Raw genomic sequence first — 57,671 nt, 5'->3', positions numbered from 1 at the left:
CGCGAACCGTCCTCCGACTCGTTGTCCGGAGCGGACTCGTCCAGCGAGTCCAGGATGTCGTCGACGCTTCGCTCCGAGACGACTCGCTGTGGCCCGCCACCGGGCTCGAGCCCGCCACTCGAGGTGCCGGCTGCCCCTTCGACGTTGTCCTCGTCGGAACGGTGCGATCTGTCGTCGGTCATGGTGGTTGTCTGCCCACCAGGCCAGCATAATTGTTTCGACGACCACAACCTGTATGAAATGAAACTAGTCCGGGACTGGTCGACGACTCTTCGTACGCTTTTCTCTCCACCAGTGCCGGCCCAGCCGCGGCCTGTGGGGCGGGCGTGACCGGATAATGGGACAGCAACCCGTCTCACTCGACGAGTGCCGGCCGTGACAGGACGACGTTGAGTACGGCCCCGAACAGGATGACGATGCCGGCGAAGTAGAGCCAGGTGACGAACAACAACACTCCACCGACAGCGCCGTACGCCTGATACCGGCCGGCGTTCGCGGCGTAGAGCTGGAATCCTGCCTGCAGGATCGCCCAGCCGACGGCGGCGAACAGTGCGCCGGGAACTGCTTCCGCGAGGTCGATCGAAATCGGCGGCAGGACGTAGTAGATCGGAAGGAACACGAGAACGAGTCCGACTAGCAAGACGACCCAGCTCAGCACTCCCGCGTACGGAACGGCTCCGGAGACGATACCGAGCACCGTCCCCACGACGATCATCAGCGCCAGGGCACCTGTGCCGGCGACGATGACGACCAGCCCCTCTCGGATCTCGGTGAGAAGCGAGTCCTCGGCGACCTCGTCGTAGATTCTGTCGAAAGCCAGGCTGAGCCCGCGAAACACCTTGAGCGCACCCCAGATGGCGACGCCGAGCGCCACAACCGTCGCCTCTGTGCGTCCAGCTTCGGTCGTCAGTGCGTCGGTAACGAGGTCCTCGCCGGCTTCGGGGAGAAAGTCGCCGGCGACGAGGATCAACTGCTGTGCGATCCGCTCCCCGCCGAGAAGCGAGCCGACGACGAGTGCGAGCAACACGAGCGGGATCACGGAGACGAACGCGTAGTAGGCGAAGCCGGCCGCGAGGTAGGTAACGTCGCGGTCGCTCGCGGTTCGATAGAGCGCGAGGGTCGTCGCTTTCGGATCCATACTGGGTCTACGACCGCCGACCTATTGACGTTGTGATCGGTTTGCAACAGCTGTGCCGGCTCCGTCGTGACTCTCGAGTTCGTCATTTCTGGTTTGTGTGGCAGTGTCACAGTCCGTCCGAGAGTCCCACGGACTTCCTACACACCACCTCCAGCGGTCGTCTCATACCGTCTACTGTGCGTTATTTCCGGCACATCTGGATCCGGACAGCAGTTGCGCCGGGATACCGGGACAGCAAGCCTATCAGTACTCGTGACAGAAGTTGTGCGACGCGTAGACTTCGCCGTCGTCGGTGATGTAGACGCCGACACCGCCGCGGTCCCAGCCCGGCCCGCCGTGGTCTTCGAGGATCGCCTCGCGATGGGACGTGGAGTTCATCCACTGGTCGACTAGCCCCTCCGCGAGCCCTTCGGCGGTGTGGTACTCGACGATATCGCCGTTTCCGGGCCGCTCGACCGGTCTGTCGACCCACGTGAGCGCGATGTTTTCACCGTAGCCTCGACAGTAGCCGTCGACCGCGCTGAACCGATCGAACGGACCTTCGTCGTCGGGGTTGACGTGTGCGAAGTACTCGCGCTCGGCCATGTCCTGGCTGTGTGCACGCGAGACCGAGGCTACGGTGCCGTCCCACTCGAGGGGCTCGAGGCCGTGGTCGGCCCGTCGGTCGTTCACTTCGGCGTGGACGAATCGCTCGACGTCGGCCGACGAGATGGGCTCGACATCGGTTTCGTACGTCGACGCTCCGGGGTCGTCGGGGTCGGTAACGTCGGGATAGTGCTCGTCGACCGGCGGCGGGTCGGCGCTCGGATTCGGCAGATCTCGAACGTCGTCGACCGTCTCGAGCGTCGACGGCGCGAACGAGACGATCCCGAAGACGAGCGCCGAGAGGACGGCGACGGCGAGGCCCAGTCGAACGATCGCACGGAGGATGACACGATCGCTCGAGTCGTCGGCGTCCCCCACCCGTTCGCTCGCAGGTCGGCGGTCCATCGTTCGCCGGGACACCACCAGTACCCAAGACGGTCCGGGTGCGTTGCAGTCGCTGAAACTCGGGTAGGTCGGAGCCGGTCGGGGCTCTATCCGCCCGCGGCGTCAGCGGCGTCATTACCGAATATCGTCTCGTGGATGCCGATGACTAGCCCCGGGACGACAGCCATAAACAGGTGTTCCTCGAGTGGAATGCCGGCGACGTCGATGCCGGTTCGGAGCGTGATGTCGAAGACGCCGACGGCGAGGGTGTACCGATCCCAGACGTACGCGATCGGATAGAGGACGAGGATCGTGACGGCGGCTTTCCGCAGCGCGCCCGCTCGCCTGAGCAGGACGAACGCGACGGTTCCCCAGAACAGTTCGGTCGCGAGGTAGGTGTACCGACCGAGAACGCTGATGTCGGGTCTCATACGTCGTACGTTTCGGTTCGAAGACAAGAAACTTCCTCCGGGCGACGGGAACAGGCAGTATCTTCAAAAGCCCTGCAGCAGTATATCCTCTCGTAACGATGAATATCGCTGATATCGCCACGCAGGAGTACATCGAAGTCGACGTTGGAACGCGCATGGGGAAGGTCCGTTCGACCTTCGAGAACGGCAACCCGAAGGGGATTATCGTCGCTGACGACGGGGAGTACGAGGGCGTCATCAGCGAGCGGGAGGTGCTGCAGTCTCACGTCGAAGACGACGCGAAGGTGGCAGCCCTGATCAAGCCGAGTCGAAGCGCACCGGCCCCGCGTGTCAGCCGCGACGAAGACGTCCGAGAAACCGCTCGAGTGTTGATCGAGAGCAACGCGAAGATGGCACCCGTCTTCGAGGACGGCGAACTCTGGGGCGTCATCAGCAGCGATGCCGTCCTCGAGGCGGTTCTCGAGAACCTCAACGCACTCACGGTCGAAGACGTCTACTCGGCGGAGCCGGTCACGATCGCAGAGGACGACGGAATCGGGAAGGCGATCAACAGGCTTCGTGAACACGGCATCTCTCGCATCCCGGTCCAGAACGAGAACGGATATCTCACCGGCGTCGTGACGACCCACGACATCGCCGATTTCGTCATCCGCGAGAACGACCGGATGACCACCGGGGACCGAGTTGGCGACAACGAACGGATGCTCGACGTCCCGGTCTACGACATCATGAACAGCCCCGTCGAGACGACGACGCTCGACGCCACCGCAGAGGAAGCCGTCGAGACGATGCTCGAACTCGATTACGGCGGGTTGGTGGTCACGCCCGAGGACGACGACCGGATCGTCACCGGCGTCGTCACCAAGACCGACGTCCTGCGTGCGCTGACGTTTACGGAAGAAGAACACATGGACGTTCAGATTACGAACATCTCCCTTCTCGATACGATCTCCCGAGAGTCGATCGTCGAGAGCATCACGGAGGTCGCCGACAAGTACGCCGAGATGCAGGTGATGCACGCACACGTCCGCTTCAAAGAACACAAAGAGAAACTGCGCGGGACGCCGTTGATCCACTGCCAGATCCGCCTCCGCACGAACAAGGGCCAGGTCGCCGGCACCGGCGAAGGCTACGGCGCGGAGAACGCCTTTCGTGTCGCCCTCGACAAACTCGAGCGAAACGTCTTGGAGGTCAAGGGCGTGACGAGCGACCAGGAGTACCGCGGCCAGTTACTCCGAAAACTGAACGAACTGTAGCGCCCTCGCCCCCGTCGTTTGTTCGGAATATCGGTCTGCTAACGAGCGGGAACGATTGCTCGGTCGTTCTCATCCGTATCCAACCCAGGTGGCTGCCGACGCCGCTGGCGGTTCATTTCGTGACGGGAGCCGACGTCAGAAGTGGCTCATCTGGCACACACGAATTCAGGTGGCGAACGCCACCGGAGGGTGTGATCGAAGAGTCGATGAACTGCGACGTGGACGGTTTCGCTCCGGCCATTCGAGGGGAATGAAACGATCGTCCAATTGAGTTCGAATTCTGGAGGTCATATTATTCGTTTGGAAATACTGAACTGATAATCGAATATCCATTCAGTCTTCCAAATGAAAAGAAGTACACAGTAACCGATCCTGACATCAGCAACATTTATGAAAAACCTGCTTGTTTCTCCATCTGGTATGAAGGGTGCTAATAGACGAAGTATCGACCGACGAACGCTGCTGAAACTTACCGGTGCCGCAGGGGCGGCGACCGGGATCGGAACGCTCGCCGGTTGTGTGGACGACGGAAACGGCACCGGTAACGGTGACGACGATGGGAACGGTGACGTAAACGGAGACGTCGACGAACTCACAATCACGCTGTCGCAGTTTCCGGACACGATCGATCCACTCGATCACATCACCGGAGACTACTTCGACGTGTACGACCACATCTACGAACCGCTTTTCGACTTCGAACCCGGTGAGGGAATCTTCGGACGCGTCGTCGAGGACTGGGAGATCCAGGAAGGCGAAGGGACGACTGAGCTTTCCCTCCGGGACGGCGTCGTCTTCCACAACGGCGACGACCTGACCGCGGAGGACGTCGCCTGGACGATCAATCGGACGGTCGATCCGGAGATGGGCGTCCCGAGCCCGATCGGGACCTTCGGCCTCGGTTCGATCGAGGGCGCGGAGGCGGTCGACGACACGACTCTCGAGGTCCACTACGGAGCCGCGCCTGGTCTGGCCGAGTTCGAGTTCGGTAACTACGCTCGCGCGCTGAACATGGAGTGGGCGATCGACAACCACGACGCCGAAAACGAGGCGATCTCCGGGGCCGATCCGGAGGATTTCAACGGGACCGGCCCGTACGAGGTCGTCGACTTCACCTCGGGCGAAGAGATCGTCCTCGAGCGGTTCGACGATTACTGGGGCGACGAGCCACCGTTCGAGACGGTCAGGTTCAACGCCGATGGCGAATCCAGTGGTCGGGTGGCCTCACTCGAGACGGAAGAGACGGATCTCACGATCAACATCCTGCCGGAGGACGTGACGACCGTCCAGAACGCCGACGGAGTCGAGGTACGGCAGGTGACGAGCTTCCGGAACATCTTCTGCCCGATGAAAAACACGGTCGAACCGTTCGACAGTCTGGAGTTCCGGCAGGCGATGAACTACGCCGTCGACAACGAGGAGATCGTCGATACGATCCTCAGCGGGTTCGGCGAGCCCCGAGGACAGCCAGTTGCACCCGGAATCAACGGTTTCAACGACAGTATCGAACCATACGAACAGGACATCGGGACGGCCGAGAGCCTCGTCGAGGACAGCGGCTACGGTGGTGTGGAGATCGAACTCGTCGCACCGTCCGGACGGTACCTCAACGACGCCGACGTCGGCGAGACCGTCGCCGACCAGATTGACCAACTCGACAACGTCGACTGCTCGGCGAACATCGTCGACTTCGGTGTCGTCTCGGACGCGAACCAGGCCGGCGTCGATCCCGACGAGTACGAAGACACCTGGGAGATTCCGTTCTACCTGATCGGCTGGGGGACCATCACCGGTGACACCGACTACGGCGTCCAGGGATTCTTTACGATCCCTGACAACCCGAACCGGACGTTCCACGACGAAGAACTCAGCGACGCGATCCTCGAGAGCCAGCAGATCGAGGATCCCGACGAGCGACGAGCACAGCTCGAGGAGGTCAACCAGCTCGCCCACGAGAAGGCCCCGTTCGTCTTCCTCCACACCCAGGAGAGTATCTACGGTGTCAGAGACGACATCCAGTGGGATCCACGCGAAGACGAGACCGTCTACATCTGGGAAATGGACCGGTAACGACAGGTCTCGCGGCCTGTCTTCCGGTGAAACGAAAGCGTGATTATCAGCCCCTCGATTCACTCGATACGGTCTATGGGTACTACATTCAAATGACGCTGGGGAAGTTCCTCGTACGGCGAATACTTCAGGGAGTGTTCGTCATCTGGGGAGTCATCACGATCATGTTCGGGCTCCGGGCAGTATCGCCCGGTGACCCGGCGAACCTGATGCTTGCCGAGGGAGCAACGCAGGCACTCGTCGAGCAAGTCAGAGAAGAGGAGGGATTGAACGAACCGATCTACGTGCAGTATTTCGACTACCTTCAGGGGATGGTCGTCGGTGATTTCGGCTACTCCTGGCAGTCGAACAGGGAGGTCGAGGCGATGGTCATCGAACGCATTCCGGCGACGATCGAACTCGCTGTGGCCGCGACGATCGTCGCGATCGTCATCGCGATTCCGCTGGGCGTCATTTCGGCGACACGACGGAACCAGCCCTCCGACTACGGAGCGACGCTGTTTTCGTTGCTGGGGATCTCCACGCCGAACTTCTGGCTCGGACTGATGTTGATTCTCATTCTGGGCGTGTGGGCCGGTCTCTTTCCGACGGGTCGGCGACCGGTCGGGTTCGGTCCGGCCGTCCTGACACTCGCCCAGACCGGCTCCCCGAGCGACGTCTTCACGTGGCTGAAATACATCGCGCTTCCGGCCATCACGCTCGGAACGTACTTTACGGCGCTGATCACCCGCCTCACCCGGAGTGGAATGGTCGACGAGCTCGGAAAACCCTACGTAACGGCGAGTCAGGCGAAGGGACTGCCCGCGGTCCTCGTCCGGTACAAACACGTGCTTCGAAATACGATGATTCCGATCCTCACCGTCCTCGGTCTCCAGATCGGGACGCTGATGGGTGGTGCGGTCATCACCGAAACAGTGTTCAATTGGCCCGGCCTCGGGCTCCGACTCATCGACGCGCTGGATGCGCGAGACTGGCCGCTCATGCAGGGGATCGTCGTCTTCATCGCCATCGCGTTCGTCTCGATCAACATCGTCGTCGACGCACTGTACGCCTATCTCAACCCACAGGTGAGCGACGAATGATTTCCAAGAGAGTCAAATCGAACCTGAAACAGACGTTCTCCGAGAGCTTGCTCCCGAAAATCGGACTCGTGTTGTTGCTCTCGATTCTGATTATGGCGATGTTCGCACCGATTCTGGCTACTCACGATCCGACTCGGACGGGCCACTACACGGAGGAGGGTGCGGAGTATCCACCGCTCGGTCACGAATATACAACGCAGGTCGCGGCGGACGGTGAAATCGGTGAAGTAACGGTACAGGGCTCGAGCGAACACGTCCTCGGAACGAACAACGTCGGACAAGACGTCTACTCGCGGTTCCTCTACGGGGCGCGAGTCTCGTTGCTCGTTGGACTCCTCGGAACGAGTATGGCAGTCGCGATCGGGGTTCCGGTCGGGCTCGTTGCGGGATACTACGGCGGCCGGATCGACGACGGTCTGATGCGTATCGCAGACGTCATGCTGGCGTTCCCGGCGCTCGTACTCGCACTTGCGCTTATCGGCGTGTTCGGGGAGTCGCCATTTTACGTCCCCGATCCGATCGTCCGGGCCGGACTGGCAGAGGGGATGCCCGAATCGATACCGATCCCCGGAACCGTTACGATCGTCGTCGGCCTCGTCACCTGGGTATGGTTCGCGCGGGTCGCCCGCGGCGAGGCACTGTCGATCCGGAACGAAGAGTACGTCAAGGCGGCACGCAGCTTCGGGGCGAGCAACCGGACGATCCTGTTGAAACACGTCCTCCCGAACAGCCTGACGCCGATCATCGTGCTCGCAACGATTCAGGTCGCGGTGATCATCCTCCTGGAGGCATCGCTTGCGTATCTTGGCTTTTCCGGAACGACGCTCTCCTGGGGATACGAGATCGAACGAGGCCAGGACGTCCTCAGAACCAGACCATGGGTCTCGATGCTTCCGGGGATCGGGATCGTCCTGGCAGTGATCAGCGTCAACTTGCTGGGCGACTGGCTCCGGGACGCACTCGACCCAAACATCGAGGGTGAAGGACGATGACAGAAGATGTACTTCGAGTAAACGATCTTTCGACCCGGTTTTTCACGACGGAGGGACAGGTAAACGCGGTCTCGAACCTCGATCTTCGGATCGAACGCGGCGAGATATTCGGGATCGTCGGCGAGAGCGGCAGCGGTAAAAGCGTCACCGCTCGTTCGGTCATGAATCTGATCGAATCGCCGGGAGAGATCACGAGCGGCGAGATCTGGTATCGAAACCGAGACCTCGTCGAGGACGTCGAAGGGAACTATCCGGACGCAGTCGACGGCGAGTTCGTCGACTTGCTCGCGCTTTCCGACGACGTCAGGCGATCGCTTCGCGGGACATCGTTCAGCATGATCTTTCAGGACCCGGAAAGTAGCTTCAACCCGACGCTGACCGTCGGCGAGCAACTCGCGGAAGCCGTCGAAGTCCAGCGCCGGGCCAGCGCGAACCCGCGATCGACGCGGGCGCGAACGCGGGAGTATTCGCTCGGAAACTACCTCCTATCGACGGTTCTTCCGTCCCAGCGGTACGTCTCCGAGGCGAGTCACGAGCGGGCGATCGAACTGCTCGAGCTGGTCGGCATTCCCGACCCGATCGAACGAGCCGACGAGTACCCACACGAGTACTCCGGCGGGATGCTCCAGCGGGCGATGATCGCGCAGGCGCTGGCCGGCGAGCCGGATCTGCTGATCGCCGACGAGCCGACGACCGCACTGGACGTCACCATCCAGGCCCAGATCCTGGACCTCCTCGACGAGCTCCAGGCGGAGACGGGCATGACGATCCTGTTGATCACACACAACCTCGGCGTTATCGCACGCATGTGCGACCAGGTTGGCGTCATGTACGCCGGCGAGATCGTCGAGCGCGGGACGCTCTCCGACGTCTTCGACGACCACGTCCACCCCTACACCGAAGGGCTGCTCGGTTCGGTTCCCGACCTCGAGCGCGCGGGTGGGCGTCTCCAGCCGATCCCTGGGAACGTCCCAAGTCTGCTCGACCACGAGATGGACGACCGGTGCCAGTTCGCCGATCGCTGTCCGAAGGCCATGGAGGACTGTCTCGAGCATCCGCCGGAGTTCAACGCGCCGGGAAGCGATAATCACGAGGTTCGCTGCGTCCTCACGGAGACTGAGTACGACGAGTCCCGCGCGCTGCCGGCGGACTACTTCGGAGGGAAAGAGCGTCCGACCGCGGACGTATACGCCGACCCTGGAACGGATATCGACGAGTCCACCGGCCCCGGCAACCCACCGCGGCAACCGGTCGACGAGCCCGGAGGTGACCGCCCGTGAGTACGGACGACGCGAGTACGGCAGACGGAACGGGTGCGAACGGGGGGAAGACGACCGACGAGAGGAGTGTCGACGAGCCGCTCGTGCGGGTCGACGACCTCCACAAGTACTTCTGGGAGAACGACTCCGTCTTCGACCGCCTGCTGGGGGGCGAGCCGGTCGCCGTCCGCGCCGTCGACGGCGTCAGCTTCGATGTCCACCGCGGCGAAACGCTCGGCCTGGTCGGTGAGTCCGGCTGCGGAAAGTCCACGACGGGCGAGACGCTCCTCCGACTCCAGGAGGCGACCGATGGTCGCGTCGAGTTCGAGGGACGTGACGTCTACGACCTCGGCGGGGACGAACTGAACGAGTTCCGTCGGGAGGCACAGGTCGTCTTCCAGGACCCGTTCTCGAGTCTCGATCCTCGGATGACGGTCGGTGAGATCGTCCGACAGCCCCTCGACGTTCACGACGTCGACACTGACGCCGAACGGCGCAAACTCGTCCGCGACCTGCTCGAACGCGTCGGTCTCTCGGCTGACCAGCTCGACCGGTACCCCCACGAGTTCTCCGGCGGTCAGCGCCAGCGGATCGGCATCGCTCGCGCGCTCGCGCTCGAGCCGGAGTTCCTCGTTCTCGACGAGCCGACGTCGGCGCTCGACGTCTCCGTGCAGGCCCAGGTGCTGAACCTGCTCGAAGACCTCCAGACGGAGTTCGACCTGACCTACCTGCTGATCAGCCACGATCTCTCGGTCATCCGTCACATCTGCGACCGGGTCGCCGTCATGTACCTCGGCGAGATCGTCGAGATCGGCCCCGTCGAAGCCATCTTCGAGGAACCGAAACACCCCTACACGGAGGCGTTGCTCGAGAGCGTACCGCGGGCGACGACGGCAGAGCGAGACCGGGATCGCGAGACGATCTCGGGTGACGTGCCCTCTCCCCGCGATCCACCGAGCGGCTGCCGGTTTCGAACCCGGTGTCCGATGGTGATCCCGCCCGACGACCTCGCTATCGATCAGGACGAGTACCGTGCGATCGTGAACCTCCGCGAGCGAATCGAACGTCGGGACGTCTCCCTCGAGTCGCTCGGTGAGGACGACTTCGACGCCGGCGAGACGCGAGCGTTCGTCACCGAGTTGAAGCGGCGATTGCTCGAGTCCGACCTATCCGGTCGACACGAGGCAGCCGTCGACGAGGCGCTCGCACACCTGGCGACAGCCGACTGGGATGCAGCCGCCGAGCGGCTGGCTTCGACGTACGAGAGCGTCTGCGAACGACGAAATCCGGAACTCGACGACGGACATCACCCGGTCGCGTGTCACCTGTACGACGACCCCGAGTCGACGTCCGGGGCAGACGAGCGGGGCGATCAGGCGGGACCGAGCTGATACGGATATACCCGTTAGGCCAGACGAACCCCGTCGGATCAGATCGAAACTTGTCGCGGTCGTTCCGGGCGTCTCTCCACCCGCCCACTGAACGGGAAGTCGCCGCGGAGACTCGTCCGTGAGCCGGTACGTCCCGGAGACACCGATCAGCGTCAACGAAAATCTCCGAATTCCGACCTATCTGTGTTGGCAGCAGGTGTAATACCCCGACGCGTCTCGTGTCTGTATGGACCGGACGAGTGCAAGCCGAATGGAGGCTGCCTGTTCCCTGTTAGCCGAGTCCGAGCGCCGGTATCTGCTGTATCTCCTCGCTGAGGACCGCGGGGCGAACATCGAGGAGTTCATCTCACAGGTGGCCGCCTGGGAGCTGGACGAACCGGCGGGGACCATCGAGAAAGAGACCAGACAGCGAATCTACGTATCCTTGGTCCACAATCACCTCCCGCGTCTCGCGGACTACGACATCATCGAGTACGACCTTCGCAGCGGTGACATCGTACTCGACGACGGGTTCGATGACATCAAACCACTGCTTGAGCAGTTCCGCCAGACGGAGGAGGTTCCCGAGATCCGTCAGCGACCGGCGCTCTGATACGGACCGCTGTCCGTCTGTCCCGACCGGTCACACGACGACCGGCAATCAGTCGGAGCAGACCGTATGACTGCCGCGTGCCCGTTCTCGAGCGATGTCCTTCGGTCGTGAACACGTCTCGTCTACGGGAAACGTCGCACGTTTCGAATCGAAATATATAGGATTAGTCCGAAGTGAGCATCGGTGTGAACCGGTTTCGCAACGTCGGGTTGTTCGTGATACTCGCGGCCCTCTGGGGGTCCGCATTCGTCGCGATCAGTGCGGGACTCCGACACTTTCCCCCGGTTCTTTTCGCCGCATTTCGATACGACGTTGCCGGGCTACTCATGTTCGCGTACGCCGTTTACGCGGCTGATCGATGGCGACCACGTCGACGAGACGAGTGGGCTGTCGTGGCTGTCGGTGCAATCTTGCTGATCGCCGCCTACCACGTGTTCTTGTTTGTCGGACAACAGAACACGACGGCGGCTGCCGCGGCGATCATCATCAGTCTGTCGCCAGTCCTCACGACCGGGTTCGCCCGGGCATTGATGCCCACTGACGCGCTGTCGGCGGTCGGGGTCGTCGGAGTCCTCTTGGGACTCGTCGGCGTCGCCGTCATCACTCAGCCCGATCCGTCGAATCTGTTTTCGACCGATGTGGTCGCCAAACTGCTGATATTCGGTGCCGCCACGTCGTTCGCACTCGGTGGCGTCCTGACCAGACGCTTCGACTCGGATCTCCCTATCGAGACGATGGAGGCGTGGTCGATGATCGGCGGCGCACTCCTCATGCACGCCGTCAGCATCGCGATGGGAGAGCCGATCGATCCCTCGTCCTGGACACATCCGGAAGCGATCGGCGCGCTCGCGTATCTGGCGGTCGTCGCGAGTGCGATCGGCTTCCTGATTTACTTCGACCTGCTCGAGCGTCTCGGCGCGGTCGAGATCAACATGGTTTCCTACGTCGCCCCAGTGTTCACGGCAGTCGTCGGCTGGCTCTACCTCGGTGAAGTCGTCGATACGACGACGCTCGTCGGATTCGGGTTCATCGTTCTCGGGTTCGTCATCGTCAAGCGCCGTACGCTGCGTGAGGAACTCGTACACGCCGGGCAGTGGAGACGGTAGGGGGGGACACTCCAGAGCCGGCGGCTACGCCAACGCCGGTCAGTGACAGCAGTCGGCCACGCCAACGCCGATTAGCGACGGTAGGTGTGGCCGACGTACAGTGCCAGGACGTTCACCGAGAGCAAACCGAGAAAGAAGAGCAACTCGAGCCACGTCCCTAACCCGTTGAACAACACGGGAAAGTACAGAAACGGAGCCACGATTGCGGTCCAGAACCCCGCTCGACGGATCGGTTCGGCGAGAGTCGGAACGACCCGCTCGAGCATCTTTCGTCGATCGTCGTTCCCACTCTCGACCGGTGGACCGCTCACCGAAGACGACCCTCGATCGCCTGGCGCCGGGGAATCCGACATCGATACACGCGTTCTCGCCCACACGTCGGTATATACGGATACGACCGTTTATGATCGCTTGACTACAATTTACTCGAATACGGTCGTTCTCCCGTCGTGTGGGCTCGCCGGTTCGTCTGTCGTTGGAAACCGTCCCGAACTGGAATGCAGGTACGAAGAACGTACGAGAGAGAAACGAGTCGTTACTGGAAGCCGATGCGACTGTCCCGACGACCCGTCGGGTCCGGTCCCCTCGAGCCGCCTTTGAACTCCTCTTCGATCCGTTCGTAGTAGTCTAAGATATCGTCCGTGATCGTCGGTCGGACGTTCTCCATCGCCTGACGGAAGTGACGCATCTCGACGATGTCGGCTTCGTGGTCCTCACGAAGTGCTTCGATCGCGGCCTCGCGGGCGATCGATTCGAGATCGGAACCGACGTAGCCGTCGGTGATCTCCGCGACTTCACGGAGGGTGACGTCCGCCGCGAGCGGCGTGTTCTCCGTGTGGATATCGAGGATCCGTTCGCGGCCGTCGACGTCGGGTTCGCCGATCATGACGAGACGGTCGAACCGGCCCGAACGAAGGAGTGCCGGGTCGATCATGTCGGGACGGTTGGTTGCGCCGATGACCATCACGTTCCCCATCTCCTCTAATCCGTCGAGTTCCGTCAGGAGCTGGTTGACGACGCGCTCGGAGACGTTCGAGCCGACCTCGCCGCCCCGCCCGGGTGCGAGGGCGTCGAGTTCGTCGAAGAAGATCACCGTCGGCGAGACCTGTCGGGCTTTGCGGAACGTCTGACGGATCGCCTTCTCGGACTCGCCGACCCACTTGCTAAGTAGTTGCGGGCCGCGCACGGAGATGAAGTTCGCGTTCGTCTCGTTGGCGACGGCTTTCGCCATGAGCGTCTTCCCGGTGCCGGGCGGACCGTACAGCAACACGCCCGCCGGCGGGTCGATGCCGAGACGGTCGAAGCGTTCGGGGTTGTTCAGCGGCCACTCGACGGACTCTTTGACCTGATCTTTGGCGTCGTGGAGGCCGCCGACGTCGTCCCAGGAGATCTTCGGCAGTTCGACGAGTACCTCCCGCATCGCCGAGGGTTCGACTTCGTTCAAGGCACCGCGGAAGTCCTCTCGCTTGACGATCATCCGGTCGATCAGACTCGGCGGGATGTCCTCCTCGTCGAGATCGATCTCCGGGAGGTATCGTCGGAGCGCCTTCATCGCCGCCTCCTTGGTGAGACTCTCGATGTCGGCACCGACGAAACCGTGGGTTTCGTCCGCGAGGTGGGGGAGATTGACGTCGTCCGAAAGCGGCATCCCGCGGGTGTGAATCTGGAGGATCTCCTCGCGGCCAGTCTCGTCGGGAACGCCGATCTCGATCTCGCGGTCGAACCGACCCGGCCGGCGAAGTGCAGGGTCGACGCTGTCGACGCGGTTGGTCGCCGCGATGACGATCACCTGTCCCCGCGCCTCTAAGCCGTCCATCATCGTCAACAACTGGGCGACGACGCGGCGTTCGACCTCGCCGGTGACGTCCTCACGTTTGGGCGCGATGGAGTCGAGTTCGTCGATAAAGATGATCGCGGGCGACTCCTCGCTTGCGTCCTCGAAGATCTCTCTGAGCTGTTGTTCGGACTCCCCGTAGTACTTCGAGATGATCTCGGGGCCGGCGATCGAGAAGAACGAAGCGGAGGTCTCGTTGGCGACGGCTTTGGCGAGCAGCGTCTTCCCGGTCCCCGGCGGTCCGTGGAGTAAGACGCCCTGTGGCGGTTCGATACCCAGTTTCTTGAAAATCTGGGGATGTTTCATCGGGAGTTCGACCATCTCCCGAACCCGCTGGATCTCGCTTTGCAGGCCGCCGATGTCTTCGTAGGTAATTCCGCCACCGGTCTTCTCGAAACCGCTGATCGGTTCCTCTCGGAGTTCGACGTCGGTATCTTCCGTGATGAGTACCACTCCCTCGGGGTCGGTTTCGACCGCGATAAGCGGGATCGCCTGGCCGGGCGATCGCATGAACGGGTGGTTCGTCGAGCTCATCACGGGGACGATGTCGCGGCCGACGACCGGCCGTTTGAGGATCTGGCGTTTCACCATGCCGGCGGCGTCGGAACCGAACTGGACCGACGCCTCCTCGGGGGGTGCGAGGGTGAGTGAATCCGCCTTCGTCGCTTCGGCCTTCCGGATCGTTACGCGCTCCCCGATGCCGACGTCCGCGTTCTGGCGCGTGAAGCCGTCGATTCGAACGGTGTCCGTGTTCCAGTCCTGCCGGTCGGCGCGCCACACTTTCGCCGCGGTCGTATCCGCACCTTCGATCTCGATGATGTCGCCCGGACTCAGCTTCAGATGCAACAGCGTGTCCGGGTCGAGTCGGGCGATACCACGACCCGAGTCGTTCGGGTACGCCTTCGCAACCTCCAGTTGAACTTCGTTCATGATTCGGATTAAACGGGGATGTCAGTGACTCCGATACGTGATCGGATAGGTTTTTTGCTCGCTCAACCTGTGATAGATGCTACCATATCAGAGTTCGACTGGACGATACATAGGAGTGTCGGCTTCGGTGGGTTTCGCAGCCTTTTCACGTCTCGAGGGAACTGAGCAGAGCGATCCGCTACGATCGTATTCTCTGGACACAGTCGCGGTGTCGACCGTGGTAGTCTCCGATTATCCAGCGGAGGTCGACACCGATTCGGCCGAACGCCCGAGGACGATCCACCCGGCAGACGGTACGTACCGAGTGTCGTCGGGGTCGAAACAGACGGTCTCAACCGCTCCGGTCGCGTGCTCTTTCCCGCTGGCCGTGTCCTATCGGTACACCTCACCATAGGTTGGGAGACGCGGGACACAGCAAACGGAAATCGGCTACCGGTCGACCCTCTCGCGTCGATACCGGACCGTCGAACCGTTCCCGTCGGCCGTCCGGTCGACCAGCCCGAACAGGGTCGCCCACTCGAGCAGGCGTTCGACGCGTTCGGCCCACCTCGCGCAGTCGTCGGGTTCGCGGTGCGAGCGCCCCACCGTTCGCTCGGTCGAGCGGTCGCGAACCCGCCTGGTCACTGTCGCCACCTCTAGCCCAGTCGAACTGTCCTCGAGTACCTCGAGGACGGTCGGAACGTCGCGAACGCGGCTCCGGAACGTGGTCCGGAGCGATTCCGGATCGACGTCGTTGGCCGTCCGCCGATACGTGTCGCGTTCCGTCTCGACCAACTCGAGCGCTCGGAGGAACGTCAGCCAGGTTGCGGCCGCCTCGCGGCCCTCGACGTCGGCTCGCTCGACGAGCCGGGAGCAGCAGTCGGCGTCGCTGGCGGTCGCGTCCGATTCGGCCGGAACCGCGGCCGCGACGCCAGCGACGGCCTCGAGACCCTCGGGCGGCTCCGGAACGGGTTTGAATCGCACGCTCAGAGATCGAGCGACTCGGCGAGCAGGCTCTCGTCCGTCTCGCCGTGGACGTACGTCGGACCGCCGACGACGTCGATGGTCACCTTCGCCGGGGCGAACAGATCGGAGGGAACCTCCTTGAACTGCCACTCGAGGTCGTCGAAGATCTCGCCGAACGGCCGTCCGTGTGCGTCGGCTGCCGTCGAGGACACTGACTCGAAGTGGTCGGCGTCCTCCCGAACGGTGAGGTGGGCCGTTCCGCCGTAGGCGATCGCGTCGTTCGTGCGGGCGATCGCCGTCCGTTCATCGCCCGCGACCGGTGGGACGGGCGCACGTCCCGTCACCGAGACGATATCGAGGGGATCGTACCCGAGTTCCGTCAATCTGAACGTCGCAAGTTCGGCCGCTCGAGCCGCGTTGGTGATACTCCCGGCGATACTCGCGGTGGAGTAGGGGAGTAAGAAGACGCTGCTCGTCTCGACCTCCGCGAGGTCGGCGACCTGTTCGGCGGCGGCCTCGGTCGGTACGTCCTCTGTCTCGACGGCCAGTGCCGTCAGGTCGAACGCGTCCGTGTATCCGATGCGCCTGAACTCCGTCTCCTCGGCGACGAGCGCCCGGGCCGGCCCACTTCCGAGCCCCTCGAAGTCCTCGGTCGTCAGCTCCCAGCCGGCCTTTTGCGAGCACAAAAGCGAGAGCGCCGGCTGATCGGTCGAGAGCGAGACGTAGGGGATCGGCGCGTCACTGATCTCGCCGAGGTCGTAACTCGGCGTCGCCATCCCGGCGGTCTGGATCTCGGTCAGAAGCATTCCGGCTTCGATACCGCCGTCGAACTCGAGGCCGAAATCGAGCACCGTCGCGTCGTTTTCGAGGTCGTATCCGCCGACGTTTAGCTCCTCGGCATACTCGAGGGCCTCGTCGACCAGTTCGATCGCCATTCGGTTGAGACTCTCCATGGTGTCGCTTCAGCCTCCGACCTAAAACCGTTTGTCAGTCTCTGTCTGACCACTGTCCGACTATCGTCCTACGCCCCGATAGTATGGGCAGTGTTCACACGGAGTATCCGGCGTTCTCGATCGCATCGGCGATCGACGACTCGTCGACGAGCGTTTCCTCGTGTACGACGCGAACCTCGCTCGCCTCGTGGTTCGCCGTCACCGAGGAGACGCCTTCGAGGGACTCGAGGGCGTCGGTGACGGTGTTCTCACAGCCCTCACACGCCATTCCGCCTACTTCGATGGTCGTCTCCTTCATGACGTCCCTACTTGGCCCCGACGAGTGATACGGATTATGATCGACCACGTATCCGCGCGCGTCTGCGGGTCGGATCTGACTGACAGGTGTCCGGTCGACCGTTCGGATCGGGACCATCATACGGTGTCGTGTCAGTCACTTCGGGCGCAGCCGCGACCCCTGGGGCGGGTGCGCCGGTCCATCGGGACAGGAATCCGTATCAGTCCTCGTTTCGGCGGAGTTCGACGATTCGATCGGATTAGGAGGAATCGCTCGTCGCCGCTCGGCCGAGGTGTTCTTCGACCGCCTCGACTTTCTCCGCAGCGGACGTTTGCTTCGTTCGCTTGTCGTCGATTTTCAACACCGTGCTCACGCGGTCGCCGTCGACCGCCTCGTGGGCCGCCTGTGCGGCGGCGAACAGCTCACCGATCTCGTCGGTCTCGATCACCGTCCCCATCGGGTTCGTCTCGTACTCGACGTCGTACGCCTCGAGGGCGTCGACGGCTTTCGCGACCTCGTCTGACATACTGTCTTCGATCACCGGTGCGACGCTCAGTAGTGCGACTACCGTCATGGTTGCCACTGAGAACGCGCGGGAGCCTAAAATGTACCATGATCGGGGACTGTGTGTCGGTCCCGACTAGTCGCGAGTCGGCCGGTCCACCGACGCCGAGGGCGGGTAGATGATCACGTCCCCGTTCGCGTAGACGTACACCTCGTGTTCCAAGGCGGTGAACGCGACGTGCCCGCCGGTTCGTTCGGTGCCGTCGGCCTTTTTTCCGAAGAGCCGATCGAGCGCGTCGGGGTCGACGCTGTCGTAGAGCGAAAACTCGCCCTGGGAGACGTCGATGTCCGCGATCGACGCGATGGCGTGGACGATCGTCGTCGTGATCGTCGCGGTACCGTCGCCATCGTGGTGGAAGACGTACCGATCGTTAGGCTGGTCGTACTGTAGATCGCCGGTGTCGTGGGTGGGAGAACGTTCTGTTTGCATTTCGATCCTCTGTCGTCGATCGTCTACCGTTGGTACTGTATCGGAGTATAAAAACGAACCGCAACGTCAAACGGTAGACAAACGTGAACTAAAATTCGGACTAGCAGTTGTATTTAAACACTATCGAGGACTCGGATGAGTCCTTTCACGTTAGCGTCGGAACCGGCCCCTCGGGGGTCGACTCGTCATGGTTCGTCCCGTCGTTCGTGGCGTTCCTCGACTTCTCGAGACTCGCGGAGCACGCGCTGGGCCTCCGGCGATCGGCGATTTTTCGGCGACATGATCGGCTCGCCCGATCCCTCGATGCGATCCTCGGGATCGTCGACTGCGATCCACTCGCGGGCGCGGGAGACCAGTGCTCGAAGCATATTCGAACGGTGTGCGTGAGGCTCAAAAAGGTTGGTGGGGAGATACGAACACACTCAGGTGTGGATGTCGATGCTGCCCCACGAGGGCGATCAGGCGAGCGACGCGGCACAGAGCTCGGCGATCGCACGGCGGAGCCGCTGGGAGATGGCGGATTTCGAGACGCCGAGTCGGTCGGCGAGTTCGTCCTGGGAGATCCCACGCGGCACGTCGAAATAGCCCTCCTCGTAGGCGACCGCGAGCAGTTCCTGTTGTTTCTCGGTCAACGCTACGACGCCGTCGTCGCCGTCGTCGGAGACTCGCAGGTGTTCGACCGACACCGACACGCCGTCGGCCCGACAGGCGTCGTTGAACGCCACGAGTGCGTCCCGGCTCGGAAACCGAAGCTGGACGAGCCAGCCGTCTCGAGAACTCGAGACATCGAGCAGTCGACCGCCGACTTCGGCCGTACTCGCGGTGAACGTCAGCGCCCGTTCGGTCAGCGTGACCCGGTACACCCGCCGGTCGGGATACCGGTCGACGAGGATCGGCTCTCGGATCGTCGGATCGGTCTCGAGGGCGGCCTCGAACCCGCCGAACTCCGCCCCCCGTGCGGTGACGAACAGGAGAGTGTGGCCCGTCTCGTCGGTCGTCCAGTACTCGGGTTCGAGGGTGACGTCAGGAGCCCGCTCGAGGGTCGATCGCAAGACGAGGTCGGGGTGGTCGAGTCGAACCTGCGCGACGATTCCGCCGTCGGACCGATCCAGAACCGTCGATCGTTCGCGTTCGGTCTCGGCGAGTTCGATGCTCACAGATCCACCTCGCTCCGTCCGGTCGCCTCTCCGTAAGCGTCCGTTACCGGTGACACGCTCATCGATCGAGTGATTAGGCCGTGGCTATCTGGACGTGGGCGCTAGATAGCAAAATCACGGCCACGATTGCTCAATACGTATTCATCCGTCCGATATTCTGGACGTCGGCTGGCGAACGAAACAAGCAATTACCCCACGAGTTGGCTCCGAACGAGACCTGGTAATGGTTGGTAAACTCCGAAACAGTCGCTTACTCCCCGTCGCCTCGCTCGTCGAACAGGAGTTCGAACAGTTTTTGCTGGGCTATCCGTGAGTGCCGGCTGAACGTCGGCTGAGAGACACCGAGCAACCGCGCAACCTCCTCGCCGGTACTCTCCCGGGGCCACTCGAAGAAACCGCTGTAGTACGCCGTCTCGAGCGTACGAAGCTGTCGGTCCGAGAGTCGGTCCCGTAACTCGGCGTCGAACGACCGGCTCCGAGCGTCGGACCCGGGGCGTTCGCGTCTGGCGACCAGTTTCACCCCCCGATAGCTGCGTTCGAGCATTCGGACGAATCCACGCACCGCGATCGTGTTCGGCAGTTCGACGACGAGACGCGTCCGATCGTCGGCCGGTTCGATCGAACGCAACGCGCCGCCGTGCTCGGCGATTCGCTCCGCGATCGTTTCCTCGCGGACGACGAGTTCGACGCCGGAATCCGTGCCGATCCGGCGGATCGAATCGACGCCCGCGAGTGAGTCGGCGTCGGCGTCGTCCAGCGCCGTGGTGCAGTAGATAGTCGACCCGCCGGACGATCTGGGAACGACCGTCCGGACGACGATCTCCGTCTCCAGGTGGTGGGCGGTCGCGAGAAGGGGGTCGTCCTCGTCGCCGACGACGAGTTCGAGTTCGACGCCCGACTCCGAGAGCAGTGCTCGCTTCCGCTCGAGCGCCGCCGTCGCGTGGCCGGTGACCGTCGCGAGGTGCCGACAGCGGTTCCGTACTCGATCGTCGAACAGTCCCGGCCGATCACCGTACGCGGTGAGCGTTCCGTACCGAAACTCTCCGTACTCGATCGGCGTGAGCAGAGCGCTCCGGTAGCCGTACTCGAGCGGCTCCTCCAGCCACGGCTCCCCGTCGCCGGTCCGGCGGTTCGATTCGCTCTCGAGGTCGATCACCGCCGTCGCATCCGACGGCTCCGCCGCCGTCGTATCGGACGGGTTCTCCCCTGCCACGTCCGACGGCTCCTCCGCTGGCACATTCGGCGGGCTCTCTCGTCCGACGGACACTGGGTCGGGATCGACCGGCATCGACAGCGAGTCGAGGAACTCGCCGCCGTCGCCGACCCAGGTCGACGGCGTCAGCGTCTCGGCGCCGACGTCGTGGCGGCCGATCCAGACGAGGCCGATCGATCCGGTCGTCTCCACGGGAGTGAGTTCGCGTACCGCCTCGCAGACGCGCTGCTCGAGGTCGTCTCTGGTTTCGGCCGCGAGTATCGCGCACACGTCTGCCCGGAGCCGTTCCGAGTCCGCCTCGAGCGCCTCGTACACGTCGCGTTCACGACCCACCGTCCGGAGTCGACGACGACGCTCGAGCGCTTCGAGTGCAACCGACGCCGCGTCGGCGAGCGGTTCGACCGCGTCGACCTCGAGCGACGCGAAGCCGAGCGGTCTCGCGGTCGTGGCGAGAACGAGGTTCTCGTCGTCGACCGGCAGGACGAAGACGCGTTCGGCCCGGACGCCGGAGCGCTCGAGAAGCGGTTCCAGCGTGGAGCCGTCGGAGACGATCGCCTCGCCCGCGTCGAGAAGCGGCTCGATCTCGGTTCGGTCGACGGCGACCGCCGGGAGATCGAGTCGGCCGTCTGAGCCGGTCGTCGCGACGGCTGCCGGCTCGAGGACACCGTCGTCGACCCGGTACCAGGCCGCGAACTCGGCGTCGGCACCGCCGAGAACTGCGTCGGCGACGGTTCGCCGAATCTCGACGGGAGTGTCGGCCCGACGGAGGTCGCAAACGGCGCCGAGGACGCTCGAGCGAAGCGTCGCCCCCGATCGTCGCCGGTCACGGACGGTACAGACTGCCCGAGCGTCGCCGTCAAGCGGCGTGATGAAGACGTCGACCGCACGCCCGTCACCGACCGCGAGGTCGCCGGAGACCGGCTCCATCCACCTGAACACGGGCGACTCCAGTCGCTCCCGGATCCGGGCCGCGAGGTCGGCGTCGAACAGGTCGTCGACGCCCCGACCGATCAGCACGTCGTCGTCGGCCAGTTCACGAAAGGAAGCGTTGGCGAGTTCGACGGTCGTTCCGTCGAGTACGGCCACGCCGTCGACGACTCCGTCGATCGTGTCCTCGAGGAGCGCGAGTCGGTTCGCGTCCGTCCGGACGGGCGTCTCGGCGTCGGTCCGGGAGCGGTCCCCGTCCGACCGCTCGCGTGCGACCACCGCCATCCCCCCGTCGTCCGGGTAGGCCGTCACCTCGAGCGGTGCGTCGAACGCCGGGTGACTCGTCTCGAACGCGACCGGGTCGCCGGTCGCGGCCGCCTCCCTGAGTCGATCGGCGAACGGCTCACGAACGTCGTCCGGGAGAACCGACCAGAGGATGGTTCCGGGATCCGGCTCTTCCCCGAGCAATCGGCCCGCGGCGTCGGTCCAGTGGACGAGTTCCCACCGCTCGCCCAGAACCAACAACGGGTCGCCGACGTGCTCGAGCGCCGCCTCGAGTGTCTCGTCTCCGACCTCCGGCGCCACCGTGATCGTCGTGATCACTCCCTCGATGTCCGGGTCCTCGAGGCGATCGACCGCCGTCAACTCGACGACCGTCCACGCCCCGTCGTCCGCGTGCAGCCGACAGGTGACCGTCTCAGTCGAGCCGACCGGCCGGTCGCGGACGCCCGAAACCACCTCGCGTACCCGGTCGCGGTCGTCGGGATGGACGAGACCCGGGAGAGCCGATCGAACGAGATCGTCGGGCGTCCAGCCGAGGCGGTCGACGGCCGGGGTGGCGTACGTGATCGTGCCGTCGGCCGTCACGACCACGAGCGGAACGTCCGCGTACTCGAGGAGTCGTCGGTAGTTGCGATCCGGTTCGCGCTCGTCGAGTCGAGTCCCCCTCACCGCGTTCCCGACGCGAGTGACGGCGACTGGCGACGGCGTCGCCGGATCGACGACGTCGGTCGCACCCGCCTCGATCGCCGCCGTCTGTGCGTCCGTATCCGCGACGGCGACGATCGGGACCGCTTTCGCGCCCTCGCGGATCTCGTCGAACACCGATCCGCCGGCAGACGAGTCGAACTCGCAGACGACACACCGCACGTCGTCCGAGTCGAGTCGGTCCCGCGCGCCGTCGGTCGACGGCTCGAGCCACACCGAATCGGCCCCCAGCGCTGATTCGAGGGCCGCGGCGGCGGCGGCGACCGGCGGCGAGTCGCCGACGACGAGGACCCCCGGGGTGCCGGCGGCGACGGCGGTGGCGTCGTCGCTCACGGTCCGAACACCTCCTGAGAGAGCGACCACCCGCGCCTCGAGTCGAACCGAGTGTCCACGGTGGGGTTCGATTTCCTCCCCGCAGAGAAAATTATCGTCATGGTACGATCCAGTAATCCTGGATTACGGTCGGGTCCGGGATCGTTTCTCCGCCAATTAGGCCGCCTCTCCGCTCATCGGCTGTCAGTGGGAGGTTCGCCTCTCCGTCCACCGACTCCCAATCGGTGATCGTCTCTCCACCGGTCGACCGTCAGTCCGGGACCATCTTCCGTCGGTCGGCCGTCAGACCGAACGCCTCCCCCGCCAGTCCGCACGCTATTCGGCCAGCGGGCAAACGGTCGTCTGCAGCCGGTGGACGCACCTCGGGTGACGGTCTACGTCCCCTCCCTGACGGTTACCACGGGAACCGGCGCGTTTCGGACGACTTCCTCGGCGACGCTGCCGACGATCAGTTGGTCGAGCCCGCTCCGTCCAACCGTCCCGACGACGATCAGATCGGCACCGGAGGCCGTCGCGGCCTCGAGAATCTGCTCCTGTGGCACGCCGTGGCGAACCGTCGTCCGCACGTCGACCCCCTCGGCCGTCGCCGTCCGTTCGACCGTCTCGACGACGTCGATTGCTTCGCCTTCCGGGTCGGACCGCATCTTGTCCCGTTTTTCCGAACTGTGTGGTCCCTCCTCGGCGACCGAGAGCACGTGGAGCGTCGCATCGAGGCGACCTGCGAGCGCGAGCGCGTGGTCGGTCGCGCGTCGAGCACCGTCGCTCCCATCGGTAGCGAGCAGGAGATCTTGGTACATCACTGTTCGGACGTTCGGTCGACGGCCGAATACGTCCCCGACTTGCCGGTGCTGGGGATACACGACACCCCCTCGACGAACCAGAAGAAAACGGACCACCGGTGGCCGCAGTCGTCACACTCGAACGTCCGCTCGAGCCCCGAATCGATGACGTTTCGATCGACTTCCTCACCCGCCAACTCGAGACAGCTCGGACAGCGCGTTCGACTGACGTAAGACGGGATACGTGTTCTCACGGCATAAAGAGTTGTCAACGAACGTTGAATTAAGTGATGGGTGATACAATACTCGACGGACCGCCGCCTCGGACGGTCGCCTGTCCGTCGATCCCTGTGGCAAGTCCTGCGGTCGCACTGGATAGCGTTCCGGTCAGATCACGTCGAGGACGACGACCGCGAGGTAAAGCTGTCCGATGCCGGCGAGGATCATGACGACACCGGCGAGGCGTTCCAAGTGATCGCTGTAGGCCATGATCTTGCCCGTGCTCGCGACCAGACCCATCCCGGTCGCGACGGTCAGCGAGACCATCAAAAGCGTGACGCTCCCGACGTAGGTTCCGACGACGAGCGCGGCCGTCGCCGGCGGATACGTGAGCGCGCTGGCGACGACCGCGCCGAACAGCGGGGCGACACAGCCCGCCGCGGCCAGCGCGTACCCCACGCCGAAGATCCCGAATCCGAAGACGCTCGAGCGCCGTTTCGGGAGCGCGACCGACAGCGACGGTGCCCGACCGAGTACGACCAGTACGCCGAAGATCAACAGGAGCGCACCGACGATCGGCTCGAAGAGGACGACGTTCGAGATGGTCGAGTGGCCGACCCAGAACGCTAACCAGAATAGGGCGGCGAGGGTTACCAGGACGCCGCCGCCGGCGATCAGCCCGCGGGTGAGCGATCCGCCGAGTGAGGCGTCCTCCCCTTCGGTTTGACTGACGTAGAAGCCGACGTAGCCGGGCAACAGCGGGTACGCACACGGGGAGAAGAACGTCAGAAAACCGGCCTGGAGGGCGAACGCGAGCGTCAGAAGGAACGTCGTGTCCGCCCCGATCATGGGTCCTGAGCCGCGATTGCGTCCTCTATTCGGTCGACGAGTTCGTCGGCGGTCTTGACGCCGTCGTCGGACCAGCGGACCCGACCGGAGGGATCGATCACGGCCGCGGTCGGGTAGCCGCCGGCGAGGTAGCGCTCGGTCAGCTCCGCCGTCGGGTCGAGTCCGATCGTCCAGCTCCCGCCGTTGTCATCCCACCACTCGACGAGTTCGTCCTCGGTGATCGAACCGGTCTCGCCCACCGTCTCGTTGGTGACCGACATGAAGAGGACGTCGTCACCGACTCGCTCGTAGGCCTCGGCGAGAGCGGGCATCTGCTCGATACAGGGCGGACACCAGGTGCCGAAGATGTCGACGAACGTCGGGCGATCGGCGGCGGGGACGAGCACGTGACCGGCCTCGCTCCCCGGCGCGTCGACCGTCTCGATCTCGAGCGGGTCGCGTTCGACGTCCTCGCCGGTGAGTTCGTCGACCGACGGGACGCCGAACACCGCGAGGGCACCGGCACCGGCGACTACGCCTGCGCTCGCAACTCCGGCGATAGCTTCCCGTCGACGCATGGTTATCGTTGTGCGACCGTTCTGGCGTCCTCGACGATCGCCTCGACGCTCACCTCCTCGCGTTGCTGGACGGCGTTCGGATACGATCGCTCGACGATTCCGTCGTCGTTGACCAACATGATCAGGTTGTAGTGGATAAACGTGTACTCGCCGTGGTCGTGGTCCTCGTGATCGGTACCGTGGTCCTCCTGACCGTGGTCGTCGAGCTCGTCGTCGTCTTCGACCCGTTCGATGTGCATGCCGAACGTGTCGTCGAGCAGCTGCTCGCCGTCCTCGTAGCTTTCGGGCCGCAGGAAGTGCCAGTTGTCGGCCTCGTGGTCGATTCCGCGTTCGCCGGCGTACTCCGCTAAGACCTCCGGTGTGTCCCGCTCGGGATCGAACGTCATCGCGAGCAGCGCGATGTCGTCCTCGTAGCCACGTTCGATCGCGTCCTCCTGGGCCCGGCGGAGACGCAAGAGCAACGCGGGACAGGCGCCGTCCGGACACGCCGTAAAGAAGTACGTCATCAGAAAGGCTCGCTCGCCCACCATGTCCTCGAGCGATACGGTCTCTCCCGAGAGTGGATCCGGCAGCGAGAACGAGGGGAACTCATCGCCGTGGATCGGGTGAGAGGGGTCCCCGCGTGGTTCCTCGGGGGGTCCGAGCGCGGTTCGGCCGTCGCCGCCGATGAACCCGACGTTGTCGAGACAGCCGGCGATCCCCGCGACTCCTGTGGCCCCCGCCGCTCGGAGGTACGTTCGGCGTTCCATATCGGACGGTAGGGTGGAGCGATCAAAGGCTCGTTGGTTCGTGTTTCGAACTGAACGCGACCCTGAACCGCTCGGACGTCCGGAATACTGACCGTGCGACGACCGGGCCGCGAAACGGTGTCCGTTCGATCGTAAACCACGCCGTACGCTCGGCGAACGGTTCGAAACGGATCCTCCACTCTCAGTACGGCTGGTATAACTATCGGCCAACCTCGAGTAGCACGAGGACATGTCGAAGTCGAACCGTGCCGCGATGGACATCGGCTGTCCCGCGTGTGACGCGACCGTCAACACGTCCGTTCCGCCCGGCCCCGGTATCGTCGAGGAAAGCGACTCGAACCGACTGCGGGGAAGCGAAACCGTCTGTCGAAGCTGTGGCCACGAACTCGAGTTGTACTATTATTAATGGGGCTGGGATCGACCCCTGCCCCGGCCGACACCCGGCGGTCGACCCCGCTCGAAACGAGAGCCGATCGACCTATCGTCTCGTCGAACCCTCCGCTGGTCCAGAACAGTACGGGGCACCTATTAGACCCCCATGCGGTTGCAGGCCACGAATCAACCCGTAGCGGCGCTGTGTTCTACCAGCGAATGCGAGTTACCGACGAGCGATTGTCGTCGACGAACACGGATAACAGATCGATACGAACCGACGGAGGCGACCGGAGCGTGCGAACCGACCGCTCTCGGGAACCGAACTGTCCTGGGTCGTTGATCGTCGTCTCGAACCGCCAGCCGTACCGCCACGAGTACGACGACTCGGACGACGAGCGATCGGTATCCGTCGACGAACCGACCGGCGGGCTGACCGCTGGTCTCGATCCCGTCTGCCAGCGAACGAACGGCACCTGGATCGCGTGGGGCGACGGCGACGCGGATTTCGACGTCGCCGACGACCGACACTGCGTCAGCGTTCCACCATCGTCCGGGGCGTACACGCTGCGCCGACTCGACCTCTCGGAAGACGCAGTCGATTCGTACTATCGTGGGTTCAGCAATCGCGTCCTCTGGCCGCTGTGTCACGGGTTTACGGATCTCCTCGAGGAGCGGCCGAACGACTTCGAGTGGTATCGGTCGGTCAACGATCAGTTCGCGACCGCAGTCGCCGACCACGCCCACGACGACTCTGTCGTCTGGATTCAGGACTACCACTTCGCGCTCGCCCCGCGAACGATCCGCGACTCGATCCCCAGTTCGGCGGCGGTCGCGCAGTTCTGGCACATTCCGTGGCCGACGCCGGAGACGTTCCGCGACTGCCCGGCGGCCGTCGGCATCCTCGAGGGGCTTCTCGGGAACGACCTGCTCGGGTTTCACGTCGATCGATACGCGAAAAACTTCCTCGAGTGTGTCGAGCGAGCACTGCCGTCGGCGACGGTCGACCGGGACCGCCACACCGTTCGGTACGACGGCGAGGCCACGACGGTCGTCGCGACGCCGATGGGTGTCGACGCCGAGCGGTACGACAGGAACGCCCGGTCGGCCGATCCGTCACGACTGTCGTCGGTTTTCTCGACGAACGGCGTCTCGAGCGAGACCGTCCTCGGACTGGGCGTCGACCGGCTCGATTACACGAAGGGGATCCCCGAGCGACTTGCTGCACTCGAGCGGTTCTTCGAGCAGAACCCGCGCTGGCGCGGGTCGTTTACCTTCGTCCAGAAGGCGACCCCCTCACGAACCGGGATACCAGCCTACCAGCGATACGGCGAGTTCGTCCGAGACGAGGTCGAGCGGATCAACCGCCGGTTCGCCACCGAGGACTGGCGACCGATCGTCTACACCGACTCGTATCTCGAGACCGAGACGCTCGCCGCGTTGTACCGGCGAGCGGAGGTGATGATCGTCAGCCCGCTCGTCGACGGGATGAACCTGGTCGCACAGGAGTACGTTGCCTCGAGTAGCGACGCCGACGGAACGTTGCTGTTGAGCGATCGAACCGGGGCACACGAACGTCTCGGCACCCACGCGTTTACGATCGACCCGACCGACGTCGACGGGTTCGCGCGTCAGATCGACGACGCACTCTCGACGCCCCGTCACGAGCGTCGTCGCCGGATGTCCGCCCTTCGTAACCGCGTTTTCGAACGGGACATCGACTGGTGGATGGCCACCCAGTTCGACTGGGTACGACGTGTCCACGACGACCGACTGTACGAGGGCCACTCCGATCTCGATCCGGATTCTCCGGAGTACACGTCACCGATATAATCCATGACCGCCGAAACCCCGCCACGACGACTCGAGGAGGGACTGGTACAGATCCGGTCGGCACTGTCTGCAGCCTCGCGACTGCTAGTCTGTCTGGATTTCGACGGGACGCTCGCGCCGATCGTCGACGACCCGGCGGATGCGACCCCGCTCGACCGAAACGAGGAGGCACTCGAGACGCTCGTCGCCGAACGGGCGGTCTCGACGGCTATCGTCAGCGGGCGTGCACTCGCCGACGTTCGAGGCCGCGTCGGTGAGTCAGACGCCTACGCCGGCAATCACGGGCTCGAACTCCTTCGTAACGGCTCGCTCGCGGTCCACCCCGTCGCCAGCAAACGGGCCACGCTGGTCGGGGAGTCCTGCTCGGCGCTCGAGGCCGTCCTCGATTCGGTCCCCGGCGTCCGAATCGAGAACAAGCGACTGACCGCGACGGTTCACACGCGGGCCGTCCCCGATCCGCTCCGTCCGCTCGTTCGCCGACGGACGGCCGCAGTCGTCGACCGGGTCGGCGGCACTGACCTCGAGGTGTCACGGGGAAAACGGGTCCTCGAGATCGGTCCCGCGATCCCGTGGGGGAAAGGTAACGCCGTCGAGTTGACCGCGGCGGATCTCCCGCCCGAGACGGTCGTCGTCTACGTCGGTGACGACACAACCGACGAATCGGCGTTCCGGGCCGTCGGTCCCGACGGTATCGGGATCCGAGTCGGCGGCGAGGAGCCATCGGCGGCCGACTGGCGGGTCCGCTCGCCGACGGGGGTCGCTTCGTTTCTGACGTGGCTGGGTTCGGCCGGCATCGGGTCGCTCAAAGGGTCACTCGAGGACGAAGAAACCGGAACCGTCCGTCCGCCGTCCGTGCAGACGGAACTGCCGAAATCGTCCGGAACGGCCGACGATTGAGCGGCCTAGGGGGAGAAAGTCGACGGAAACATCCGGTAGTAATTTTCCGCAAAGAGCCGAAAGTATTAGTTACCACTGGAAATATAGAGTGCGTATGAGAGTGAACGAGTGTGAAATTACGACAGCCAACTGACTTCCTGATCCTCGACGCCCTGGAAGACAAGGGACGAAACGTCGCAACGAACCTCTCCGCCCACACGGGCAAGAGCCGAAAGAATATCAACACCCGACTACCGGTCCTCGAAGACTACGGACTCGTCGAGAAGATCGGACCCGCCGAACGGTCCGGTCTCTACGAGATCACGTCACTCGGGAAGGCCGCACTCGTCTACCGGGACCAGTACGACGAGGTCGACGACTTCGAGTCGCTCATCGAAGGGCCGAACGCGGCCGACGCGGAGGAAGCCGGTGGCGAGCAGGCGAGTTTCGCCCGCGGCGACGAAGACGAGGCGAAAGAAGACGACTAACTAACCTCGACTGACCGACGTTCGGATTCGGCGTCGGTCCTATGGATGGAGACGGTAGCGTCCACTACCGCTCACTCGAGTTCCGAAGTCGGACACCGCCGCTGTAACTCGCCAGTTCGCGCCGTGCACACGTCGAAAACGCCAGGCTGAGCCGTCGGTTCAAACCGCCAGGGTCGGGATAGCCCGTGTCACACCGCGAACGGTCGTACGGGCTGTTCGAACTGAACGCGTACGTACTGAGCATCGGCGTCGACACGATCGCATCGCCGTACCGAAACGCGACGCCGTGGTCGTGGTGTAACCCCAGCGCGTGGCCGACCTCGTGGAGCAGAATCTGAATCGTCCGAGTGCGCGTCTGGAGCGGAACGATCCGGCGTTGGACGTCCCCCTCGGGTCCTGACCCGACCAGTTCGTCGAACGGCTCGAGATCGGCGATATGTCGCGCGCCACCGACAGAGGCGACGTGTGGCAGGCCGTAGCCGGTCGGGGCTCGCTTCATCTGGCCGTCGGTCACGATCAGATTGACGTCGCCGGCGGGTTCGACGTCGCTCGAGCCCACGGTTCCCGATGCGAGCGCCAGCGGCCACTCCCCGCCGGTCGTGACGCGCGCACCGTCCTCGGTCGAGACCGACACGACGCCGCCGAAGGAGGCTTCGAGCGACCAGAACTCGAACGCCATGAGTTCCTCGACGTACTCGAGGACGCGCTCGGCGACCCCGTCGTACGCGCCGGCCCCCTCCGAGAGCCAGAGTCGACACTCGAGGGTCCGAACGGGATCGCGTGTCGCGTACGCGAGCGTCCCGAGCGACCCGACCGACCCGATCGCTCCCAGGACGTGTCGGCGGTTCACGACTGACCGTTCGGTGTGACTCGTTCTCTAGCTCGCGGTTAGTATATTCACGAGTTATATACGCGGCCGTTCAGGAACGCCGTTCCACCGGTTGCGATAGCGACGATCGCGTATCGACGACGTGTGTGGCCGTCCGTTCGATGCGGAGTTCCGTCCAGTCGGGAAGCGCTCGCGGGTCGGTCGCCACGAGAAACAGCAGTTGCCCGCATTCCGTCTCCACCAGCCGTCGATCCGGATCCCGCTGGCGGAGACAGCAACGCCACCTCCCGCTCTCGAGTCGCCGACGGACCTGCCAGGCTGTGTAGTACTGACCGTCCGATGCCTCGAATACGGTCTCGACGGGATCGACCGATGCCACTGGGAGCACCTATACACCCGACCCCACGGTTGTCGTTCGATCACGATATAAACCGGTTCGGTTGGGGCGGTGCACCCACGGAATCTCTGCCATCTGGAGTCGAATTGCCCGGCTCCGGTCGCTCATCACTCGAGTGAAATCGGCACTGGTCTATCGGTCACCGGGTTCATATGCGTGATTTTTATGGTATCCTGATGGTCTGGTGTCGGTGAACGTCACGTTCATCGGAAGAGTCACCGAACGATCATCCATCGACGCACCGCTTGCGAGGACCTACTCGCTCGTTCCGCCGCCTTCGAAGAACTCGCCGAGGATGGTCTTCAGCCCTTTCCGAAGGTGCTGGTGCATCGTCGGCGGCGAGACGTCCATCGCCTCCGCGATCTCCTCGCCGGTGCTCTCGCGGGGCCAGTCGAAGAAGCCGCCGTAGTAGGCGAGCCGGAGGGTGGTGAGCTGTCGGTCGGTGAGTTCGTCGAGGATCAGATTGCGACGCTCGGCGGCGGTTCGGACCTGCCGGTCGACCTCTCGTCTGGCGACGAGTTCGGTGTTCTCGTAAATCGAAGAGAGCGCGTCCGCGATCTCCCTGACGTTTGCCTCCTGTGACACCTCGACCAGACAGCTGCCGACGGCGTCCTCGACTGTCACATCCCGAATCGTGGTGCCGTGGTTCGTCAGCGTTCGAACGCCGGAGTCGCTCAGCCGCATCTCGATCGTACAACCGCTGACTCCGTCGTGGACGAGCCGACACTCCTCGATCGAGTCGTGGTCGTTTGCCTCCTCGAGTACCGTCTCCCCGTCGACACCGTCGATCGTGACGAACTGGAACGTCCGCCCGTCCGCAGTCGTCCCCGCCCACTCGAGCGAACAGGTGCAGTCGTACTCCCGTGAGAGGTCGAACGAAAACGTCTCGCCGCCATCGATGCGAAACTCGAGTTCGACGACGGTGTCGGCAAACAGCAGCTGGCGATTTTTCACAGCCATGATCGTAAAGCCAATCGTCTCGCCGAGCAGCTCGAATCCCGCCCGCTCACCCTCGCTAAACGCGTCGTCGCGACTCGCCAGAACGGTTAACGCTCCGTAGGTCGCGTCCTCGTAGGTGATCGGGACGGCGACGACGGCCTCGACGTCGTCGTCGGCAGCGGCCGTCTGCAGCGGGTCGGGCAACGGCTCGCGCTTGAGGACGTGATCTTCCGTCTGAATCTCCCCCGACCGAACGGCGCGTCGGAACGGGCGGTCGGGACCGTTCGTCCCCTCCTGTACGCATTCGAGATAGGTCGTCGCGTCACCCGCACCGGTTCGGTACGCGAGGGAGCCGTCACCGGTCCACTCGGCGATCCAGGAGCCACAGTACAGCTCCGAATCGACGAGCTGTCGACAGACCTCCCGTTCGATCGCGTTTCGGCTCGGTGCCTCGACCAGCGTCTCGATCACCCGCCGGACGACTGCGTTGATCCGGTTCAGCGTCTCGAGTTCCGCCTGGCGTGCCCGGAGTTCTCGTTCGCGTTTCGCCCGTTCGGTGATATCGCGTGCGAGCCACACGGCAACTCGCCGTCCGTCGATTCTGCGATCTGTCGGGACGACCCGGGCTTCGTACCGGAGATGTTCGTCAGCCGTCTCGACGTCGTACTCGATCGACTGTATCTCGTCGGTCCGGATCGCTCGCTCGACACAGTCCAGAAGCCGTTCCGCGGTCGGTTCCGGGAACGCCTCGCCGATCGTCGTTCCGACGAGTTCCGCCGCGGTCGTCTCGTACAGCTCCGCCGATTCGGGACGGACCTTCGCCTTGAGGTACGTTCCGTCTTCGCCGATCACGAACGCCTCATCAGGCAGTTCCTCCGCGAGGATTCGATGGAACTCGACGTTTCGGTCCCGTTCTCCGGTCGTCTGCACCGAATCCACGATCCGGTCGATCAGACGGGGGCCGTCTTCCGGAACGTAATCGGTCGCACCTGCCCTGATCGCTACCGTCGCCAGCTTCTCGCTTCCGTCGCGGGGAGCGACGACGACGGGCGCGTCGGGGACGTCCTCCTGAATTCGCGTGACGGTCGTCCGGACGATCTCAGGGTCGTCCGCAGACAGAACGATCGCGTCCGGAACGGCGTCCTCGAGTCGATCGTCGAGGTCAGCGAGCGAAACAGACCGCACGCTCATCCCCGTCCGGTTCCGTATCTCGTCCGTGACGTCACTGCTGGCGCTTCGAGCATCCGTCACGAGGACGATCAGTTCTCCACTGGTGTCCGATTCCATACCATCAACAGGTCCCATACATCTCGGGAGGCCACGGACGCGATCGACCGACGAGCGCTCCGTCCTTTCTGTCCACAATCATGTCATGGAATAAAAAACCCAGTGGTCGGCGATATAACCGATAGAATCTCGGCCACAGTTGTGAGACGTGTCAGCGTCGGTTTCCGGTGTGTCTCAGCATGAGCGCCACAGCGATACTGAGGACAGCGGCTGCGCCGACGAATCCGGGGATCGAGTCCTCAGTCGCCGCGTCGTCCGCGGATTCGTCGCTCGATCCCTCACCCGGATCGGCGACCGTCCCGGTGCCGGCGTCGTCGGCAGACGAATCACTCGGTGCGTCCGACGTCTCTTCGTCCGCAAACGTGACACCGTCCGGGCCGTCGGTCCCGGCGCTCTCGTCGTCGGCTGGTCCGGCCCCGCCGTCGACGGAGACCGTAGCGTCCCGCTCGATCACAGCCTGTGGATAGTCTGTTACGAGTGTTGCGAATGCGTCGGAGATCTCAATCGTCTCCGTCGTCGGCTCCGCGTCCTCGGCGACCTCGAGGGTGATCGTCACCGCCGTCTCGGTTGCTCTCGCGCCGTCGCCGGAGGGATCGCGCTCCTGTTCGACGATGATCGTCCCCGTGTCGCCGTCGATCTCGCTCGTTCCGACGACCTCGACGTCCGAATCGCCCGCGGTGAGCATCGAGCCGTGTTCGAGCTCGGTCACGGTGAACACGTCGGGGTCGTAAGAGAGTTCGAACCCGAGTTCGTCGATGCCGTTGGCGTTGTAGTCGCCGTGGTCGCTCACGACGAGTTCGAGTTCGATCGTCTCACCGGGATCGGCGTCGATCTCGGTCTCCTCGAAGAAGAACAACGTTGTGTTGTCGCCCGCGAACACTGGTGCGGGGACGAGCAACCCAATCCCGAGAAGACAGACGACCCCGATCGTGACGCCGGCTCGAGCCCGAGACGATCGCCCCTCGAGGACACCGGCCCGACTCATCACGATTCCTCCGGAATGGTCAGTTCGACCGGCGGCATCTCGAGGAACGCCGTCTCGTACCCACGGTGGCGGGCGACCTGCGGGGGCGATTCGACCGTGATCGTCACCGAATCGCCCGGCTGGACGTCCGCTACGGACGTTCCGTAGTGGAGGTCGAGCTCACTATCGAGCGTCTGCTCGAGCAGCGGTTCGGCGACGGTCTCGCCGTCGCGCTCGACCGTCACGGACAGGGACATGTCCGCGAGCGGAACGCGGTTGTACGGCGTTCGCGGCGAGACGAGCAGGTAGCGCTCGTCCCCGTCGGCCAGTCGGAAACTCGGTTCCGTAAGGGTCGCGAGAAATGCCCCATCACCGCTCCGGGGGAGGTCCATCGTCTCCGCTGGCCGTTCGTCGGCGTCCGGATCGACGAGCACCGTCCCAGGATACTCGTCTACGCCCGGCAGTTCGGAGTACGGAACGTGGTGGTGGTCGTGGTCGTCGTGGCCGCCGTCATCGTGATGGTCGTCACCGTGCTGATGGCCATCGTCGTGGTGGTCGTCCGTGTGGTGGCCGTCGTCGTGGTGGCCGTCACCGTCACCGTGCTGATGGCCGTCGTCGTGGTGGCCGTCACCGTGTTCTTCGCCGTGAGCGTGTCCACCCTCTCCGTGGCCGTGATCCATGGGCTCGAGCGCGCCGCGTCGTCCCCAGTCGTCTTCGTCCAGGTACTCGACGCCGCCGACGACCTCGTGACGGAACTCGTCGTCGTAGACGAACTCGAACGTGGCCGTCTGTCTCTCCTCGAGTCGGCCCTCGAGGTCGCCGGTTTTCGCCGCCGAGACCGGAGGGATGGTGACGTCGACGGTGTACGTTCCGTCTTCCGGGAGCGAAACGTTGTCGCCGAAGTGAAAGCCCATCTCCTGGGAGATCATCGCCCACGGGGATCGGGGGGAGCCGACCTGTTCGTCGTCCCGATAGATCGTGATCTGTGTCCCCTCGTCGACCGGGAGCACGATACCCGTCTCGGCGTCCCAGAGGGTAAACATCATGTGGACGCCGCGGCCGTCGTCGGGGTCGATTCGTTCGACCTCGTCTTCGGCGCTCCCGCCGCCCGCGACCACCCAGAACGGGTGGGGGTACGAGAGCATCGGGGCGAGCCGGATCTCGCCGGCGTCGATCGGCTCGAGCATCCGCATCGCCTCCCGGTGGGTCGGGACGTAGACTGCGTCCGGCGGGTCCTCGATCTCGGGCAGTTCCGGCACGGCGGCGACGTCGTCGTCCCCGTTCCCGTCTCCGTCGCCGGTCTCGTCGCCGTCACCGGGTTCTTCTCCACCGACGCAGCCGGCGAGCGCGATCGCTCCCGTTACGGCGGCTGTTCGTCGTGTGAACGTTCTTCGGTCGATAGTGTCGCGGTCCTGCATATGTCGTGTTCGTATCGTCGTTGTCGGTCGGTTCACGCCCCCGAATCCGGATCTGCGGGCGGTAACGCACGGTGCTCCCGGGGCGGAACGAGGTAGTTCCCGCGGCGGTTCACGAAGATGTAGTGGAGGAGACCGTTGTTCGCCGACGGAACGTCGAGATCCGCGCCGGTCATCGCCTCGCGTACGCGAACGAATTCGTCTATCCCCCGCTGGAGCGAGAGGAAGTGCAATCCCGGTCGGTCGCCGTCGACGGTGTTGAAGTCCCGGCGCAGGAGAAGCGGGTCGCCGTTCTCCCTGGCTCGAGCGGCCTTCTGGGCGTGGCCGACGACACCGCGTTCGCGGGCGTCGGCCGCGGTCGCTTCGATACGGTCGTCGGTCAGCCCGCTCGCCGTCTCGAGGCGCTCGCCGAACGCTCCGACCAGCTCCTCCTCGGCGTGTTCTGGGCTGAACAGCTTCGAGACTCGCTGGTAGTGGTTGTCCTGTTCGAACCAGACCTCGAGCTGGAGATCCATCGAGGAGAGCTGCTGGGTCGTTCCGCCGGCGAAAGGCCCCTCGGAAATTGTCACGCGGTCTTCGGTCGCCTGACTCTCCCGGAACCCTGATCGAAAGCCCATGAAAAACGGCGCTTCCTCGTGGATCGATTCGGGGACGTCGGGGAGGTCCGTGTGTCTCGCGGGCAGGCCCTCGCCGACGAATCCCGTGCGTCGGTGATCCTCGAGTCGGTCGAAGACGTCGGAGAGATCCGCATCGAGGTCGACGCCGTTTACCGTCTCTCGGTCGCCGAACAGCGCCTCCTCGGCCTCGAGGACCACCTCCGGACGGTCGCTCGCGAGGTGGAGCAGGGCGTCGTACTCGTCGAACGCGGGGTCTTCCCGATCGGTCAGCGCGATCGGTTCCGGAAGGTCGACCGAGTCGGGCAGAGATCCGTCGTAGCGCGCGAAGTACGCCGGGGTGTAACCGACGGTAAAGACCAGGCCCTCGTTGCTCCACTCGTAGGCTCGCTCTATGGTACGGAACGCGGCCTCGACCGTGTCCCGGTCTTCCTCGTCGGGTTCGGCGCGAAGCGAGAGCGCGACGAGCGCGTGGTGTTCCGGGAGGAGTACGTTCCCGTCGTCGTCGCTCGAGAGTATGTCGTTCCAGGCGTGCTGTCGGTCGGGCAGCGAGTCCGGATCGTCCGTACCGGACGGGGCCGCTGTCGCCTCGCCGTCGTCGACCGCGTCCAGACAGGCCGAGAGGGCGCTCGCGCCACCTGCGGCTACCAGCGCTCGGACGTACGCTCGGCGCGACAGCGAGGGCCGATCGGGAACCATCGTCACCTACCGGTAGTCGGGGCCCGAACGTTCAAAACGTTGCGCTTCGGCCCGAACGTACCGTCGTCTTCGACGCCTCTCACGTCACGAACGCTGCCCGTCGACCGGAGTGTTAGTGGGCTCTCGCGGCGAACCTGGCGCTCACAGCCGAACGAAGGTAGTGAGAGGTAACGGCCGATGTTGCTGGTTCCGGCGAACACCATCGGCCCCGCCGCCCCCTGGTCAGTAGTGCCAGGCGAACTCGTCGAAGTCGGGATCGCGCCCTTCGACGAACGCGTCGCGTCCCTCCGCAGCCTCGTCGGTCATATAGCCGAGACGCGTCGCCTCGCCGGCGAACACCTGCTGGCCGACCATCCCGTCGTCGGTCATGTTGAACGCGTACTTGAGCATCCGCATCGCGGTCGGACTCTTCGCGTTGATCCGTTCGCCCCACTCGAGTGCCGTCTCCTCTACTTCCTCGTGGGGGACGACCTCGTTGACCATGCCCATCTCGGCGGCCTCCTCGGCGGAGTAGGTCTTCCCCAGGAAGAAGACTTCCCGTGCTTTCTTCTGTCCGATCTGTTTCGCCAGATAGGCCGACCCGAAGCCGGCGTCGTAACTCGCCACGTCGGGGTCGGTCTGGAGGAACTTCGCGTGGTCTTCGCTCGCGAGCGTGAGGTCACAGACCACGTGCAGCGAGTGGCCGCCGCCGACCGCCCAGCCGGGAACGACGCAGACGACGATCTTCGGGACGTGTCGGATGAGTCGCTGGACCTCGAGGATGTGTAATCGTCCCTGCTCCGATGCCCGTTCCTCGTCGCCGTCGTACTGGTAGCCGTCCTCGCCACGGCTCGTCTGGTCACCGCCGGAACAGAACGCCCAGCCGCCGTCTTTGGGCGACGGACCGTTACCGGTCAGCAGAATGCAGCCGACGTCCGTCTGCCGTTTCGCGTGATCGAGGGCGTCGTACAGTTCGTCGATCGTTCTCGGTCGAAACGCGTTCCGAACGTCAGGTCTGTCGAACGCGATCCGCACCGTTCCGGAGTCGACCGCGCGGTGGTAGGTGATATCGCGGAACTCGTCGTTCAGGGCCGTCGGCTCCCAGCACTCGGGATCGAACAGTTCCGAAACCATTGCTCGTGGTCGTCTCGAGTGCGACGCCAAATATAGGTTCTCGTCGCAGGGCCACCCGCGTCACGGCGGCGAACTGATACGGACTGCCGGTTCGGTCGCACGAATCTCGGCCACAGGAGTTTTATTCGACCCACCACCTCGGCTAGTAACGTTTAAACCAAAGTGCGCACAAAGCCACCCTAATGGCGAGTAACAAGATTCTCGGTATCGACCTCGGGACGACGAACAGCGCGTTCGCGGTGATGGAAGGTGGCGATCCGGAGATCATCGTCAACGCCGAAGGCGACCGGACGACGCCGTCGGTCGTCGCGTTCACCGACGACGACGAACGGCTCGTCGGCAAACCGGCGAAGAACCAGGCGATCCAGAACCCGGAGAAGACGATCGCCTCGATCAAACGTCACATCGGTGAGGAAGAGTACACCGTCGACGTAGAGGGCGAAGAGTACACGCCACAGGAGATCTCGGCGATGATCCTCCAGAAGATCAAACGCGACGCCGAGGAGTACCTCGGTGACGACGTCGAGCGGGCCGTCATCACGGTCCCCGCGTACTTCTCGGACAAACAGCGTCAGGCGACGAAAGACGCCGGCGAGATCGCCGGCTTCGAGGTCGAACGGATCATCAACGAGCCGACGGCGGCGTCGATGGCCTACGGCCTCGACGACGACTCCGACCAGACCGTGCTGGTGTACGACCTCGGCGGCGGCACGTTCGACGTCTCCATCCTCGATCTCGGGGGTGGCGTCTACGAGGTCGTCGCGACCAACGGCGACAACGACCTCGGTGGCGACGACTGGGACCACGCGATCATCGACTATCTCGCCGACGAGTTCGAGGACGACCACGGCATCGATCTCCGCGACGACCGCCAGGCCCTCCAGCGGCTGAAAGACGCCGCCGAGGAGGCCAAGATCGAACTCTCGAGTCGCAAGGAAACCGAGATTAACCTGCCCTTTATTACGGCGACCGACGACGGCCCGATCCACCTAGAGGAGAGTCTGACTCGAGCGAAGTTCGAGTCGCTCACCCAGGATCTCATCGATCGCACCGTCGAGCCGACGGAGCAGGCGCTGTCCGACGCCGGCTACGAGAAAGACGACATCGACGAGGTCCTGCTCGTGGGTGGCTCGACCCGGATGCCACAGGTCGCACAGAAAGTCGAGGAACTGACCGGGAAAGAACCCCAGAAGAACGTCAACCCCGACGAGGCCGTCGCACTCGGCGCGGCGATCCAGGGTGGCGTTCTCGGCGGCGAGGTCGACGACATCGTCCTGCTCGACGTCACGCCGCTCTCGCTCGGTATCGAGGTCAAAGGCGGCCTCTTCGAGCGCCTCATCGAGAAGAATACGACGATTCCCACGGAGGAGAGCAAGATCTTCACCACGGCGGCCGACAACCAGACCTCCGTGCAGGTGCGGGTGTTCCAGGGCGAGCGCGAACTCGCCGAGAAGAACGAACAGCTCGGTGAGTTCCACCTGACGGGCATTCCGCCGGCACCTGCGGGAACGCCCCAGATCGAAGTCACCTTCTCGATCGACGAGAACGGCATCGTCAACGTCTCCGCGGAGGACAAAGGAACCGGCGAGAGCGAGGAGATCACCATCGAGGGCGGCGCTGGTCTCTCCGACGAGGAGATCGATCGCATGCAGGAGGAGGCCGAGAAACACGCCGAGGAGGACGAACAGAAGCGTGCCCGCATCGAGGCTCGCAACACCGCCGAGGCGACGATCCAGCGCGCCGAGACGTTACTCGAGGAAAACGACGAGCAGGTCGACGACGACCTCCGCGAGTCGATCGAGGCGGGTATCGAGGACCTCGAGGCGACGATCGACGACGACGAGGCCGACGCCGAGGAGATCGAGGAAGCGGTCGAGGAACTCAGCGGCGAACTCCAGGAGATCGGCAAACAGGTCTACCAGCAACAGGCCGGTGCCGCAGGCGGGGCCGGCGGTGCGGGTGCAGCCGGTGCGGGCGCAGGGCCCGGCGGCATGGGCGGCATGGGCGATATGGGTGGACCGAACCCCGGTGCCGACGACGCAGGCGACGGCGAGGAGTTCGTCGACGCCGACTTCGAGGACGTGAGTTTCGACGAGGACGACGAGGACGACGAGTCGTAGCGATCGTCTGATACGGATTCCTAACGTGTTACCGCTGAACCCGCAGACGGGTCGCGGGTTCGGCGGTCCCGACTGACAGTAAACCGTATGAGACGGTCTGCGATGACTGATTTCCGGTCGGACGCAGACCGGCAAGCGATCGACCGGTACCGAGTCGTCGCGGTCCGTACGAACCGGTGTACCCACGACTCGATTTCGGGTGTGGCAATACTGATTTTCGATAGTCTACATGCCGGCGTCGTCGGTCCCGACGACCGATGCATCGCTCGAGCCGGGGATGTCCGCAATCGCGCGCGAAACGGCTCCGAGAACCTGGAGATGAGAAGTTATATGCTAGACGAGTTCCGATTGGAATTACAATGGGATATGCGATATCATCGCTCGGAGAGTCAATCGGAACCGTCCTCGACGAGCCGATACTGATCGCCGGAATCGGGATCACGTGGCTCGTCAGCACGATCGCTTACATGGCGCTCACTTCGATCCCGTTCGTCGGAATGTTTCTCGCGTTAGTCGTCTGGATCGTCCCTGCCTTTGCGCTCGCTGGGACGCTGGCGATGGCCGCCGAAGGCATTCGAGGCTCACCCTCGTTCGATCACCTGATCGAAGGGTTAGAGGAGTACTGGCAGCGGATGGTCGGCGCGTTCGCCGTCCTCTTCGTGGGCTATATGGTCCTCATGTTCGCGATCACCATCGCGATCGTTTTGCTTGTTCTGTTCGGGATCGTCGGTGCGGATCTGTCGGCGGGTGCCGATCCGGCGGTCGGCAGCGCGCTCGGGATCGGGTTCGTCCTCGTTATGGCGGCCGTCGTGCTGGTTGTCGCCGCGATCGCCGTCGCCATCCAGTTTTTCGACGCCGCGATCGTCGTCGGAGACGTCGGCGTGATCGACTCGTTTAAGACGTCGATGTCGGTCGCTCGTTCGAACCCGATCAGTGTCGTCGGCTACACGATCCTACGAGGGATCCTCGCGTACGTTCCGGTTGTCCTCGCCGTACTCGCTGCGGTCGCTGGTGGCGTAGTGGGCGGGATGCTGATGTCAGAAGATATCGCGTTTCTGGCTGCATTCGCGCTCGCGTTTCTCGTCTTCGTCGTCGCCGCACCGGTCGTCTGGACCGTGCTGTCGGTCTACCACGTCTCGTATTTCACTCGTGCGAGTGGCCTTCGCGAGCACAGTCGGCTGTGACCAAATGAGCGATCAATCAGAGAAAGCGATCAGTCGGTGCGAGTGGCCTTCGCGAGCACAGTCGGCTGTGACGGGACTCGAACGCTCGCTCGAGGAACCTACAGAGACGACCAGGACTGTCGGGCTTCGTTCCAGGAGGTGATGTCGGCGATCCAGCGGGCCGCGATCATCTTCTTCAGGTTCTTCGCCGGGAAGCCGCCGAACGTATCGACGGGGAGGGAGACGCCGAACGCCGGTTTGACTTCGTGTGCGACGGCCTTCTCGCCGACGGAGACGACGGTACCCTTGTCGTCGTACTCCCAGGTCTTCAGCGGGCGGTTCTCGATCGCTCGAGCGATATTCTCCCCGGCCACGTCGGCAGCCTGCCAGGCGGCCTGGGCCGTCGGCGGTGCGGGCTGGTCGCCCTGATTGATGATCGCCGAGTCGCCGATCGCGAAGACGCGCTCGTCGGAGGTCTGGAAGTTCGCCTCCGTCGTGAGGCGGTTGTGTTCGTTCTCGAGGTCGACGTCGTCCATCGCGTCGCGGCCGGTGATCCCGCCGGTCCAGATCAACACGTCGTGCTCGAGGGGGTCACCCTCGTCGAAGTGGATGACCTCGTCCGTCGCCTCGGTGATCGGATCGTCCGTGTGGATCCGAACCGCGGCTTCCTCGAGGAGGTCACGAAGCGCCTGCTGAATCTCGGGGTCGTTTCCGGGGAAGATCTCGTCGAGCGCCTCGACGAGGTGGATCTCGATCGGTGCGCGGTGTGCATCGCGGAACTCGGCGATCTCGCCGGCGGTCTGGATACCGGAGAGACCTGCACCGCCGACGACGACCTGTGCGGGCTCGCCACGGGTGGCGTTCGTGCTCGCTTCCTTGACGGCCTCGTGGATCTCGAGGGCGTCGTCGAGGCTCTTGAGGGTCAGTGAGTGTTCGCCGAGACCGGGGATGCCGTAGTAGGCGGTCTGGCTTCCGAGTCCGACGAGGACGTAGTCGTAGTCGACGTCGTCGTTTTCGGCGAGTTCGACGACCTGTTCCTCGGGGTCCAACCCGACGACTTCGTCCTGGATGAATCTGGTCGATGGGTCGGCGATTTCGTCGACGGAGAAGGTGATGTCCGATCTGACGTCCGGATCTCGTATCACGCGATGGGATTCGTGTAGAACCAGGTGATAGTCGACATCGGCGATCCAGGTAAGCCGTACAGTGCCCCCGAGTTCCGACTGGAGCGTCTTGATCGCACCGGCACCGGCGTACCCGGCACCGAGAACGACGACGTTTTCAGTCATACGTCACACTCTGAAACCCTCCGATACAAAGGTGTTGGAACGCGCATGACCGTGTCGACTGTTCTCACGGACCGGGGGATCCGGTCGTTCCCCAGAACTCGAGACAGACGTCGACGGCGTGCCAGTCGAACAGCGTCCTCGGCTTCGGGCGTCCGTGTGGGTGTCACGTGTGTCCACCGAAAACGCCGACTCGGCGTGCAATCTGTGTGTTCGAGCGAACCAGCGCCGTCGCTTTCCCGAACCGGGTCGTCTCGCTCGGGCCTGACCCGGCTCGTCTCACTCGAGGACGACGAGCGTCTCTCCCATGTCGACGCTATCCCCTTCCGCGACGGCGATCTGGCTGACGGTGCCGCCCGTGGAGGCGACGATGTCGTTTTCCATCTTCATCGCCTCGAGCACGACGAGGACGTCGCCGGCGGCGACCTCGTCGCCCTCCTCGACCTCGATATCGAGGATCGTTCCCTGCATCTCGGCGTCGACCGTCTCCCCGCTGCCGGCGACGTCCGTCGTCGACTCGTCCTGACTCCCGCCGGCGGGCTGGGGTGGACCGGCCGAGTTTCCGGTGTCGACGTCGCCGGTCGGGATCGCGGGTGCGCCGCGTTCCTCGAGTTCGACCTCGAACCGCTTGCCGTTGACCTCGACGGTGAACTCCCGTTCGACCGTCTCCTCGTCGTCACCGTCGGCGGATTCGGTGTCGGTGCCCCACTGCTCCTGGGCGTCGGCGATCCGACTCTCGTCGAGTTCCTCGTCCAGGTACTTCGTGGTGTGCGTGCTCTCGACGAACCGCTCGTCCGAAAGCATCAGGCGGTGAAACGGGATGATCGTCGGGATCCCATCGATCTCGTACTCACGGAGTGCACGAAGCGACCGTTCGAGACACTCCTCGCGGTCCTCGCCCCAGACGATCAGCTTCGCGATCATCGAATCGTAGTCGGTCACGAGGTCGTCTCCCTGTCGAAGCGCGTCGTCGAGACGAACGCCGATTCCACCCGGCGAGTCGTACGTCTCGAGGGAGCCGCCAGTCGCCGGAGCGAACTCTTCGGCTGCGTTCTCGGCGTTGATCCGAAACTCGATGGCGTGGCCGTCGAACGTGACGTCGCTTTGCTCGAAGTCGATCTCCTCGCCGGCGGCGATTCGGATCTGGCGCTTGACGATGTCGAGTCCGGTGATCTCCTCCGTGACGGTGTGTTCGACCTGGATCCGGGTGTTGACTTCGAGGAAGTAAAAGTTCGTCTCGGGACCGAGCAGCTCGTCGGGGCCTCGACTGGGGTCTTCCTCGACGAGGAATTCGACGGTCCCGGCGTTCGTGTAGTCGGCCGCCGCGACTCCCCGGCGGGCGGCTTCGCCGATCTGCTCGCGCAGGTCGTCCGTCAGCGCCGCCGACGGCCCTTCCTCGATCACCTTCTGGTGGCGACGCTGGAGCGAACAGTCACGTTCGCCGAGGTGGCGGACGTTACCGTGTTCGTCGGCGAGAATCTGGACCTCGATGTGACGTGGGTTCTCGAGATAGCGCTCGAGGTAGACCGAATCGTTGTCGAAGTAGGCCTCGCCCTCGCGTTTCGCGCTCTCGAGTTGATCCTCGACGTCGTCCGCCGATCGGACGACCTTCATTCCTCGCCCGCCGCCGCCGCCTTCGGCTTTGATTGCGATCGGGTAGCCGTACTCCTCACCGAACGCTTCGACTTCCCCCGGGTCGGTGACCGGCTCCGTCGTGCCGGGAACGATCGGGACGTCCGCCTCCGCCATGATCGACCGGGCCTTGGTTTTCTCGCCCAGCGACTCCATCGCGTCGCTCGAGGGACCGATCCAGGTAATCCCGTCGGTCTCCTCGACTTTCCCCGCGAACTCGGCGTTCTCCGCGAGAAAGCCGTAGCCGGGGTGGATGGCGTCGGCGTCGGCCTTGCAGGCGGCCTCGATGACGGCCTCGTGGTCGAGATAGGAGTCGGCCGCGCGAGCCGGCCCGACGTTGTAGGCTTCGTCCGCGTAGCGGACGTGCCCGCCATCTTTGTCCGCCTCGGAGTAGATGGCGACCGTTCCGACGTTGAGTTCTTCACACGCTCGCATCACTCTGATCGCGATTTCTCCGCGATTCGCGACGAGAACCTTCCTGAACATCCTTTTCGAAACCGTCACGGGGCGACTACCTTACTTTTTCGCAACCCAACGAGTCACCGGATCTCGCCTGTCGGAGAGAATCGAACCCGACTCAGGTCGGACGTCCAACTCATACGGCCTGCGATGGGCCTGTATCGGCCGATCACGGAACGGTGAGCGATCGGCCGGCAATCATACGGTTTCCTGTCAGTCGGGACCGCCGAACCCGCGACCGGTCTGTGGGTTCAACGGTACAACGGTACACCAATCCGTCTCAGAACCGGTCGGTTCGCCCGGCAGCGCTCCACGGATCCGTCGGTGCCTCCCGGGGGATACGGACCGTCCGCTGTTGCTGGGCGCGGATTCGACCGGCGAACGACCACCGCTTTTCGTCCCACGTCTCCTCGCTCGAGGCGGCAGCCGCCGCGGCCGCACGGGCGTGATCGTGGAGGTGAGCGCCGACGGCGGCGGCGATCGCAGCCGCCTCGTCGTCGTCCACGTCGGCCGAAATCTCGAGGGAGAGCCGTGTGTCGTCGTCCGCACGCGGTGAGTCGAACGCGGCTGGATCCGGCGTTTCCTCCCCGTTGCGACTCGACGCGCCCTCGCGGTCGGTTTCGGACTGTTGGTGTGTCGTCATCAGAGCGGGATGTTGCCGTGTTTCTTGTCCGGATTCTGTTCGCGTTTCGTCTCGAGCATCTCGAGGTCGTCGATCAGACGCGGGCGGGTCTCGGTGGGGACGATGACGTCGTCCAGAAAGCCCTTATCGGTCGCCGTATAGGGGTTGGCGAACTCCTCGCGGTACTCCTCGATGAGTTCGTCCCGGAGTTCGTCGGGGTTCTCGGCCTCGGCGAGTTCGTCGCGGTAGAGGAGGTTCACGGCACCTTGTGGGCCCATAACGGCGATTTCGGCGGTCGGCCAGGCGTAGTTGACGTCCGCGCCAAGGTTCTTCGAGGCCATCACGCAGTAGGCCCCGCCGTAGGCTTTCCGAGTGATGACCGTCAGCAGCGGGACGGTCGCTTCGGCGTAGGCGTAGAGCAGTTTCGCACCGTGGCGGATGATGCCGCGGTGTTCCTGGTCCGTACCCGGCATGTAGCCGGGAACGTCGACGAAGGTGACGATCGGGATGTTAAACGAGTCACAGAAGCGGACGAACCGCGACCCCTTCATCGAGGAGTCGACGGTGAGCGTGCCGGCGTTCACCCGCGGCTGGTTGGCGACGATCCCGACCGACCGGCCATCGAGGCGGGCGAAGCCGACGACGATCTCCTGTGCGAATTTGTCGGCGACCTCGAAGAACGATCCCTCGTCGACGACGCTATCGACGACATCGACGATGTCGTAGGGTTTCTGCGGACTCGGCGGAACGATCTCGTTGAGTTGCTCGTCGCGCCGATCGGGGTCGTCCCACGGGTCGATTCGAGGTGGATCCTCGACGTTGTTCTGTGGGAGATACGAGAGGAGACGTTTGATGTCGTCGAGTGCCTGTTCTTCGCTTTCGCAGGCGAACTGTGCCACACCGGTTTTGCCGGCGTGTGTCATCGCCCCGCCGAGTTCCTCGTGGGTGACCTCCTCGCCGGTGACGGTCTTGGTGACGCCGGGGCCCGTGATGTACATGTGGCTGGTCTCTTTGACCATGAAGATGAAGTCGGTGATCGAGGGGGAGTAGACGGCACCGCCCGCACACGGACCCATTATCGCCGAAATCTGGGGAACGACACCGCTTGCCTCCTGGTTCCGGCGGAAGATCTCGGTGAATCCGGCGAGACTCTTGACGCCTTCCTGAATCCGGGCCCCCGCCGAATCGTTGAGTCCGATGATCGGCGCGCCGACTTCCATCGCGCTGTCCATTACCTTACAGATCTTCTCGGCGAAGACTTCGCCGAGCGAGCCGCCGAAGATCGTAAAGTCGTGGGCGAAGACGAACACCGTTCGTCCGTCAACCTCGCCGTAGCCGGTCACGACGCCGTCGCCCGGTATCTTCTTTTCTTCCATTCCGAACTGGCTCGTCTGGTGGGTGCGAAGCTGATCGAACTCCGTGAACGTTCCCTCGTCGAGGAAGTACTCGATGCGCTCGCGGGCCGTCATCTTTCCTTTCTCGTGTTGTTTCTCGATCCGCTCTTCGCCACCGCCCAGACGAGCCTCCTCGCGGAGTTCCTCGAGTTCGTCGATACGATCTTCCATCGTCATGGGTGCCCTCTCCCTGCGTCGTTCATCGCGGGAAGAAACGGCGAGGCAAATGAAAAGCGTTCTGCAATTCGAAACCGACACCGCGAGTGTCGAGTTCCGGTTTCGCTTGCTCACACAAACACTTTATATTCATACTCACCATTGGCTTGCATATGGCACGGAATGTCAGCAGACGAAGGGTGCTTGGTGGAATCGGTGCTGGAACCGGAATCGCGCTTGCGGGCTGTCTCGACGGAAACGGTAACGGAAACGGCGGTAACGGTAACGGTAACGGTGGAAATGGGAACGGTGGGAACGGTAACGGTGGCAGCGACGACCCCGACGTGATGGTCGGAACGTTGCTCCCCGTGACGGGTGACCTCGGCAGTCTCGGCGCGCCGATCCGTGACGCGGCGATCCTTCCTGGCAGTCAACTCGAGGACGAGGGCGTTGCCTACGAGATCGACATCCGAGAGGAGGACACGGAGACCGACCCGCAGGCGGGGATCAGTGGTGCACAAGCACTCGCCGACGCGGGCTACCCATCGGTCACCGGTGCCGCGTCATCGGCCGTGACGATCGCCGTCGCGGAAGACATCTTCTTCCCGAACGAGGTCGTCGGCATCTCGCCGGCGAGTACGTCGCCGGACATCACTGACATGGATGGCGATTACCTGCTTCGCACGGCGCCGAGTGACGCCTGGCAGGGAGAGGCGATGGCCGAGATCGCCTACGAGGAAGAGGGTGCGGAGACGCTGTCTACGTTCTTCCTGAACAACGACTACGGCCAGGGCCTACAGGACACGGTCGTCGAGAACTTCGAGGACCTCGGCGGGGAGGTTCTCGAGGAGGTTGCGTTCGAGCCCGAACAGCCGTCCTACGACTCCGAACTCCAGAGTGCGCTCGCGGACGATCCCGATCTGATGGTCATCGTCGGCTACCCCGACAGCGGCGAGCAGATCTTCCGCGATTACTACATCAACTTCGACAACGATCACACGATCATGGTGCCCGACGGGCTCCAGGATAACGCACTGCCCGGCAACGTCGACAACCCGATGTCGAACGTGATCGGGACGGCTCCGTCCGCTCGCGGGCCGGAAGCGGAGACGTTCAACGACCTGTACGAAGACACGTACGGCGACGGCCCGGGCGTCTTCACTGGCCAGGCCTACGACGCGACTGCCGTGCACATCCTCGCACAGCTCAGAGCCGACGATCTCTCCGGTCCCGCCGTGAGCGCGGAGATCCGCGAGGTCGCCAACCCGGGAGGCGAGGAGATCGGTCCGAGCAACCTCGCCGACGGCCTCGACATGGCCGCAAACGGCGAGGAGATCCAGTACCAGGGCGCCTCGAGCGTCGTCAACTTCGACGAAAACGGCGACATGGAGGCAGTCACGTACGACCTCTTCGAGTTCGACGAGGACGGCTACCACATCACCGAGACGATCGAGTTCGAGTCCTAACTCGACCAATCCGAGCCTGACAGTTTTTTCGACGGTTCGAACCTCCTCGAGCGAACGCTTTCGAACGGAGCGTCCGGTTCCGTTCGTCGGAGGTTCGTTTCACAACCGACATGGCGGTAACGTATCGTTTCTCACGTACGAATGTCCGCTGGATTACCTGCCCTTTCTCGCGAATTATCGCTCCCGTACTACGACGACGCGCTCCCGGCACACGACGAGTTCCACGCGAACCGGGTTCGAACTGTCGCCCTCCGATTGGCCGACGAAAGCGAAGAGGACGTCGATCGGCATAGCCTCTCCGCAGCGGCGTGGCTCCACGACATCGGCCGGCCCCGGAAGCGGTCTGGAGAGATCGACGATCACGATCGGTGGGCTGGGACAGAGGCGAGGACCCTCCTCGAGGGGGAGGGCGTTCCAACCGACGACATCGACTCCGTCGAACACTGTATCCGAACGCACAGCATTCGATCCAGTTCGCCGGAGCCGGAGACGCTCGAGGCGAAGTTACTCTTCGATGCGGACAAACTGGACACGACCGGCGCAGTCGGCATCGTCCGCCTGGCCTGTATCGTCGGCGAGCGAGCGGGCAGGGCGGGCGAGCGCTACGCGGTGATCGACGACTCGTCGGCTCCCGGGACGGAGACGCCCGACGTTCCGGACATCTCCCTTCTCCGGGAGTGGGCGACGGAGCGCCTGGACGTGATGTACACCGAACCCGACCGACGTCTCGGTGCGTCCCGTTGGGAGTTCATGCAACGGTTTTTTTCGCGGTTCGAGAACGAAGTCGGCGTCGAAGCGAAGCGCTAACGCGGCAATCGGGATGGCTTTCGAAAATCGGCGACGGCCTCGAGCGGAATCCGCTATCCGCCGAGGAAGTCCTGTCGAACCTGGTCGTCGGCGAGCAACGCGTCGCCGCTGTCCTCGTACCGGTTCTGGCCCTGGACGAGGACGTAGCCCCGATCACAGCGCCGGAGCGCCTCCTTTGCGTTCTGTTCGACGAGCAGGATGGCGGTGCCGTCGTCGTTGATCTCGTCGATGCGATCGAACATGTCCTCGACCAGATCCGGTGCGAGACCAGCACTCGGCTCGTCGAGCATCAACAGATCCGGCTCGAGCATGAGCGCCCGGCCCATCGCGAGCATCTGCTGTTGGCCGCCGCTCATCGTTCCGGCCTTCTGATCGCGTCGTTCCGCCAGGATCGGGAACCGATCGAAGATGGTCGCAAGGCGGTCCTCGGGAACCTCGTCTAAGATGTAGGCGCCCATCTCGAGGTTCTCGATGACCGACAGCGACGGGAAGACGTTGTCGTTCTGGGGGACGTAGCCGACGCCGGTCTGGATGATGTCCTCGGGTCGGTAGCCGTGAATCTCGCTGTCGTCGAAGACGATCGAGCCGCCCATATACTTCGTCAGCCCGAAGATCGACTTCATCACCGTCGATTTGCCGGCACCGTTCGGGCCGACGATGGTGACGTACTCGCCGTCGGCGACGTCGAGGTCGACACCCTCTAGGATCTGGAGATCGCCGTAGCCGGCGTCCAGATCCGACACCTCGAGTAACGCCATCAGATCTCACCTCCGAGGTAGGCCTCGATCACTTCCTCGTTGGCTTTGATCTCTGCCGCCTCGCCCTCGGCGAGGACGGTTCCCTGGTGCATGACGATGACGTGTTCGCAGTGGTTCATAATGACGTCCATATCGTGCTCGACGAGCAGGAACGTGTAGCCCTGATCCTGGAGTTCGTGGATGTGAGAGAGGAGTTTCTTCTCGAGTGAGGGGTTAACGCCTGCCATCGGCTCGTCCAGCAGCAGCATCTCCGGATCGGTCAACAGCGCCCGTGCCATCTCGAGCAGTTTTCGCTGTCCGCCCGAGAGGTTGCCGGCGTACTCGCCGGCGAGATGGTCGATCTCGAAGAACTCGAGCATCTCCCACGCGCGCTCGCGCAGTTCCTCTTCCTGTTCGACGACGTCGCGCCGAGCGATCGGTGCGACCGATCGCCAGAGCGACTCCCCGAGCTGGTTTTTCGGCGCAAGCATCATGTTCTCTAAGACGGTCATTTCGGGGAGTTCGCGGGCGATCTGGAACGTTCGAACGAGTCCCTGATTTGCGACCTGGTAGGGGTCTCGACCCGTGATGTCCGTTCCTTCGAAGACGATGGACCCCTCGTTCGGCGTGTAGACGCCCGTGATACAGTTGAACGTCGTCGACTTGCCGGCTCCGTTCGGGCCGATCAGCCCGGTGATGGTTCCGCGTTCGACCTGAAAGCTCGCACCGTCGACGGCGGTGATGCCGCCGAACCGTTTGACGAGGTCGTCGACCTGAAGGATCGGCTCGTCGACCGTCCGTCGGCCGGTAGTCTCTGTGACCTCCTCGGCCGACTCCGTCCTCGCCGAGTTATCGGCCACGGTGTCGGACCCGACGTTCGTCTCGGCGTCACTCATCGGTCTCACCTCCGTCGGTCGCCGTTGGACGACGCGAAATGTCGGTCGCGGCGGCGAGTTCCTTTCTGTGCCCGAGCAGTCCGTCCGGCTTCCAGATCATGAGCACGATCAGGACGACGCCGACGAGGACGAACCGGAGTTCGTCGAGCGTTCCGATGACGTAGCCGAGCATCGGGAGCGGATCGCCCGAGGCTAGCTCGAGGAACGCGTCGTAGATCGTCTGTGGGCTCCGAACGTCGACGTTAGCTCGAACGATGCTCCTGATGAATCGGGGACCTTGCCAGAGGAACGCGGCGAATGCGAACGCGCCGACGATGCTTCCGGTGTTCGATCCGGAGCCGCCGATGATGAGCGCGACGAAGATGTAGAACGTCACGATCGGCATGAAGCTGTCCGGATTGACGCGGCTCTGACTCCCCATCCAGAGGATGCCCGCGAGCCCCATCAGCATACAGCCGACGACGAAGACGGTGATCTTCATCCGGTCTGTGTTCTTCCCGAGTGAGCGGGCGGCGAGTTCGTCCTCGCGGATCGCCTTCAGCACGCGGCCGAACGGCGAGTACGCGATTCGGGTGAGAAAGAGGTAGAACAGGACGACGAAGGCGATCAGTACGCCGGTGTAGAGTCCGCTCTGGATGATCGACGACTGGATGCCGGCCATCTCTCCGATCGCGAAGAACTGATCACCCACAAACCCGATACCAGGCACGTCCAAAAGCCACGGGATCACGCTGTCGACCGGCGTGTAACTGATTCCGCTTCCGCCGCCGGTTCCGTACTCTGTCCCACCGATCTCGACGGAACGAAGCGATCCCGAGAGTAATGCGAGGCGGATAATCTCCGAGAAACCGAGCGTAACGATCGCGAAGTAGTCCGCACGGACCCTAAGTGCCGGAAGCGAGACGACGAGTCCCACGAGACCCGCCGCGAGCATTCCGCCGATGACGCCGATCGGAATCGGTAATCCGAGTCCGGCAGGCGAGCCATCCGGCGACGCGGTGAGGATCGCCATCGTGTAGACGCCGACGGCCATGAAGCCGGCGACGCCGATGTTGAACATCCCCGTATACCCCCAGTGGAGGTTCAACGCGAGGACGACGAGGGCGTAGACGGCCGCGAAGAACGTCACTAGCCGCATGAATCCGACGGTTTCGTTCAATCCGACGCCGGTCAGCAATCCGACGACGGCGAACGCACCGAACGTTGCCACGACCAGCCCGGCGATCAACAGGAGGTCCGTCGCCCACTGCGGGAGGTCGTTGTCCGTAACCTTCGCCCGGAGTTCGTCGATCGTGTCGGATGCGTCGCTCATGCTGTTTCCACCCCGCTGAACAGCCCGTCTGGTTTGAATATCAGTACCAAAATCATCAGTGTGAACGCCGCGATTTCGTTCAGGTCCGAAGGGATCCAGACCAGCGAGAGGTTGATCGTGAGTCCGATAACGAGCGAACCGGCGAGCGCACCGTAGATAGAGCCGATCCCGCCCAGGATGACCGCAGCGAAGATCAACAACAGCAGGAACCAGCCGAGGTTGATCGTGATCTGACCGCGGTCAAGAACGATCAGATAGCCCGCAACTCCCGCGAGCCCCGAACCGATCACCCAGGTGGCGAAGATGACGCGCTCGGTCGGAATGCCGGTGATCAACGCGAGGTCCTTGTTGTCCGACATCGCACGCATCGATTTTCCGAGTTTCGTGTACTGCAACAGGAGGTGAACGCCGATGATCAACGCGAGTGCGGAGATGACGAGTGTCGCCTCGTGGAGATTGATCGTTTCCATCGGAACGATCGACTGGATCGCCGCCGGCAACTCGGGCTGTGGTGGTGAAGCGACCACGATCCGCGTGTCGGTCGTGTAGACGAACGCGATGAGATATCGAAGCGCCAGCGCGACCCCGACGCTCGCGATCAACAGCGGAATGCCGCCCGCATCGCGAAGCCGTCTGTAGACGAGTCGATCGATGGCGAGTGCAACGAGAATCGTCACGATGGCCGAAATGACGAGGCCGACGAGAATCGCGATCGGTGCCGACAAGACATCCATCCCGACGCTTCCGGGCTGTGCACCGCCGTCAGCCCGAAGCAACAGCCGACTGCTCAGATCCGCAACGCCAAGTCCCCCGATGAGATAGGCGACCGTCCATCCGGAGAACGCCCCGGTCGTCACGAGATCACCGTGTGAGAAGTTCGCGAATCGGAGGATGCTGTAGGTCATCGAAAGCCCGATCGCGGCGAGACCGATGTACAGCGAGTCGACGATTCCGTTCCACGTATACGACCACAGTCTACCGAGGGGGAGTTCACCTGTGACGACCAATCGAACGAGATCGAGAACGAGTATCCCGATACCGGCCAACAAGAGCCCACCCACGACCTCCTGTGGCGTTAGGTTCGAAAGCCGCCCCCTTCCGTGCCCTGTACTCATACGTGCGAGTGTTACACCGCGAGTTGAAATAGTTCACGACAGATCCGCCGTCGACGCTGCATGTTTCGAAAACGACGACGCTCAAACCCGTCTCCCCTCGATCGTCGCCGTCGGGTGGCGAAGATTAGACAGCCCCGTACGCGCCGAGACGAGTGCCGTCGAGCAGGTACGCTTCGCCATCCGCAAGCCCGTCGGGAAGGAACGGCGAGAGAAACGACTGATCCGGGACGTTCACCCAGGTTCCGCCGACGAGGTCGTTGAACGCCGGCACCACGACGAGTTTCGGTCCACGTCCCCCCGGGAGCCATGAGACGTCGTCGTACTCGGGCCGATCACGAAACGGACCCGGATCGATCCGTCCACGAAGCCACGCCCGTTCCACCCGGCTCCCCCCGATCTCGTCCTCGAGTCGAACACAGGGATGTTCGTGTCCGAGACAGACCACGTCGCTCTCGAGAACGTCCGGCGCTGGCCAGGTGTGGCCGTGACAGACACCGAGACCCCCGAGTCGAACACCGTCGCCGGGAACGATGGTTACGCGCCCGCTACCGGCCGGCACATCGCCATCGTGGGCCGGGGATCCGGAATCGGCGCCGCTCGCCGAATCGTCGCCGTCGATCTCGGTCGGCTCACCGTCACCGAGCCAGGTTTCGATCAGCCCGTCGTGATTCCCTTTCACGATCGTCACGTCGAGGCTCGTGGGAAGGGATTCGAACAACACCTCGAGTTCGCCGCGTTCGGCGCCGCCGGGGTCGCCGATCGAGTGCATCAGATCGCCGAGAACGACGAATCGATCCGGATCGACGCGGTCCACGAGCGAAAGTACCCGTTCCCGACGGTCAGGGGCTCGTCCGGGAACGTCGACTCCGCGTTCGTACCGGAGCGCGTCTTCGTAGCCAGCGTGATAGTCGGCGACGAGGAGTGCCCGCTCGCACCCAACGGTCGCGATCGCAGCCGGTTCGCCCGGGACGGGATCGACGCGCGCCTTCGTGGTGGGTCGGTCGGCGTCCATTCGATACCCTAGATCGGCTTCAACGTTCCGTCGTCCGGTTCGTAACACCGACCGCTCATCAGCGCGTCCTGTATGGCGTCCTCGACATCGTCCGCGGCCACACCGGTCTCGTCGGAGACGGTCTCGACCACCGCCGCCCGATTCGCTCCGTCGCCGTCGTCGAGGTCGCCCATCGTTTCGACGACTCGTTCCTGAAGGTCGACATCCTCGAGGGAAGCGTCGTCCTCGGACTCGTCGTCCGCCGCCGGGTCGGCTTCCATCTCGTCACCGATGTCTTCGTCAGCCGCCCCGTCTTCGCTCGAGTCGGCCGGTTCGTCGACGGAATCAGCCGGTGCGGCGTTCTCGTCAGCTTCGAGATCGGTGGCGGCGTCGGGGTCGTCCTCCAGTCGCGACTGTGGCGGCGCACCGAGTTCGTCCGATTCGTCGCTCCCGTCGGCTCCGGACGTGGCCGCCTCCGGTTTCGCACTGGCGGTATCGGCGCCCGCCTCGGAATCGCCGTCCTCCGGAACGTCGATATCCGCTTTGCCGGGGTCGTCGACCTCGCTTCCAGTCGTGAACTCGGTGCCGAACTCGGCCTCGAGTCGTTCACGCTCCTCGTCGTCCATCTCGTACATTTCGTCGGCGGCGTCGAACTGCTCGGCGACGCTCTCGTCAGTCCCACCGTCGTCACCGGTGGATTCGTCGGTTTCGTCCGCGTCGTCGTCGGACGTCGACTGCGTCGGTTTCGTACGCTGTTCGGCACCGGTCGCTTCCGAATCGGGTTCGGCCTCGGTGGCGTCCGAGTCGGGTTCGCCTTCCGAATCGGTCTCGAACGTCGACTCGGAGTCGAGTTCCGACTCGGGTGCGTCGCTCGAGACCGCTCCGACGGACTCGGCGCCGGAATCGGTGCCGGATTCCACGGCGGCTGATGGCGCCTCGTCGTCCGTGTCAGTGGTTGAACCGCCGCTCGCCGACGCCGTGCCGACGACGGACGAACTGGCCTCGACTCCGGACGCTCGATTCGTCGCCGACTCGGGGTCGGTTCCGGATGTGGCTTCGTCGCCGGCTCCTGCGACCGACTCGGTCGGGGTGTCGGTCGTGGCGTCGACGTCGAGGTCCGTAACGTCCGCGCTCGTGAGGTCCGCGAGCGAGTCGAACGTCGTTCCGTCGTCTCGAGAGTCCTCGGGACCGACCGCGAGTCCCGACACCTGATCGCGCTCGCCCGCGACGACCTCGACCGCCTCTATCGCACAGTCTCGGAGCGCACGGAGATACGACGGCGTCGTCCCGTAGTGGCGCTGTGCAAGCGGGATTCCGGCCGCGAGTCCGTTCTCGACGCCCGCCTCGAGCAACGCGTCGGTGAGGTCGTCCCCGCTTGCCTCGAGTTCCGCTGCGCCGGCGTAGGCCCCGATCCGTTCGACCGTCTGCTCGGCGGCGCTGACGACCCAGCGGTCGCGGGTGTCGGGGTCGACCGTCGCGATACTCTCGGGTCGGATCGAGGTGTACACCTGATCGGAGTCCTCGGGCTGGAACGTCCGGGCTTTCCCGGTAACGGCGACGAACGCGGGTGCCTCGAGGGACTCGAGCGTCGCGAGTTCGTCGGGCTGGTACTGGCCGGCGTAGACGACGAACGCGCCGGTCGGATCGACGACGCGTGCACGCAGCATTTCGTCGTTGACCGACGTGACTTCGGTGAGCGTCCCGACGACGAACAGCCGGTTCAGCCGGGCACCGGTCGGTGAGACGACGTAGTTGGGCGCTCGTTCCTCGTCGCTTTCGGTATGTGACAGCGTCGCATCGTCGTACTCCGCCGCGAACAGCCGGTAAGCGATCTCGCGGCCCGGAATCTCCTCGTCTTCGTTCGCGCTCATGCGTCCACCCCCTCACGGTCGTCGACGCCGTCGATTTCTTGAAGGAATGCACGTGCGCGCGCCTCCGGATCGTCGTCTCTCTCCTTGAACGACTCCGCGTCGAGGTTCGCGCCATACTCGTCCACCGAGAGGTGACCGCGCACGCGGTACTCACGGCCGACGATCCGCTCGCGGATCGTGTCGGCGACGACCTCCTGGTCCATCGCCTCGCGGGCCTGTTCTAAGGCATCCTCTAAGGTACCGCCGTAGACCTGCTCGGTGAGTTCGTCGTCGAGGACGGCGGTGACGGTGCCGGTACCGTCGTCGAGGATCGCCTTCACGCGCAGGTCGTCGATTCCGTCGACCTCGCCGTGGGTGCGACACTGCCCCTTCTGGATGACCCGATAACACTCGGGACAGCGCTGGATGAGCCCGGAGCCGTCGCGGACCGCAATGAGGTTGCCGACGACGCAGACGTCGTAGACGCCACCGGTGCGAACCGCGTCGCCGATCTCCATCGTGGTCGAATCGGTGCCGACGTCGATCTCGCGCTCGAGTTCCGAAACCGTCGAGAACTCGGAGACGTTGACCTCCGGAACCCCGCGGAACTCCTGGACGTAGGCGTTCTCGATGCGAACCGGTCCGCCCTCCTCGATCGCGGGGGCGGGTTCCCAGTTCGTAAACGGGAGTCGGCCGCTCTCGTCGCCGAAGACACCGCTCAAGATCTCCGTCTCGCCGTCGCGGCCGTCAATCGTTCGCCGTTCACACTCGAGGACTGCAACCTCGACGTTGACTGCCCGATCGCCCGTCTGTACGTCGGCGAGTTGCGCGTCGCCGCCGATCTCGTGGGGAACGTCGAGTGGCTCCTCCGAGAACGACAGCGAGGTACTCTCGCCGAGATTGAGTTCGGGTTCGCCGTCCCACTCGCGGACGCCGGCGTTCCCGGCGGTGATCGTGTCGCCAGGCGAGAGGCCGAAGTCCTCCCAGGCGGTGTAGTCGATGACGCCCGTCTCGCCGGCGAGTTTCCCCTCGACGATGACGTGATCGGATCCCTGGTAGCGGATCGACCGCTCGCCGGCCGTCAGGACGACCCCCGTCACGGTGACGTTGCCGTCCTCGGGCGTGATCTCACCGATCTCCTTCGAAGACGGGGCGGAGCCGCCGCCGCTCGAGCCGTCGCCGTACTTCCGGCGCAGGCTGCCTTTCGCTTCGTCGATCGGGACGCTGTACTCGATCAGGTTCTGCAGGTCGGATTTGACCTCCTCTTTGTCGACACCGAGGTCGGAGGCGAGATCCTCGGCATGATCGTCGAGTTCCATCACCGGAAGTTCGAGCGGGTCCCTAAAAAGCGTTCCCGCACCGCGGTGGAAGTAGAGTAGCCACTGCACGTCGTTGTACACCTGATCGCCAGAGGGATCGGCGATCAGTGTGTAAATCGGTTCAGTTGTTACTATAGAGTACCGACTGGACCGATTCCGTCGCCCGACGCCAGACGACAGCGGTGGATTCATTCCGGTGGCCGATCCGGTGTCCCTATGGAACGAATCGGCGCGGCACTCGGCGGACTCGCGTTCGTCGCGGCAATCTTCGGCGGCATCGTCGTCATCAGGATCCTCACGAGGGCGCTGTACGCCGCCATCTGGTTCGCAGAGACGGTCGCGACGCTCGCGTTCGCCCTCCTGATCGGCTACGTTGTCTATCGCATTCTGCTCGGCTCGAGCGACGATCCCCGTCGATTCGATTGACACTGCCGGAGGCGGTGGTGCAGAAGGCTTCACAAGGAAGTGGTAGGACGAATTTGATGTGTCCAGCAGCAAAGCCGTCCTACCGGATAATGATACGGTCGCACA

The 57,671-nt window shown here is 63.9% G+C and carries 54 protein-coding genes (1 of these 54 running past the window's edge); 17 read left to right on the top strand and 37 right to left on the bottom strand.

What is annotated here, in order from left to right; genetic code table 11:
• The 4 genes from GRS80_RS00270 to GRS80_RS00255 form a co-directional block, all read right to left on the bottom strand.
• On the bottom strand, positions 1-182 hold the 5' portion of the coding sequence (locus tag GRS80_RS00270) for a hypothetical protein (protein ID WP_160045794.1). Its footprint begins 607 nt before the window's first position; the window shows 182 of its 789 coding nt (coding positions 1-182); it begins with the start codon at positions 180-182; the stop codon falls past the left edge of the window.
• 173 nt (positions 183-355) lie between these two features.
• Entirely contained in the window at positions 356-1,138 is a 783-nt protein-coding gene (locus GRS80_RS00265; RefSeq protein WP_149082121.1) for a YihY/virulence factor BrkB family protein, read from the bottom strand.
• Positions 1,139-1,381: 243 nt separating this feature from the next.
• Complete coding sequence (locus GRS80_RS00260) at positions 1,382-2,128, bottom strand: CAP domain-containing protein (RefSeq protein WP_160045793.1); 747 nt, start codon at positions 2,126-2,128, stop codon at positions 1,382-1,384.
• 86 nt (positions 2,129-2,214) lie between these two features.
• A complete protein-coding gene (locus GRS80_RS00255) occupies positions 2,215-2,538 on the bottom strand; it encodes a lycopene cyclase domain-containing protein (RefSeq protein WP_149082123.1) in 324 nt (107 codons plus the stop codon).
• Between the two features lie 98 nt (positions 2,539-2,636).
• Here GRS80_RS00255 and GRS80_RS00250 point away from each other — a divergent pair, with 98 nt between their 5' ends.
• The 8 genes from GRS80_RS00250 to GRS80_RS00215 all read left to right on the top strand — a co-directional run bounded on the left by GRS80_RS00250 (position 2,637) and on the right by GRS80_RS00215 (position 12,286).
• The gene (locus GRS80_RS00250; protein ID WP_160045792.1) at positions 2,637-3,794 is read left to right on the top strand and encodes a CBS domain-containing protein; all 1,158 of its coding nucleotides are present in this window, start codon (positions 2,637-2,639) and stop codon (positions 3,792-3,794) included.
• A gap of 420 nt (positions 3,795-4,214) precedes the next feature.
• Complete coding sequence (locus GRS80_RS00245; protein WP_160045791.1) at positions 4,215-5,864, top strand: ABC transporter substrate-binding protein; 1,650 nt, start codon at positions 4,215-4,217, stop codon at positions 5,862-5,864.
• Positions 5,865-5,956: 92 nt separating this feature from the next.
• Positions 5,957-6,946, top strand: a complete 990-nt coding sequence (locus GRS80_RS00240) for an ABC transporter permease (RefSeq protein WP_160045790.1) — start codon at positions 5,957-5,959, stop codon at positions 6,944-6,946.
• Positions 6,943-7,938, top strand: a complete 996-nt coding sequence (locus GRS80_RS00235) for an ABC transporter permease (RefSeq protein WP_160045789.1) — start codon at positions 6,943-6,945, stop codon at positions 7,936-7,938. The genes GRS80_RS00240 and GRS80_RS00235 overlap by 4 nt, the downstream gene beginning before the upstream one ends.
• Positions 7,935-9,218 (top strand): ABC transporter ATP-binding protein, encoded by a 1,284-nt coding sequence (locus tag GRS80_RS00230; protein WP_160045788.1) that lies wholly within the window; start codon positions 7,935-7,937, stop codon positions 9,216-9,218. The genes GRS80_RS00235 and GRS80_RS00230 overlap by 4 nt, the downstream gene beginning before the upstream one ends.
• Before the next feature lie 83 nt (positions 9,219-9,301).
• Positions 9,302-10,588 (top strand): ABC transporter ATP-binding protein, encoded by a 1,287-nt coding sequence (locus GRS80_RS00225; protein ID WP_343161389.1) that lies wholly within the window; start codon positions 9,302-9,304, stop codon positions 10,586-10,588.
• A 226-nt stretch (positions 10,589-10,814) separates the two neighbouring features.
• Positions 10,815-11,180 carry a hypothetical protein gene (locus tag GRS80_RS00220; RefSeq protein WP_149082129.1) on the top strand — a complete coding sequence of 122 codons (366 nt, stop codon included), beginning with the start codon at positions 10,815-10,817 and terminating at the stop codon, positions 11,178-11,180.
• Between the two features lie 185 nt (positions 11,181-11,365).
• On the top strand, positions 11,366-12,286 hold the full coding sequence (locus GRS80_RS00215; RefSeq protein ID WP_343161387.1) for a DMT family transporter: 921 nt from the start codon (positions 11,366-11,368) through the stop codon (positions 12,284-12,286).
• 71 nt (positions 12,287-12,357) lie between these two features.
• On the opposite strand, the gene GRS80_RS00210 is transcribed toward GRS80_RS00215, so the two are convergent.
• The 15 genes from GRS80_RS00210 to GRS80_RS00140 form a co-directional block, all read right to left on the bottom strand.
• Positions 12,358-12,597, bottom strand: coding sequence for a hypothetical protein (locus GRS80_RS00210; protein ID WP_343161386.1), 240 nt, complete (start codon positions 12,595-12,597; stop codon positions 12,358-12,360).
• A 224-nt stretch (positions 12,598-12,821) separates the two neighbouring features.
• Entirely contained in the window at positions 12,822-15,050 is a 2,229-nt protein-coding gene (locus GRS80_RS00205) for a CDC48 family AAA ATPase (protein ID WP_149082132.1), read from the bottom strand.
• Between the two features lie 429 nt (positions 15,051-15,479).
• Positions 15,480-16,013 (bottom strand): hypothetical protein, encoded by a 534-nt coding sequence (locus GRS80_RS00200; protein ID WP_160045786.1) that lies wholly within the window; start codon positions 16,011-16,013, stop codon positions 15,480-15,482.
• A 2-nt stretch (positions 16,014-16,015) separates the two neighbouring features.
• On the bottom strand, positions 16,016-16,948 hold the full coding sequence (mch, locus tag GRS80_RS00195) for a methenyltetrahydromethanopterin cyclohydrolase (protein WP_160045785.1): 933 nt from the start codon (positions 16,946-16,948) through the stop codon (positions 16,016-16,018).
• A 94-nt stretch (positions 16,949-17,042) separates the two neighbouring features.
• Positions 17,043-17,246: a heavy-metal-associated domain-containing protein gene (locus GRS80_RS00190; RefSeq protein WP_160045784.1), complete on the bottom strand. Its 204-nt coding sequence runs from the start codon at positions 17,244-17,246 to the stop codon at positions 17,043-17,045.
• A 238-nt stretch (positions 17,247-17,484) separates the two neighbouring features.
• The gene (locus GRS80_RS00185; protein ID WP_160045783.1) at positions 17,485-17,799 is read right to left on the bottom strand and encodes an MTH1187 family thiamine-binding protein; all 315 of its coding nucleotides are present in this window, start codon (positions 17,797-17,799) and stop codon (positions 17,485-17,487) included.
• A gap of 66 nt (positions 17,800-17,865) precedes the next feature.
• Positions 17,866-18,219: a HalOD1 output domain-containing protein gene (locus GRS80_RS00180; RefSeq protein ID WP_160045782.1), complete on the bottom strand. Its 354-nt coding sequence runs from the start codon at positions 18,217-18,219 to the stop codon at positions 17,866-17,868.
• A gap of 185 nt (positions 18,220-18,404) precedes the next feature.
• Entirely contained in the window at positions 18,405-18,587 is a 183-nt protein-coding gene (locus GRS80_RS00175; protein WP_160045781.1) for a hypothetical protein, read from the bottom strand.
• Positions 18,588-18,677: 90 nt separating this feature from the next.
• Complete coding sequence (locus GRS80_RS00170) at positions 18,678-19,376, bottom strand: helix-turn-helix domain-containing protein (protein WP_343161385.1); 699 nt, start codon at positions 19,374-19,376, stop codon at positions 18,678-18,680.
• Between the two features lie 250 nt (positions 19,377-19,626).
• Positions 19,627-22,836: a bacterio-opsin activator domain-containing protein gene (locus GRS80_RS00165; RefSeq protein ID WP_160045780.1), complete on the bottom strand. Its 3,210-nt coding sequence runs from the start codon at positions 22,834-22,836 to the stop codon at positions 19,627-19,629.
• Positions 22,837-23,210: 374 nt separating this feature from the next.
• The gene (locus GRS80_RS00160; RefSeq protein WP_160045779.1) at positions 23,211-23,633 is read right to left on the bottom strand and encodes a universal stress protein; all 423 of its coding nucleotides are present in this window, start codon (positions 23,631-23,633) and stop codon (positions 23,211-23,213) included.
• Positions 23,633-23,869 carry a hypothetical protein gene (locus GRS80_RS00155; protein ID WP_160045778.1) on the bottom strand — a complete coding sequence of 79 codons (237 nt, stop codon included), beginning with the start codon at positions 23,867-23,869 and terminating at the stop codon, positions 23,633-23,635. The genes GRS80_RS00160 and GRS80_RS00155 overlap by 1 nt, the downstream gene beginning before the upstream one ends.
• 133 nt (positions 23,870-24,002) lie before the next feature.
• Positions 24,003-24,683, bottom strand: coding sequence for a cytochrome c biogenesis protein CcdA (locus GRS80_RS00150; protein ID WP_160045777.1), 681 nt, complete (start codon positions 24,681-24,683; stop codon positions 24,003-24,005).
• Complete coding sequence (locus tag GRS80_RS00145) at positions 24,680-25,240, bottom strand: TlpA disulfide reductase family protein (protein ID WP_160045776.1); 561 nt, start codon at positions 25,238-25,240, stop codon at positions 24,680-24,682. The genes GRS80_RS00150 and GRS80_RS00145 overlap by 4 nt, the downstream gene beginning before the upstream one ends.
• A 2-nt stretch (positions 25,241-25,242) precedes the next feature.
• Entirely contained in the window at positions 25,243-25,989 is a 747-nt protein-coding gene (locus tag GRS80_RS00140) for an SCO family protein (protein ID WP_160045775.1), read from the bottom strand.
• A gap of 229 nt (positions 25,990-26,218) precedes the next feature.
• Here GRS80_RS00140 and GRS80_RS00135 point away from each other — a divergent pair, with 229 nt between their 5' ends.
• From GRS80_RS00135 to GRS80_RS00120, 4 genes are all read left to right on the top strand, one after another.
• A complete protein-coding gene (locus GRS80_RS00135; RefSeq protein WP_160045774.1) occupies positions 26,219-26,395 on the top strand; it encodes a hypothetical protein in 177 nt (58 codons plus the stop codon).
• Positions 26,396-26,580: 185 nt separating this feature from the next.
• Complete coding sequence (locus tag GRS80_RS00130) at positions 26,581-28,194, top strand: trehalose-6-phosphate synthase (RefSeq protein WP_160045773.1); 1,614 nt, start codon at positions 26,581-26,583, stop codon at positions 28,192-28,194.
• A 3-nt stretch (positions 28,195-28,197) separates the two neighbouring features.
• Entirely contained in the window at positions 28,198-29,091 is an 894-nt protein-coding gene (gene otsB / locus GRS80_RS00125) for a trehalose-phosphatase (protein ID WP_160045772.1), read from the top strand.
• A gap of 110 nt (positions 29,092-29,201) precedes the next feature.
• Positions 29,202-29,558 carry a winged helix-turn-helix domain-containing protein gene (locus GRS80_RS00120; RefSeq protein WP_343161384.1) on the top strand — a complete coding sequence of 119 codons (357 nt, stop codon included), beginning with the start codon at positions 29,202-29,204 and terminating at the stop codon, positions 29,556-29,558.
• 64 nt (positions 29,559-29,622) lie between these two features.
• Here GRS80_RS00120 and GRS80_RS00115 read toward each other — a convergent pair whose 3' ends face one another.
• The 7 genes from GRS80_RS00115 to GRS80_RS00085 all read right to left on the bottom strand — a co-directional run bounded on the left by GRS80_RS00115 (position 29,623) and on the right by GRS80_RS00085 (position 37,815).
• Positions 29,623-30,408 (bottom strand): peptidase M10A and M12B matrixin and adamalysin, encoded by a 786-nt coding sequence (locus GRS80_RS00115; RefSeq protein WP_343161383.1) that lies wholly within the window; start codon positions 30,406-30,408, stop codon positions 29,623-29,625.
• Positions 30,409-30,478: 70 nt separating this feature from the next.
• Positions 30,479-30,775, bottom strand: a complete 297-nt coding sequence (locus GRS80_RS00110; protein ID WP_235019591.1) for a hypothetical protein — start codon at positions 30,773-30,775, stop codon at positions 30,479-30,481.
• 264 nt (positions 30,776-31,039) lie between these two features.
• The gene (locus tag GRS80_RS00105) at positions 31,040-33,010 is read right to left on the bottom strand and encodes a bacterio-opsin activator domain-containing protein (RefSeq protein WP_160045771.1); all 1,971 of its coding nucleotides are present in this window, start codon (positions 33,008-33,010) and stop codon (positions 31,040-31,042) included.
• Between the two features lie 151 nt (positions 33,011-33,161).
• Positions 33,162-33,995 carry a cohesin domain-containing protein gene (locus GRS80_RS00100; RefSeq protein WP_160045770.1) on the bottom strand — a complete coding sequence of 278 codons (834 nt, stop codon included), beginning with the start codon at positions 33,993-33,995 and terminating at the stop codon, positions 33,162-33,164.
• Positions 33,995-35,392: a hypothetical protein gene (locus GRS80_RS00095; protein ID WP_160045769.1), complete on the bottom strand. Its 1,398-nt coding sequence runs from the start codon at positions 35,390-35,392 to the stop codon at positions 33,995-33,997. Before GRS80_RS00095 ends, GRS80_RS00100 begins: the two co-directional genes overlap by 1 nt.
• 32 nt (positions 35,393-35,424) lie before the next feature.
• Positions 35,425-36,702, bottom strand: a complete 1,278-nt coding sequence (locus tag GRS80_RS00090; protein ID WP_160045813.1) for a Tat pathway signal protein — start codon at positions 36,700-36,702, stop codon at positions 35,425-35,427.
• Positions 36,703-36,924: 222 nt separating this feature from the next.
• A complete protein-coding gene (locus tag GRS80_RS00085) occupies positions 36,925-37,815 on the bottom strand; it encodes a 1,4-dihydroxy-2-naphthoyl-CoA synthase (protein ID WP_160045768.1) in 891 nt (296 codons plus the stop codon).
• 182 nt (positions 37,816-37,997) lie between these two features.
• On the opposite strand from GRS80_RS00085, the gene dnaK reads away from it, so the two are divergent.
• Positions 37,998-39,935, top strand: a complete 1,938-nt coding sequence (dnaK, locus tag GRS80_RS00080) for a molecular chaperone DnaK (RefSeq protein WP_160045767.1) — start codon at positions 37,998-38,000, stop codon at positions 39,933-39,935.
• 359 nt (positions 39,936-40,294) lie between these two features.
• Positions 40,295-41,119 carry a hypothetical protein gene (locus tag GRS80_RS00075; protein ID WP_160045766.1) on the top strand — a complete coding sequence of 275 codons (825 nt, stop codon included), beginning with the start codon at positions 40,295-40,297 and terminating at the stop codon, positions 41,117-41,119.
• 98 nt (positions 41,120-41,217) lie between these two features.
• Here the strand turns inward: GRS80_RS00075 and GRS80_RS00070 are convergent, their stop codons facing one another.
• From GRS80_RS00070 to GRS80_RS00055, 4 genes are all read right to left on the bottom strand, one after another.
• Positions 41,218-42,387, bottom strand: a complete 1,170-nt coding sequence (locus GRS80_RS00070) for an NAD(P)/FAD-dependent oxidoreductase (RefSeq protein ID WP_160045765.1) — start codon at positions 42,385-42,387, stop codon at positions 41,218-41,220.
• 276 nt (positions 42,388-42,663) lie between these two features.
• A complete protein-coding gene (locus tag GRS80_RS00065) occupies positions 42,664-44,502 on the bottom strand; it encodes an acetyl-CoA carboxylase biotin carboxylase subunit (RefSeq protein WP_160045764.1) in 1,839 nt (612 codons plus the stop codon).
• Between the two features lie 253 nt (positions 44,503-44,755).
• A complete protein-coding gene (locus GRS80_RS00060) occupies positions 44,756-45,118 on the bottom strand; it encodes a hypothetical protein (protein ID WP_160045763.1) in 363 nt (120 codons plus the stop codon).
• Positions 45,118-46,662 carry a carboxyl transferase domain-containing protein gene (locus GRS80_RS00055; RefSeq protein ID WP_160045812.1) on the bottom strand — a complete coding sequence of 515 codons (1,545 nt, stop codon included), beginning with the start codon at positions 46,660-46,662 and terminating at the stop codon, positions 45,118-45,120. Before GRS80_RS00055 ends, GRS80_RS00060 begins: the two co-directional genes overlap by 1 nt.
• A gap of 158 nt (positions 46,663-46,820) precedes the next feature.
• Between GRS80_RS00055 and GRS80_RS00050 the strand changes: the two genes are divergently transcribed.
• Both GRS80_RS00050 and GRS80_RS00045 read left to right on the top strand, forming a co-directional pair.
• On the top strand, positions 46,821-48,113 hold the full coding sequence (locus GRS80_RS00050; protein ID WP_160045762.1) for an ABC transporter substrate-binding protein: 1,293 nt from the start codon (positions 46,821-46,823) through the stop codon (positions 48,111-48,113).
• Between the two features lie 141 nt (positions 48,114-48,254).
• Positions 48,255-48,920: an HD domain-containing protein gene (locus GRS80_RS00045; RefSeq protein WP_160045761.1), complete on the top strand. Its 666-nt coding sequence runs from the start codon at positions 48,255-48,257 to the stop codon at positions 48,918-48,920.
• 53 nt (positions 48,921-48,973) lie between these two features.
• Here GRS80_RS00045 and GRS80_RS00040 read toward each other — a convergent pair whose 3' ends face one another.
• The 7 genes from GRS80_RS00040 to GRS80_RS00010 all read right to left on the bottom strand — a co-directional run bounded on the left by GRS80_RS00040 (position 48,974) and on the right by GRS80_RS00010 (position 57,140).
• A complete protein-coding gene (locus GRS80_RS00040; RefSeq protein WP_160045760.1) occupies positions 48,974-49,678 on the bottom strand; it encodes an ABC transporter ATP-binding protein in 705 nt (234 codons plus the stop codon).
• On the bottom strand, positions 49,678-50,553 hold the full coding sequence (locus GRS80_RS00035) for an ABC transporter ATP-binding protein (RefSeq protein ID WP_160045759.1): 876 nt from the start codon (positions 50,551-50,553) through the stop codon (positions 49,678-49,680). Before GRS80_RS00035 ends, GRS80_RS00040 begins: the two co-directional genes overlap by 1 nt.
• Entirely contained in the window at positions 50,546-51,865 is a 1,320-nt protein-coding gene (locus tag GRS80_RS00030) for a branched-chain amino acid ABC transporter permease (protein ID WP_160045758.1), read from the bottom strand. Before GRS80_RS00030 ends, GRS80_RS00035 begins: the two co-directional genes overlap by 8 nt.
• Positions 51,862-52,980 (bottom strand): branched-chain amino acid ABC transporter permease, encoded by a 1,119-nt coding sequence (locus GRS80_RS00025; protein WP_160045757.1) that lies wholly within the window; start codon positions 52,978-52,980, stop codon positions 51,862-51,864. The genes GRS80_RS00030 and GRS80_RS00025 overlap by 4 nt, the downstream gene beginning before the upstream one ends.
• 124 nt (positions 52,981-53,104) lie before the next feature.
• Complete coding sequence (locus GRS80_RS00020; RefSeq protein ID WP_160045756.1) at positions 53,105-53,992, bottom strand: metallophosphoesterase; 888 nt, start codon at positions 53,990-53,992, stop codon at positions 53,105-53,107.
• 8 nt (positions 53,993-54,000) lie between these two features.
• Positions 54,001-55,842, bottom strand: a complete 1,842-nt coding sequence (locus GRS80_RS00015) for a hypothetical protein (protein WP_160045755.1) — start codon at positions 55,840-55,842, stop codon at positions 54,001-54,003.
• Positions 55,839-57,140, bottom strand: a complete 1,302-nt coding sequence (locus GRS80_RS00010; protein ID WP_160045754.1) for a Single-stranded DNA binding protein — start codon at positions 57,138-57,140, stop codon at positions 55,839-55,841. The genes GRS80_RS00015 and GRS80_RS00010 overlap by 4 nt, the downstream gene beginning before the upstream one ends.
• 216 nt (positions 57,141-57,356) lie before the next feature.
• On the opposite strand from GRS80_RS00010, the gene GRS80_RS00005 reads away from it, so the two are divergent.
• Positions 57,357-57,566, top strand: a complete 210-nt coding sequence (locus GRS80_RS00005) for a hypothetical protein (protein ID WP_160045753.1) — start codon at positions 57,357-57,359, stop codon at positions 57,564-57,566.
• Positions 57,567-57,671: the final 105 nt, after the last annotated feature.

Origin of the sequence: Natrialba sp. INN-245 (assembly GCF_009807105.1) — an archaeon.
GTDB classification, from domain to species: Archaea; Halobacteriota; Halobacteria; order Halobacteriales; family Natrialbaceae; genus Natrarchaeobius; species Natrarchaeobius swarupiae.
This window is presented reverse-complemented; position numbering and strand designations above follow the sequence as displayed.

Bases quoted from the DNA above. Each gene is read 5' to 3' on its own strand.
- GRS80_RS00265 (WP_149082121.1), bottom strand. From the start codon at position 1,138: ATGGATCCGAAAGCGACGACCCTCGCGCTCTATCGAACCGCGAGCGAC.
- GRS80_RS00260 (WP_160045793.1), bottom strand. From the start codon at position 2,128: ATGGACCGCCGACCTGCGAGCGAACGGGTGGGGGACGCCGACGACTCG.
- GRS80_RS00255 (WP_149082123.1), bottom strand. From the start codon at position 2,538: ATGAGACCCGACATCAGCGTTCTCGGTCGGTACACCTACCTCGCGACC.
- GRS80_RS00250 (WP_160045792.1), top strand. From the start codon at position 2,637: ATGAATATCGCTGATATCGCCACGCAGGAGTACATCGAAGTCGACGTT.
- GRS80_RS00245 (WP_160045791.1), top strand. From the start codon at position 4,215: ATGAAGGGTGCTAATAGACGAAGTATCGACCGACGAACGCTGCTGAAA.
- GRS80_RS00240 (WP_160045790.1), top strand. From the start codon at position 5,957: ATGACGCTGGGGAAGTTCCTCGTACGGCGAATACTTCAGGGAGTGTTC.
- GRS80_RS00235 (WP_160045789.1), top strand. From the start codon at position 6,943: ATGATTTCCAAGAGAGTCAAATCGAACCTGAAACAGACGTTCTCCGAG.
- GRS80_RS00230 (WP_160045788.1), top strand. From the start codon at position 7,935: ATGACAGAAGATGTACTTCGAGTAAACGATCTTTCGACCCGGTTTTTC.
- GRS80_RS00220 (WP_149082129.1), top strand. From the start codon at position 10,815: ATGGACCGGACGAGTGCAAGCCGAATGGAGGCTGCCTGTTCCCTGTTA.
- GRS80_RS00205 (WP_149082132.1), bottom strand. From the start codon at position 15,050: ATGAACGAAGTTCAACTGGAGGTTGCGAAGGCGTACCCGAACGACTCG.
- mch (WP_160045785.1), bottom strand. From the start codon at position 16,948: ATGGAGAGTCTCAACCGAATGGCGATCGAACTGGTCGACGAGGCCCTC.
- GRS80_RS00190 (WP_160045784.1), bottom strand. From the start codon at position 17,246: ATGAAGGAGACGACCATCGAAGTAGGCGGAATGGCGTGTGAGGGCTGT.
- GRS80_RS00185 (WP_160045783.1), bottom strand. From the start codon at position 17,799: ATGACGGTAGTCGCACTACTGAGCGTCGCACCGGTGATCGAAGACAGT.
- GRS80_RS00180 (WP_160045782.1), bottom strand. From the start codon at position 18,219: ATGCAAACAGAACGTTCTCCCACCCACGACACCGGCGATCTACAGTAC.
- GRS80_RS00175 (WP_160045781.1), bottom strand. From the start codon at position 18,587: ATGCTTCGAGCACTGGTCTCCCGCGCCCGCGAGTGGATCGCAGTCGAC.
- GRS80_RS00160 (WP_160045779.1), bottom strand. From the start codon at position 23,633: ATGTACCAAGATCTCCTGCTCGCTACCGATGGGAGCGACGGTGCTCGA.
- GRS80_RS00150 (WP_160045777.1), bottom strand. From the start codon at position 24,683: ATGATCGGGGCGGACACGACGTTCCTTCTGACGCTCGCGTTCGCCCTC.
- GRS80_RS00145 (WP_160045776.1), bottom strand. From the start codon at position 25,240: ATGCGTCGACGGGAAGCTATCGCCGGAGTTGCGAGCGCAGGCGTAGTC.
- GRS80_RS00140 (WP_160045775.1), bottom strand. From the start codon at position 25,989: ATGGAACGCCGAACGTACCTCCGAGCGGCGGGGGCCACAGGAGTCGCG.
- GRS80_RS00135 (WP_160045774.1), top strand. From the start codon at position 26,219: ATGTCGAAGTCGAACCGTGCCGCGATGGACATCGGCTGTCCCGCGTGT.
- GRS80_RS00130 (WP_160045773.1), top strand. From the start codon at position 26,581: ATGCGAGTTACCGACGAGCGATTGTCGTCGACGAACACGGATAACAGA.
- otsB (WP_160045772.1), top strand. From the start codon at position 28,198: ATGACCGCCGAAACCCCGCCACGACGACTCGAGGAGGGACTGGTACAG.
- GRS80_RS00105 (WP_160045771.1), bottom strand. From the start codon at position 33,010: ATGGAATCGGACACCAGTGGAGAACTGATCGTCCTCGTGACGGATGCT.
- GRS80_RS00100 (WP_160045770.1), bottom strand. From the start codon at position 33,995: ATGAGTCGGGCCGGTGTCCTCGAGGGGCGATCGTCTCGGGCTCGAGCC.
- GRS80_RS00095 (WP_160045769.1), bottom strand. From the start codon at position 35,392: ATGCAGGACCGCGACACTATCGACCGAAGAACGTTCACACGACGAACA.
- GRS80_RS00090 (WP_160045813.1), bottom strand. From the start codon at position 36,702: ATGGTTCCCGATCGGCCCTCGCTGTCGCGCCGAGCGTACGTCCGAGCG.
- GRS80_RS00085 (WP_160045768.1), bottom strand. From the start codon at position 37,815: ATGGTTTCGGAACTGTTCGATCCCGAGTGCTGGGAGCCGACGGCCCTG.
- dnaK (WP_160045767.1), top strand. From the start codon at position 37,998: ATGGCGAGTAACAAGATTCTCGGTATCGACCTCGGGACGACGAACAGC.
- GRS80_RS00075 (WP_160045766.1), top strand. From the start codon at position 40,295: ATGGGATATGCGATATCATCGCTCGGAGAGTCAATCGGAACCGTCCTC.
- GRS80_RS00070 (WP_160045765.1), bottom strand. From the start codon at position 42,387: ATGACTGAAAACGTCGTCGTTCTCGGTGCCGGGTACGCCGGTGCCGGT.
- GRS80_RS00065 (WP_160045764.1), bottom strand. From the start codon at position 44,502: ATGTTCAGGAAGGTTCTCGTCGCGAATCGCGGAGAAATCGCGATCAGA.
- GRS80_RS00060 (WP_160045763.1), bottom strand. From the start codon at position 45,118: ATGACGACACACCAACAGTCCGAAACCGACCGCGAGGGCGCGTCGAGT.
- GRS80_RS00055 (WP_160045812.1), bottom strand. From the start codon at position 46,662: ATGGAAGATCGTATCGACGAACTCGAGGAACTCCGCGAGGAGGCTCGT.
- GRS80_RS00050 (WP_160045762.1), top strand. From the start codon at position 46,821: ATGGCACGGAATGTCAGCAGACGAAGGGTGCTTGGTGGAATCGGTGCT.
- GRS80_RS00045 (WP_160045761.1), top strand. From the start codon at position 48,255: ATGTCCGCTGGATTACCTGCCCTTTCTCGCGAATTATCGCTCCCGTAC.
- GRS80_RS00040 (WP_160045760.1), bottom strand. From the start codon at position 49,678: ATGGCGTTACTCGAGGTGTCGGATCTGGACGCCGGCTACGGCGATCTC.
- GRS80_RS00035 (WP_160045759.1), bottom strand. From the start codon at position 50,553: ATGAGTGACGCCGAGACGAACGTCGGGTCCGACACCGTGGCCGATAAC.
- GRS80_RS00030 (WP_160045758.1), bottom strand. From the start codon at position 51,865: ATGAGCGACGCATCCGACACGATCGACGAACTCCGGGCGAAGGTTACG.
- GRS80_RS00025 (WP_160045757.1), bottom strand. From the start codon at position 52,980: ATGAGTACAGGGCACGGAAGGGGGCGGCTTTCGAACCTAACGCCACAG.
- GRS80_RS00020 (WP_160045756.1), bottom strand. From the start codon at position 53,992: ATGGACGCCGACCGACCCACCACGAAGGCGCGCGTCGATCCCGTCCCG.
- GRS80_RS00015 (WP_160045755.1), bottom strand. From the start codon at position 55,842: ATGAGCGCGAACGAAGACGAGGAGATTCCGGGCCGCGAGATCGCTTAC.
- GRS80_RS00010 (WP_160045754.1), bottom strand. From the start codon at position 57,140: ATGGAACTCGACGATCATGCCGAGGATCTCGCCTCCGACCTCGGTGTC.
- GRS80_RS00005 (WP_160045753.1), top strand. From the start codon at position 57,357: ATGGAACGAATCGGCGCGGCACTCGGCGGACTCGCGTTCGTCGCGGCA.